Origin of the sequence: Treponema pallidum subsp. pallidum str. Nichols (assembly GCF_000410535.2) — a bacterium.
Lineage (GTDB): Bacteria > Spirochaetota > Spirochaetia > Treponematales > Treponemataceae > Treponema > Treponema pallidum.
In genome coordinates this window covers 1-57,671 of record NC_021490.2, presented here as the reverse complement: position 1 = coordinate 57,671, position 57,671 = coordinate 1, and the positions used below count along the sequence as shown (strand labels likewise).

The 57,671-nt window shown below is 49.4% G+C and carries 40 protein-coding genes, 5 tRNA genes, 1 other RNA gene and 2 pseudogenes (1 of these 48 running past the window's edge); 20 read left to right on the top strand and 28 right to left on the bottom strand.

Annotation, left to right across the window (positions count from 1 at the left end):
- From TPANIC_RS00240 to TPANIC_RS00220, 5 genes are all read left to right on the top strand, one after another.
- Positions 1–168 carry the end of a M23 family metallopeptidase gene (locus TPANIC_RS00240; RefSeq protein ID WP_014342245.1) on the top strand. It extends 924 nt beyond the left edge of the window, so 168 of the gene's 1,092 nt are visible here — the last part of the coding sequence; its start codon lies off the left edge, out of view; the stop codon is at positions 166–168.
- A 21-nt stretch (positions 169–189) separates the two neighbouring features.
- Positions 190–621, top strand: a complete 432-nt coding sequence (locus TPANIC_RS00235; RefSeq protein WP_010881497.1) for a bactofilin family protein — start codon at positions 190–192, stop codon at positions 619–621.
- Between the two features lie 5 nt (positions 622–626).
- Entirely contained in the window at positions 627–1,148 is a 522-nt protein-coding gene (locus TPANIC_RS00230) for a YaaR family protein (protein WP_010881496.1), read from the top strand.
- Positions 1,149–1,240: 92 nt separating this feature from the next.
- Positions 1,241–1,867, top strand: coding sequence for a PSP1 domain-containing protein (gene ricT, locus TPANIC_RS00225; RefSeq protein ID WP_237249921.1), 627 nt, complete (start codon positions 1,241–1,243; stop codon positions 1,865–1,867).
- A gap of 361 nt (positions 1,868–2,228) precedes the next feature.
- A complete protein-coding gene (locus tag TPANIC_RS00220; protein WP_010881494.1) occupies positions 2,229–3,128 on the top strand; it encodes an adenosine deaminase in 900 nt (299 codons plus the stop codon).
- Between the two features lie 55 nt (positions 3,129–3,183).
- Here the strand turns inward: TPANIC_RS00220 and mnmG are convergent, their stop codons facing one another.
- The 4 genes from mnmG to TPANIC_RS00200 all read right to left on the bottom strand — a co-directional run bounded on the left by mnmG (position 3,184) and on the right by TPANIC_RS00200 (position 10,726).
- Positions 3,184–5,076: a tRNA uridine-5-carboxymethylaminomethyl(34) synthesis enzyme MnmG gene (gene mnmG / locus TPANIC_RS00215; RefSeq protein WP_010881493.1), complete on the bottom strand. Its 1,893-nt coding sequence runs from the start codon at positions 5,074–5,076 to the stop codon at positions 3,184–3,186.
- A 39-nt stretch (positions 5,077–5,115) separates the two neighbouring features.
- Entirely contained in the window at positions 5,116–7,221 is a 2,106-nt protein-coding gene (locus TPANIC_RS00210; protein ID WP_375162271.1) for a flagellar assembly lytic transglycosylase, read from the bottom strand.
- 7 nt (positions 7,222–7,228) lie between these two features.
- On the bottom strand, positions 7,229–8,161 hold the full coding sequence (locus TPANIC_RS00205) for a LysM peptidoglycan-binding domain-containing protein (RefSeq protein ID WP_010881491.1): 933 nt from the start codon (positions 8,159–8,161) through the stop codon (positions 7,229–7,231).
- Between the two features lie 120 nt (positions 8,162–8,281).
- Positions 8,282–10,726 (bottom strand): methyl-accepting chemotaxis protein, encoded by a 2,445-nt coding sequence (locus tag TPANIC_RS00200; RefSeq protein WP_014342242.1) that lies wholly within the window; start codon positions 10,724–10,726, stop codon positions 8,282–8,284.
- A gap of 233 nt (positions 10,727–10,959) precedes the next feature.
- Here TPANIC_RS00200 and TPANIC_RS00190 point away from each other — a divergent pair, with 233 nt between their 5' ends.
- Both TPANIC_RS00190 and TPANIC_RS00185 read left to right on the top strand, forming a co-directional pair.
- Positions 10,960–12,012 carry a PTS sugar transporter subunit IIC gene (locus TPANIC_RS00190; protein WP_010881487.1) on the top strand — a complete coding sequence of 351 codons (1,053 nt, stop codon included), beginning with the start codon at positions 10,960–10,962 and terminating at the stop codon, positions 12,010–12,012.
- Positions 12,013–12,108: 96 nt separating this feature from the next.
- Positions 12,109–13,104 carry a D-2-hydroxyacid dehydrogenase gene (locus TPANIC_RS00185; RefSeq protein ID WP_010881486.1) on the top strand — a complete coding sequence of 332 codons (996 nt, stop codon included), beginning with the start codon at positions 12,109–12,111 and terminating at the stop codon, positions 13,102–13,104.
- 108 nt (positions 13,105–13,212) lie between these two features.
- On the opposite strand, the gene TPANIC_RS00180 is transcribed toward TPANIC_RS00185, so the two are convergent.
- Entirely contained in the window at positions 13,213–14,013 is an 801-nt protein-coding gene (locus TPANIC_RS00180) for a metal ABC transporter permease (protein ID WP_010881485.1), read from the bottom strand.
- A complete protein-coding gene (locus TPANIC_RS00175) occupies positions 14,013–14,729 on the bottom strand; it encodes a metal ABC transporter ATP-binding protein (protein WP_010881484.1) in 717 nt (238 codons plus the stop codon). Before TPANIC_RS00175 ends, TPANIC_RS00180 begins: the two co-directional genes overlap by 1 nt.
- A 197-nt stretch (positions 14,730–14,926) precedes the next feature.
- Between TPANIC_RS00175 and TPANIC_RS00170 the strand changes: the two genes are divergently transcribed.
- From TPANIC_RS00170 to TPANIC_RS00160, 3 genes are read left to right on the top strand one after another with little or no spacing between them, the layout of a single operon-like run.
- Positions 14,927–15,877, top strand: a complete 951-nt coding sequence (locus TPANIC_RS00170) for a metal ABC transporter substrate-binding protein (RefSeq protein WP_010881483.1) — start codon at positions 14,927–14,929, stop codon at positions 15,875–15,877.
- Positions 15,878–15,920: 43 nt separating this feature from the next.
- Positions 15,921–16,589 carry a DUF1361 domain-containing protein gene (locus TPANIC_RS00165; protein ID WP_014342238.1) on the top strand — a complete coding sequence of 223 codons (669 nt, stop codon included), beginning with the start codon at positions 15,921–15,923 and terminating at the stop codon, positions 16,587–16,589.
- Positions 16,586–17,386 (top strand): 16S rRNA (uracil(1498)-N(3))-methyltransferase, encoded by an 801-nt coding sequence (locus TPANIC_RS00160; RefSeq protein ID WP_010881481.1) that lies wholly within the window; start codon positions 16,586–16,588, stop codon positions 17,384–17,386. The genes TPANIC_RS00165 and TPANIC_RS00160 overlap by 4 nt, the downstream gene beginning before the upstream one ends.
- Here TPANIC_RS00160 and TPANIC_RS00155 read toward each other — a convergent pair.
- The 5 genes from TPANIC_RS00155 to TPANIC_RS00135 all read right to left on the bottom strand — a co-directional run bounded on the left by TPANIC_RS00155 (position 17,383) and on the right by TPANIC_RS00135 (position 23,614).
- Positions 17,383–17,661, bottom strand: coding sequence for a hypothetical protein (locus tag TPANIC_RS00155; protein ID WP_010881480.1), 279 nt, complete (start codon positions 17,659–17,661; stop codon positions 17,383–17,385). The two genes, TPANIC_RS00160 and TPANIC_RS00155, sit on opposite strands and share 4 nt — an antisense overlap.
- 63 nt (positions 17,662–17,724) lie before the next feature.
- Entirely contained in the window at positions 17,725–19,359 is a 1,635-nt protein-coding gene (gene groL, locus TPANIC_RS00150; RefSeq protein ID WP_010881479.1) for a chaperonin GroEL, read from the bottom strand.
- Positions 19,360–19,477: 118 nt separating this feature from the next.
- Positions 19,478–20,755 (bottom strand): UDP-N-acetylglucosamine 1-carboxyvinyltransferase, encoded by a 1,278-nt coding sequence (gene murA, locus TPANIC_RS00145; protein ID WP_010881478.1) that lies wholly within the window; start codon positions 20,753–20,755, stop codon positions 19,478–19,480.
- A 107-nt stretch (positions 20,756–20,862) separates the two neighbouring features.
- Positions 20,863–22,281, bottom strand: a complete 1,419-nt coding sequence (locus TPANIC_RS00140) for a CNNM domain-containing protein (RefSeq protein WP_235214062.1) — start codon at positions 22,279–22,281, stop codon at positions 20,863–20,865.
- Complete coding sequence (locus TPANIC_RS00135) at positions 22,238–23,614, bottom strand: hemolysin family protein (RefSeq protein WP_014342761.1); 1,377 nt, start codon at positions 23,612–23,614, stop codon at positions 22,238–22,240. The genes TPANIC_RS00140 and TPANIC_RS00135 overlap by 44 nt, the downstream gene beginning before the upstream one ends.
- A 72-nt stretch (positions 23,615–23,686) precedes the next feature.
- On the opposite strand from TPANIC_RS00135, the gene TPANIC_RS00130 reads away from it, so the two are divergent.
- The gene (locus TPANIC_RS00130) at positions 23,687–24,709 is read left to right on the top strand and encodes a flagellar motor switch protein FliG (protein ID WP_010881475.1); all 1,023 of its coding nucleotides are present in this window, start codon (positions 23,687–23,689) and stop codon (positions 24,707–24,709) included.
- 28 nt (positions 24,710–24,737) lie between these two features.
- Positions 24,738–27,809: an insulinase family protein gene (locus TPANIC_RS00125; RefSeq protein ID WP_010881474.1), complete on the top strand. Its 3,072-nt coding sequence runs from the start codon at positions 24,738–24,740 to the stop codon at positions 27,807–27,809.
- 78 nt (positions 27,810–27,887) lie between these two features.
- On the opposite strand, the gene TPANIC_RS00120 is transcribed toward TPANIC_RS00125, so the two are convergent.
- The 4 genes from TPANIC_RS00120 to TPANIC_RS00105 all read right to left on the bottom strand — a co-directional run bounded on the left by TPANIC_RS00120 (position 27,888) and on the right by TPANIC_RS00105 (position 32,559).
- Positions 27,888–28,598: a potassium channel family protein gene (locus tag TPANIC_RS00120; protein ID WP_010881473.1), complete on the bottom strand. Its 711-nt coding sequence runs from the start codon at positions 28,596–28,598 to the stop codon at positions 27,888–27,890.
- Between the two features lie 179 nt (positions 28,599–28,777).
- Positions 28,778–30,109 (bottom strand): sodium-dependent transporter, encoded by a 1,332-nt coding sequence (locus TPANIC_RS00115; RefSeq protein WP_010881472.1) that lies wholly within the window; start codon positions 30,107–30,109, stop codon positions 28,778–28,780.
- Positions 30,110–30,169: 60 nt separating this feature from the next.
- A complete protein-coding gene (locus tag TPANIC_RS00110) occupies positions 30,170–32,338 on the bottom strand; it encodes a hypothetical protein (RefSeq protein ID WP_010881471.1) in 2,169 nt (722 codons plus the stop codon).
- Positions 32,293–32,559 (bottom strand): hypothetical protein, encoded by a 267-nt coding sequence (locus TPANIC_RS00105; RefSeq protein ID WP_010881470.1) that lies wholly within the window; start codon positions 32,557–32,559, stop codon positions 32,293–32,295. Before TPANIC_RS00105 ends, TPANIC_RS00110 begins: the two co-directional genes overlap by 46 nt.
- Positions 32,560–32,721: 162 nt before the next feature.
- Here TPANIC_RS00105 and TPANIC_RS00100 point away from each other — a divergent pair.
- The 6 genes from TPANIC_RS00100 to ffs all read left to right on the top strand — a co-directional run bounded on the left by TPANIC_RS00100 (position 32,722) and on the right by ffs (position 33,424).
- Positions 32,722–32,806, top strand: a tRNA-Ser gene (locus TPANIC_RS00100).
- Positions 32,807–32,846: 40 nt separating this feature from the next.
- Positions 32,847–32,933, top strand: a tRNA-Ser gene (locus TPANIC_RS00095).
- 31 nt (positions 32,934–32,964) lie between these two features.
- Positions 32,965–33,038 (top strand) — tRNA-Arg (locus tag TPANIC_RS00090).
- A gap of 57 nt (positions 33,039–33,095) precedes the next feature.
- Positions 33,096–33,184: transfer RNA gene (locus TPANIC_RS00085), tRNA-Ser, on the top strand.
- Between the two features lie 56 nt (positions 33,185–33,240).
- A tRNA-Ser gene (locus tag TPANIC_RS00080) sits at positions 33,241–33,328 on the top strand.
- A 1-nt stretch (position 33,329) separates the two neighbouring features.
- An RNA gene (gene ffs / locus TPANIC_RS05165) (signal recognition particle sRNA small type) lies at positions 33,330–33,424 on the top strand.
- A gap of 72 nt (positions 33,425–33,496) precedes the next feature.
- On the opposite strand, the gene TPANIC_RS00075 is transcribed toward ffs, so the two are convergent.
- From TPANIC_RS00075 to TPANIC_RS00045, 7 genes are all read right to left on the bottom strand, one after another.
- Positions 33,497–35,620 carry a vWA domain-containing protein gene (locus TPANIC_RS00075; protein WP_012460510.1) on the bottom strand — a complete coding sequence of 708 codons (2,124 nt, stop codon included), beginning with the start codon at positions 35,618–35,620 and terminating at the stop codon, positions 33,497–33,499.
- Positions 35,620–38,301 carry a transcription elongation factor GreA gene (gene greA, locus TPANIC_RS00070; protein WP_014342760.1) on the bottom strand — a complete coding sequence of 894 codons (2,682 nt, stop codon included), beginning with the start codon at positions 38,299–38,301 and terminating at the stop codon, positions 35,620–35,622. Before greA ends, TPANIC_RS00075 begins: the two co-directional genes overlap by 1 nt.
- A 16-nt stretch (positions 38,302–38,317) precedes the next feature.
- Positions 38,318–39,265 (bottom strand): tetratricopeptide repeat protein, encoded by a 948-nt coding sequence (locus tag TPANIC_RS00065; RefSeq protein ID WP_010881466.1) that lies wholly within the window; start codon positions 39,263–39,265, stop codon positions 38,318–38,320.
- A gap of 87 nt (positions 39,266–39,352) precedes the next feature.
- On the bottom strand, positions 39,353–41,926 hold the full coding sequence (locus TPANIC_RS00060) for a Lon protease family protein (protein ID WP_010881465.1): 2,574 nt from the start codon (positions 41,924–41,926) through the stop codon (positions 39,353–39,355).
- Complete coding sequence (gene pheT / locus TPANIC_RS00055) at positions 41,889–43,703, bottom strand: phenylalanine--tRNA ligase subunit beta (protein ID WP_010881464.1); 1,815 nt, start codon at positions 43,701–43,703, stop codon at positions 41,889–41,891. Before pheT ends, TPANIC_RS00060 begins: the two co-directional genes overlap by 38 nt.
- Positions 43,704–43,893: 190 nt before the next feature.
- Positions 43,894–45,126: a DUF3798 domain-containing protein gene (locus tag TPANIC_RS00050; protein WP_014342231.1), complete on the bottom strand. Its 1,233-nt coding sequence runs from the start codon at positions 45,124–45,126 to the stop codon at positions 43,894–43,896.
- A 166-nt stretch (positions 45,127–45,292) separates the two neighbouring features.
- Positions 45,293–47,275, bottom strand: coding sequence for a major outer sheath C-terminal domain-containing protein (locus TPANIC_RS00045; protein ID WP_010881460.1), 1,983 nt, complete (start codon positions 47,273–47,275; stop codon positions 45,293–45,295).
- 261 nt (positions 47,276–47,536) lie between these two features.
- Between TPANIC_RS00045 and TPANIC_RS05535 the strand changes: the two are divergent.
- Both TPANIC_RS05535 and TPANIC_RS05525 read left to right on the top strand, forming a co-directional pair.
- A pseudogene (locus tag TPANIC_RS05535) lies at positions 47,537–48,398 on the top strand (major outer sheath N-terminal domain-containing protein); the annotation flags it as partial.
- A 12-nt stretch (positions 48,399–48,410) separates the two neighbouring features.
- Complete coding sequence (locus TPANIC_RS05525) at positions 48,411–49,331, top strand: major outer sheath C-terminal domain-containing protein (protein WP_237250230.1); 921 nt, start codon at positions 48,411–48,413, stop codon at positions 49,329–49,331.
- A 79-nt stretch (positions 49,332–49,410) separates the two neighbouring features.
- Here TPANIC_RS05525 and TPANIC_RS00035 read toward each other — a convergent pair.
- The 6 genes and pseudogenes from TPANIC_RS00035 to dnaA all read right to left on the bottom strand — a co-directional run.
- A pseudogene (locus TPANIC_RS00035) lies at positions 49,411–50,472 on the bottom strand (DUF3798 domain-containing protein); the annotation flags it as partial.
- Between the two features lie 367 nt (positions 50,473–50,839).
- A complete protein-coding gene (gene gyrA, locus TPANIC_RS00025) occupies positions 50,840–53,281 on the bottom strand; it encodes a DNA topoisomerase (ATP-hydrolyzing) subunit A (protein ID WP_010881455.1) in 2,442 nt (813 codons plus the stop codon).
- Positions 53,282–53,407: 126 nt separating this feature from the next.
- Entirely contained in the window at positions 53,408–53,845 is a 438-nt protein-coding gene (locus tag TPANIC_RS00020; protein WP_010881454.1) for a DciA family protein, read from the bottom strand.
- Positions 53,838–54,971: a DNA replication/repair protein RecF gene (gene recF / locus TPANIC_RS00015; protein ID WP_014342226.1), complete on the bottom strand. Its 1,134-nt coding sequence runs from the start codon at positions 54,969–54,971 to the stop codon at positions 53,838–53,840. The genes TPANIC_RS00020 and recF overlap by 8 nt, the downstream gene beginning before the upstream one ends.
- Entirely contained in the window at positions 54,916–56,031 is a 1,116-nt protein-coding gene (dnaN, locus tag TPANIC_RS00010; RefSeq protein ID WP_010881452.1) for a DNA polymerase III subunit beta, read from the bottom strand. The genes recF and dnaN overlap by 56 nt, the downstream gene beginning before the upstream one ends.
- A 242-nt stretch (positions 56,032–56,273) precedes the next feature.
- On the bottom strand, positions 56,274–57,668 hold the full coding sequence (dnaA, locus tag TPANIC_RS00005; protein ID WP_010881451.1) for a chromosomal replication initiator protein DnaA: 1,395 nt from the start codon (positions 57,666–57,668) through the stop codon (positions 56,274–56,276).
- Positions 57,669–57,671: the final 3 nt, after the last annotated feature.

Here is a 57,671-nt window from a genome sequence, read left to right as displayed (position 1 = left end):
TCCTACACCGTCACCCGTGGGCAGCACATCCGACAAGGACAAATCATCGGTTATATCGGCGCCACGGGTGTAGCGACTGGTCCACATCTGCACTATGAAATACATATCGGCTCTGACGTTGTCGATCCTGGTAAATACCTCAACGTCAAAACTGCAGGGGCAGGATAGTGTCTCAACAGGATGGAATACATGGCAAAGATTGAGCGTCGCTCCATGAACACGCTTATTGGTGCAGGCTCCCGTATCAGCGGGAACGTTGTTGTCCCCGGTTCAGTTCGCATTGAAGGGGATGTCGATGGGGACGTTATCACTACAGGGCACGTGGTAATCGGGAAGCGCGCGCGTGTCCGCGGCGTCATACGGGTAGGGAGCATCATCGTAGGAGGAATGGTTGAAGGAGATATCGTTGCGTCAGAGGCGGTGCAGGTGCTCCCTTCTGGAGTTATTCTGGGCGCAGTGCTTACCCGAAAAATTGTGGTGGACGAGCAAGCTTTTTTGGATGGTTTTTGCTATGCAGTGGCAGATCAAGAGGGATTCAACAAAGTGCTCAAGGCCTATCTCGGTCGTAAAAGTATTCATACGTCTGCGTTTGGATACAACAAGTACAGCAAGTCAGGATAAAGCGGATGGGATATCGCGTAGGAAATTCTGACTCTACGTCTTTACTGTCCGCATTCGCTCCTCCTGAGAGAGCCAAAAAAAAGTCAAAAGAAAAACGGCCCCTGCAGGCTGCGCGCTTTCTCTCCCTCCTATATCCTAAGACGGACCCGCACTCTGCAGTGCAGGATCCGTCTCTTGTTCACGAAGAACATCAGACACGGTTGGCGTATCTGCAAGATCGCCTATGCTCCACAGGGGATATATTAAAAAACACGCGCACGCTAGAAACCATCGCCGCATATAAACAGGCGGTCAAAGAATTTGTCCAATACGCGATTAAGCACAATTACACCACTGAGTCAAAAAGCAGTATCAGGATAGACAGGGGAACAGGTATGCCTGATACGGTAATATTTACAAAAATAAAGGTCATTGACCAAAAGCTGGCTTCCTTTGTAAGGGAGCTCATGTCTCACCAGGTAGATCAACTCACGGTTTTACAGAAAACGGAGGAAATCTACGGTATGCTCGTGGACCTACTGATCTAGCACTAAGGAAACTTATCATGATACCTAAACTGAGCCCAAATGCTGACCCCTGCACAGCGTGTGCTTCCACCCCTGCCTTTCCGCCGCAGCCCATGGAGGAGGAAGGAGAGTTTTTATATCAGTTGCGTCTTGAGTACTCCCGCGAAGTGTTATATGCGCGTTTTCACGCGGCGCTACGCGTGCACACTTTTGTCGTGGTACCCACGCGTTATGGCAACGACATTGCTCGGTGCGTAGGGCGTATACGTACACCGGTACAAACCGATATCGCGAGTGTGGTACGTGTTGCATCAGACCAAGATTTGTGCACATGGCACATACATAGGGAAAAGGAACGTGCTGCGGAAATGATTTTTCGGGATCGCATTGAGCACTATCAACTTGAGATGAAATGTATTTGCTGTCACTATCCTTTAGAAGAAGCACGCGTGGTATTTCTATACAGTGCGCCAGCACGTGTTGATTTCAGAGAATTAGTTAGAGACTTAGGAGCTACATTTGGTACGAGAGTCGAACTGCGACAGATAAATGAACGGGAAGAAGCGCGGATAGTAGGCGGAATTGACTGCTGCGGGCGCGCGCTATGTTGTTGCTCAGTGTTCAGCAGGTTGCGTCCAGTCTCGGTAAAAATGGTAAAGGAAAAAAATCTATTATTTCGTTCAACCCAGATGATGGGTCGTTGCGGACGATTGCGCTGTTGTTTGACGTTTGAGGAATGATCGTTACACACGTAGCCTGTGTGGCGCACCTAAGTCGCTGCACCCACTCGTAACACCACACTCACATGTGCAGTGTGTTCGCGTGTACAACCGATGTGAGCGTGGTGGGGTTTGTTAGCAAGGGGACGTTGATCTGTTCGTGCTGCTGATTGTCTTTGTCCCGTCGTATAGAACACACTCGCAGGTTTCCCTGCCCAATACCATTACTTAGCCCACCTCCTCTAGGAAATTTTCGTAAATGCAGAACGTTTGGTAATACTTGATTTTTTATAAGTCTCCATTGAATATAGGAAACGAGTATACCCGTTAAAAGCATAGCATTGCTCGACATTATCTATTGTTTTACGCAAGAGGATGCAGAATGAAGAGTCTTGAATATTATCGATCACAGCCAAAAGCAGATGTGCACACGCATCTGAATTTGAGTATGAAATACGAACGATATAAGCAATGGTCAGGAGTAGTCATTCCAAACTTTCCACGTAAAATGCGCGGGCTCGACGAAATGCATGAAATTATTGGTGAGTACACGCGTCCTCAGTGTAAAACTGCGCAAGACGTGTTGAATTTGTTTACCATGTCCATAGAGGATGCCATTGCAGACAATGTCGTCGTAATGGAGACATCAGTTGATATTGGCTTTATCACCCATTATGAAGAAAATTTGGATCATTTCTTATGTGATTTAAGCGATCTGCATCGACGCTACAAGCGCAATGTTACCCTTCACTTTGAGCTCGGTATCTCCAAAATACGAGAGCGCAGCTTCGTAGAACAGTGGGCTGAGCCCATGATGCGAAGCGGTATCTTTGAAAATATTGACCTCTACGGTCCAGAGATTTCCGAAGGAATCGAAGATTTCATCTATATTTTTAAACTGGCCGAGAAGTATCACTTAAAAAAGAAAGCCCACGTAGGCGAGTTCTCTGATGCGCAATCGGTACGGCACTTTGTCGAAATATTTAACCTGGACGAAGTCCAACATGGCATCGGAGCCGCTACTGACGAGAACGTTTTGCGGTTTCTAGCTGAAAGAAAAGTTCGCTGTAACGTATGTCCAACCAGTAATGTCATGCTCAACGCGGTGGAATGCCTAGAAAAACATCCTATAAAAAAAATGATGGATGCAGGGGTCCGTGTTGGGTTAGGAACTGACGATCTTCTCTTTTTTGGAAAAACAAATAGCGAACAATTGTTTGATATGGTTTCCTGTGGCCTTATCACCGAACTTCACGCCGAAGCGCTCCTTGCTGTGCGTTAAAAGTACGTACAAACACCTGCCTGATAAGGCGGTTCTTCTATCTCTGCGGTAGCTGCTACCGCTTTAAGTGGGCGAGCAACAGCATTACGTCAGAGGGTCTGATTCCGCGCATTCTCCCAACCTGCCCGATAGTGTCCGGGCGAACGTGTTCCAATCGTGTACGGGATTCTACAGAGAGACCTGATATACGCGCGTAATCAAAATGCGCTGGTATCTTTATTCCTTCCATTTTCTCCACTTGTGCAATTCTTTGATCCTGTGCAGCGATGTAGTGTTCGTAGCGTATCTCCACCCCAACCGACTGGAACACTTCCAAAGGGAACTGCGCTATCTGCTCGTTCAGCGAAGCGATAAGCCCAAGAGGTATTACCGGATCACGTAGCGTAGCTGCAAACGATTTACCTATATGCGGCTTCAGCTGAACATATGCGTTTGCATGGGTAAGACTAACTTTGTTGGTCTGAAGCAGATGCAAGATCTCGTGCTTCGTACGCATCTTTTTTTGCAACGTTTCTACAGCAGATTTCTTCTGCAGCCCAATGGCGTAAGCTTTTTCTGTAAGACGTTCATCCGCAGTATCGTGACGGAGTTTCAAACGATACTCCGCACGCGCGGTAAACATCCGATAGGGTTCGTCTATTCCTTGTGTTACAAGATCATCTATCATGACGCCAATATATGCTTCGTCGCGTTTCAGAACAAATGGATGATACTCCTCTTTGGTTTTAGTACTGCGCGCGTACAGCGCAGCGTTAATCCCGGCGATAATACCCTGACCTCCAGCTTCTTCATAGCCGGATGTTCCGTTAATCTGACCTGCAGAAAAGAGCCCGCTCACCCTTTTTGTTTGCAAATCAATACCAAGTTGTACAGGGAATAGCACCGCATAATCCACCGCGTATGCAGGACGCGTAATAACCGCGCGTTCCATACCAGGGATAGTGCGGATCATTTCATCCTGTATATCCTCTGGCAAACAGGATGAAAGCCCGTTTATATATAACTCTTCCGTATCTAATCCTTCCGGTTCTATGTACAGCTGGTGACGTATCCTGTCGGGGAACTTCCTCACTTTATCTTCGATAGACGGACAATATCGTGTCCCTACCGCCTTTATTCTGCCAGAAAAGAATGGAGAACGATGAAAATTCTCACGGATGAGCTGATGCGTTCTCTCATTGGTGTAATTAATATAACAGTCCGCATGTGGACGATTGATTTCCACGTGAGCAAAGGAAAAAGGACGCATGATAGCGTCGGCTTCTTGCTTTTCCATTACCGAAAGATCTACAGATTTTCGTAGTACGCGCGCGGGCGTACCCGTCTTCAGCCGTCCCATCTGAAACCCCTTTTTTCTCAGCGCAGCTCCCAGCCCTTCAGCGGCATGTTCCCCTAATCGGCCTTCAGGTGCCTCATATTCCCCAATATACACACGCCCTTCCATAAAGGTCCCCGTAGTCAGTACCACCGCACGTGCAGAGATGCGTCTGCCGCGTGCGGTAACTACCGCATGCGCTGCCCCATACGCTACATATCCTGCATCAGTGGTATTGGAACACACAACGTCTACCACTGTGTCCTGATACAGGTGAAGATGCTGCGTACATTCCAACGTATACTTCACCTTCTGGGCATACAAAAACTTATCTGCTTGGATACGCGGCGCCTGCACTGCAGGGCCCCGGCTTTTGTTGAGCAGTCGATACTGAATCATGCATGCATCCGCAAACTTTCCCATCTCTCCGCCGAGTGCATCGATTTCTCTTACAATATTCCCCTTGGAAATTCCTCCAATGGAAGGATTACATGAGAGCCTGCCGATACTATCGATTGTCTGAGTGATGAGTAACGTGTGCTCCCCCATACGGGCAGCGGCCAGCGCCGCTTCGGCACCTGCGTGTCCACCACCGACGACGATAACGTCATAGTCAGAAAATCTGAAACCCATGGGCAGCGGATTATAGAAGAAAGGTGCAAAAGGCTTCAATCAGGAAGCACGACAGAATTCAGGAAGCAACGCACACACAACATCTGAAGCCTGTTTCTGATAATAAAGGTACCCGTACATCACCGCTGCGGATAGGATCTTCCTCCCGTACTCCCGAGGTTCTGCAAGAGGCAGGGTTTCGAGGAACAGATCATCGGGCAGACTTCCCCTCTGTTTTTTCCATTTGCGGACGCGCGACGGTCCCGCATTGTAGGAGAACAGGGCACAGAACACGGAGCCATCAAAGCGACGAATGAGATCGGAAAAGAACAGACTGCCGAATCTAACATTGATATCCGGGTCAGTTAAGTCATAGGTGTCGATATTGAGCTTACGAGCGATATCTGAAGCGGTTGGCCTCATCAATTGAGCAAGACCTACAGCGCCCGCCCGAGAGATAACCTGCGGCTGAAACAGACTTTCACTCCGGATGAGCGCAAACAGCAGATACTCCTCAATATGATACTTCCCTGCATAGCCTTGTATGACGTCAAGCCACGGACGCGGGTACGCAATCTTCAAGTGTTCTACAGAATAGCGCGCACCGTGAGAGCGTATTGCGTACGACTGAATGCGCACGGCATCGGACCATCGTGATCTTTGTATGTGTGCGTTCGCAAAATGCTCTGCAAGGTGGAGAGGAATGTCAGGATAGAACTGTACCATAGCTTGGTAGAACATATCGTCCAAGTGATAGTCTACATAACCTTGGAGAATAGCACGCGACTCATCGGGGGTAAGAAAAGGATGCGGTGTTCTCTTACTCCGCACCTTATACAAAGCCTCTTCCAGAGGAATGCCCAATGCACATGCAGCAAGAACACGATAGTAAAGGGAAGAATGCGCAGTTTCGAAGATGGTACGGTAAGCGCGGCGCGCACTCTCTTCTGAAAGCGTACCTGAACGCGCAAGGACATACGTAACGCGCGCGGAGCGCTCGGGTAATGCTCTATGCGTCAGCACCTCTTGCAGTGTAGCCAGACGCCCCCAATCTTGCTGCGTAGTCAGCTGGACAATTGCATAATCGACAAGGTCAGAAAACCAAGAATCCGAACGCCAACGTGGTGCACTTTCAACAAGCACCTTAAAGAAAGAATCAAAGTCCAATGCACGCAGTACGTCCAAGTAATACCACAGGGCATTATCAGCATCTTGCCGCCTTGTGGCCACTTTCTCTGCCTTTTTGAAAAGGGGAAGCGCTTGCTTCTTGTGAGAAGCGGACCGCGAGTAAAGACGCGCCGCATAAAAATAGCAATAAAAACGCAGTCGTGCCTCTAATTCCGCATTGGACAACGTTGAGCGCGATAGATGTGCAAGATGGTCAAGAAAAACCTGCGCGGCTTTAACACTGTTTTCACTACCGTAAAGCGCTGCTTTCCCAAAATCGGAGAGAACCGAATTTGTAGCGTACCGCGTGTGCCACGCAGAAGAGCGCAACAACAATCGCACTCTCTCCCACCCCCGTTTGTAATTCCTGTGAAAGACGTCCACACGAGCACCATGTACTTCCTTAAAGATACGCGGCAGATCCGGCAGTGCCGCAATAAGCGCAGCAAATTGTGCACTCGTATGGGGCGCAAGTGCCCTATCGTTGTACCAAGACTCAACAACCGTTCTCAGACTGTAGTAGCGTTCGAGTTCAAAGAGCACCCTTGAACGCAAAAGGCGAAGTGTCTGTTGCTGCGTTTTGGTTCGCGCATCGCTGCCTGCATTAAGGACATGCAGCTGTTTTTCAATAAAGGCGAGACGCTGTAGTGGACTCCCTGTATTGTGTGCCTCATGCGCACATAACTGGCGGTACGGTGCGGCCTGCGCTGCGCCACGTACGAAGTACTCGTGAGCTTCTTCGGAAAACTTGGCCCGCTTGAGGTGTAACCCAATGAAGTAACTTGCACCTTCCCGCGCGGCGACCTGCTCGAGAAACTCATCTGTTGGCTTTAGAAACGGAGTGTAGTTTTTGTCTCTCAAAAACTGAGGGATATCAACCTCCCTAGCGCCGCGCGCGCACACAGTGCCCTCCCACGAGACAAGGACACACACCACGCACCACACGCGCAGGCACAACCTGCCCTCCCGTAAGAGAGAGAAAAAGCCACCTCCCCACACGAGATGCTTACCGTGACGGAATTTCAATTGAGGTTCCTGCAACGATATGATCAGGGTTTTTCAGTCGGTTAAACTCAGCAATTCTCATGTAGCGCCACGGAGTCTTGTAATAACTCCGCGCCAAATCCCAGAGCGTATCCCCCCGTTTGACCGTATAACGCACAACCTTGACGGATCCAGACCCAGACTCCTCTACAGGTTCTGCCGCTGCACTCGTAGCCGTTTCAGCCCCGGGAGACGCAGGGGGGACGTCCTTTTCCTTGTGGGTTTCTGGAAGAGCAGTCTCAGATGGGAGATCGACGACACGTGCCTCAACCGCAGTACGCTCAAGCTCACGCGCTGCAACATGCGCAGAAGACCTGGGCAGTTCAACTTTTTGTGACGGCACGACCGCAGGACGAGAGGCGCCGTGCATGTACAGAACCCAACCTACCAAGACACCACCGAGCAGAATGAGAAATGCGCACACTGCCAACAAAATCCGTCGTCTCCTCGTGAGGGTAGAACCATCCCCTCCCTCGTCTTCAGGGAAAGAACTGACATGCTCGATCTGAGCAGCAGGCTGCTCATCCGGTGTCGCGTCTCCTGAGGATCTCTCCAACACGGAGAAAGAGGTTTCCTGAAAAGCACCAGAACCTACATCCGTCGCACGCGCACGGCACCGACTCCCATCACACTCAACCTCGAGGCGAATAGTAGCTCCCCCCGCCGCAGCAACGGACAACGTGTCTATCGAAAGCGCACCCATAGGCTCAAGTTCTGCAGAGGTGACCGACGCCTCTCCATCGCCAGGAGAAACCCGTTTAAAAAAGCTCAAAAGAGCACGAGACTGTTGGTCATTCGCGGTAACGAGCTCGAGCGTTGTGCGCTGCGCACCCTCTGCAGTAAAGAGAGGGAAAAAAGACCCGTCCGCGAGCTTGATACCGATCTCCTGACTCATGAGCGCACCCCCGCCCGAGCATAGTCAGGCGAAACCCTTTTGTCAATCTTCAGTCCATAGGGGGAGGGGGAGGCCGGCGCTCGCTGAGACTGCACGCTCAGAGACAGCATGCGGTTCACGCTACCTGTAGGCTCCTCCTACCCCCCCCCCGTGCCTGTATTCCGACTGAGGTTCGTCCGTTGGTATATTGCTGTCCAAGAGCCCACTCAGGCGGGCGATTACCTCCCGCGTATGCAACTCAACTGCCCGCGTTCGTGCAACCACTTCCGTGAGCACTTCCACGTTACCGATCATCGTCTCGACCTCTGCGCACACCTTTTGCGCATCTCGTGTCAACCGCTCAGCATGAGCTGCACCTCGCGTGCATACCTCTGCTATCACTTTCCCCTGCTCACGCGCCGTACATAACTGCCCTGTCACCGTGCGCATACGCTCAACGGTACGCTCATTTTCTTCTCCCACCACCTGAACGGCACCGGAAATATCCGCAAGGATGGTGCTGAAACCGTCCACCTTTCCTCTAATGTCTGTAAAACTCTGGGCAACTCCTGCCGACGCGTGCCCTGATTCTCCAATCACTGCCTCTATTTCCTTTAACATTTTTCCCGTTGCACCAGACTCAGCTGCTGTTCGCGCTGCCAGGGAGCGGATTTCCCCCGCTACCACCGCAAAACCGCGTCCTGCGTCACCTGCATGTGCAGCCTCAATCGCTGCGTTCATTGCAAGTAAATTCGTCCGTCCTGAAATATCTACCACCAGCGCATTCGTCACCGCCAAACCACGCGACCGACTCGTAATTTCTTCGATCACCTCCATCATGCGGCCAACGCATTCCTTGCCGGTTTTACTTGCCGTGGTAATTGCCTCAAAATCTGCGTGCACTGCAGAAAACTTACCCCGCAAGTTGTGCACCGTACTCCCGAGACGCTCAACTGCCTCAAGCGCTTCTCGTGCACGTTCCCCTTGTGCTTCCATTTGTTCATCCAACTCTCGCAAGGAGGAACCAAGCTCTTCATTCACCACACGCGTTTGAGAAAACCCTTCCCCCTGCACCGCTAACTCTTCGCGTACAGCACCCGTGTAGCGCGTCAAGTCTTGCACTACCTGCTCTGCACGATCCATGGTCTCGGTCAGATTCTGTTCATTGTGCGAAAGCTCCTGCGCGGTGCGACGAACTTCACCAAACAACCGCTCCAAACGCTGCGACGAGGAAGATAAGTCCTGAGAAAGCCGCTGCGCAGTCCGCCCATCCAAAACAACCTGCCACTCGATGAGCGCAGTTTGCGTAACCAAAAATCCAACAAACCCAAAAATCAACAGGGGAGCTCCTGACAGTACCCCTACAGCCAGGAGCACATCGTGCAGCGCTGTGACGCCTAACACCAGCACCCCCATACTCAAAGGCACCGCGCCACGCTTTTTGCGGTACAAGACTTTGCACATCACCCAGAGCACAATACCCAGCAAAAGCAATACGAACAGTTGCTGTAAGGGAAGTAATCGGGCAAAAGAGGCAGGGGGAAGCAAAAGGATAATCACCGCGTACGCAAGCCCCTCTGCACCAAACGCCACCACAAAACTCTGATTCACAAGCCCAGGGTACAACGTAGAAAGATAGTACAAACAGGACACCCCCGAGAACGCCAGGGTCAGGTATTCTAACCGCACCATCGGGTCCCACCCAATCGTGATCAAGCGTGGCAGAAACGCATTCCCCGTCAGCAGCAAGCGAACCACAATCAGCAACGAAAAAAGCGAGCACGCATACAGGCTCTTTTCGCTCACTCCCAACACCCCTGCAGTATCTGCCCGCTCATTCTCCGCATAAGACTTTCTGCTGCAGGAGGACAATCGCCGGAAACAAAACATTGCCAGGTAATACGCGAATATCGTAAACGCAAAACCAATTGTCATCGCCTCAAGCACGTCCTTGCGCAGCACGCGCGTACGAACGCGCGAAACAGACCCCAAGTGAACTTCACCGACAATGCCCGGTCTTAGACTGTGGTAATTGCTTACCTGAATGCACACGTCAATTTCAGGTTCGTGCGTTGGCAACCACACTTCGGCAGGGTGGACGTAGGGGACGGCATCTGCTCGGTTACGCGCAACGGTACCAAGTTCTGTTAAGAGATGCCCGTTTGCGTAGATTCTTGCTGCGTAGTTAAGCGTATCGCAGGACAGCGCAAGCGACGGAGCGCGAGGGGGAAGCAAGATTTTCAGCGTATAGGTGGCACATCCGTAGTGAGGATACGCCTGAATAGCGGGTATCTGAACCGCGCCCCGCGGTTTGGTCCACAGGGAGGGAACGGTCATAAACGCAGCAGGCTGCTCAGCTGAGTGAGTAAGTAACTCGTTCCAGTGAAACCCCCACGTTCCCGAGAGAGAAAGCAGTGCATCACCAGAGGAAAAATCCCACTGACGGAGATCGAGCACTCCGTTTTCTGCCGAAGGAGGCGCCGGGAGCGCAGTGTGTGAAACCGCAGCAGAAAGGGCAAAAGCAAAGACATACGAGTACGTAATGGCACGATATTTCACGCCGCGGACTATACGCGACACATCCAAAATGATCTACGGACTGCACTTGCTGTTCACGCAATCACACGGGCATGCCCAAATGAGGAATTTTCATCGCCCGCATCAGGGATAGTGCGCACGTTTTTGGAAGGGTTCTCCCGCAGTGGGGACTGCAACGCTTTTTCATCCAAAACAAAATAAAACTGTTGACACGGTTTATTCTCCTGCCTCACACTGGCTGCAGTCCGCGCCATTTTAAGTCTCTCCGTAAGGAGCGTCTCATGCACACGCAAAGCCTCAGCCCCAGGCAGTTCATGATGAAAATACTCAACGGGTCTTCTGCCGGGATCGTCATCGGTCTTGTCCCCCCCGCTATCGCGGGGGAGTTGTTCAGAGCGCTTGCTCCGCTTTCGCCGCTGTTCGCCGCGCTCTACCATGTGGTGCTGCCCATACAGTTCAGTGTACCGGCTCTCATCGGTACCCTTGTTGGACTTCAGTTTCACTGCTCCGCGCCCGAAGTGGCTACCCTCGCCTTTGTTTCTGTTATTGCCTCAGGAAATGTCACGCTTCAAAATGGCGCCTGGTTGATCACCGGTATCGGGGACGTCATCAATGTTATGCTCATATCTGCACTTGCAATCATACTCGTCCGTGCTCTGCGGGGGAAACTTGGTTCGCTGACCATCATCGCGTTGCCCGTTATCGTAGCTGTTGTCGCAGGGGGTGTCGGCTCCTTTTCCCTGCCCTACGTAAAAATGATTACGCTTTTCGTCGGCAGAGTTATCGCCACGTTCATCGCGCTCCAGCCATTACTCATGAGTATCCTGCTGTCCATGTCTTTCTCGCTCATCATCATCTCCCCTGTGTCTTCCGTCGCGGTAGGAATCGCCGTGGGGCTCACCGGTCTGGCAAGTGGAGCAGCAAACATCGGCGTCTCCTCCTGCGCCATGACCCTCATTGTGGGAACCATGCGCGTCAACAAGATCGGTGTTCCGTTGGCGATGTTCGCAGGAGCGATGAAAATGCTCATGCCAAATTGGATCCGGTACCCGATTCTCAATATTCCGCTCCTGCTCAATGGCCTCGTTTGCGGCGTGCTCGCGTGGCTTTTCAATCTGCAGGGTACTCCTGCAAGCGCAGGCTTCGGTTTTATTGGACTTGTTGGACCGATCAACGCCTACAGGCTTATGGCGTACACTCCTATGGTGCGCGCGGGTATTCTTTTCCTCGTGTATTTCGTTCTTTCCTTCCTTGCTGCGTATCTTATCGACTTTATTCTCGTTGACCGCCTCAAACTTTACCGGAGAGAACTCTTTATCCCCGAACAAGGGTAGATATCCTATATGTTATGTGTTTCCGCCCAGGTCCTGCGTGAGATACGTGCAGAACGTGGGTAAGGAATGTTGTTTGCCTTACCAAGGAGGTGCGAAATGAGGTGTGTTGTCTTTAATCTTCGAGAAGAAGAAGCCCCTTACGTGGAGAAGTGGAAGCAGTCCCATCCAGGGGTAGTCGTGGACACTTACGAGGAACCGTTGACCGCAAAGAACAAGGAGTTGCTTAAGGGGTATGAAGGGCTCGTGGTTATGCAGTTTCTCGCTATGGAAGACGAGGTGTATGACTACATGGGTGCGTGCAAACTAAAAGTCCTTTCCACACGTACCGCAGGCTTTGATATGTATAATGCAACTTTGCTGAAAAAGCACGGCATCCGGCTGACGAACGTACCGTCCTATTCACCGAATGCTATCGGGGAATATGCACTCGCCGCCGCGTTGCAGCTGACGCGACATGCGCGCGAGATTGAAACTTTTGTAAGGAAGCGTGATTTTCGCTGGCAAAAACCAATTCTCTCGAAGGAGCTCCGCTGCTCACGCGTAGGTATCTTGGGAACGGGCAGGATTGGACAGGCAGCAGCAAGGCTCTTCAAAGGGGTTGGTGCTCAGGTAGTTGGTTTTGATCCGTACCCGAACGATGCCGCAAAGGAATGGTTAACCTACGTGAGTATGGACGAGCTGCTGTCCACTAGCGACGTGATCAGCTTGCACATGCCTGCGACAAAGGACAGTCATCACCTGATCAATGCGAAAACAATCGCGCAGATGAAAGATGGCGTGTACCTGGTGAACACGGCACGCGGAGCAGTGATCGACAGTCAGGCGCTCTTAGACAGCTTGGACAAAGGCAAGATTGCAGGTGCTGCACTGGATGCGTACGAGTTTGAGGGTCCGTATATTCCTAAAGACAACGGGAACAACCCTATTACCGATACGGTCTATGCTCGGCTTGTCGCACATGAGCGTATCATCTATACCCCTCATATCGCCTTCTACACAGAAACAGCGATAGAGAACATGGTATTCAATTCGCTTGACGCCTGCACCACGGTGCTGCGTGGGGAGCCTTGTGCCGCTGAAATCAAGCTGTAACTGACGCCAGGTGTCCCTGGTCCCGTGTGAGTCTGACTGGCTAATCGGTCAGTCTGGAGTCGCCAGCTCAGGGTGGGTTGTGGGCTCCGCGGGACCCCGTCCAGCCGGTTACGTGCGGGCGCGGCCCACCTGTGTGAGCGCGATAACCAACATCAGTACCACCACCGAGACCAGTGCGGTGAATCCCCCTGGGGCCACGTTCAAGTAATACGAGAAGACCAAACCCAGCGCCGTGTCCAGCATACTAAATAGAAACGCCGCCACCAACGTAAGCAGGAAACCCACCCGCAGCTGTAGCGCTGTCGCAACCGGTACGGTCATGAGCGAGCTCAGCACCAAAATACCGGTAATCTTTATAGAAGCTGCTATAGTCGCTGAAATTACCACCGACGCGACGTAGTTTATCCCGTCTGCTGCGACGCCACAGATACGCGCGGTCTCTTCATCAAATGCCAAGTACAGCAGCTGATGGTAGCGCAACGCTAGCGTACCTACGCAGAACACGCTGAGTGCGAGCATGATCCACAAATCGCGTGTAGAAACAACCAGTATGCTGCCAAACAGATAGCTGTCTATATCCGCCTGGATAAGCCCAGAGCTCAACAGCGTGACAGCAATACCCACACTCAGGGAGAGTACTATTGAAAGAATCAGGTCATGATGGTTTTTGAAAAAGGCGCGCAAAAACTCTATCAAAACCCCCACCAAGGCAGTGAAAAAAAAGGATCCCCATCCTGGATGGATGCCGCACGAAACGGCAATAGATACTCCTGCAAGTGAACCGTGCGCAAGTGCATCTCCCATGAGCGCGTAACGGCGGAGCACTAAGTGCATCCCCACAAGAGGACACAACAAGGCTATGAGAAAAGAAGCAACAAAAGCGTTGCGCATAAATGCGTACTGCAACATCACCGACTCCGACACTGCGCACAGGCAAGCGCATCTTTTTTCTGCATATCCAAAAACTCACTGACGTACTGCTGAGGATTACACAAATGGCCATGTCCTTCGCTGAGATGAAAAATTTGCGTAGAGTTTGTAATCGCTGCATCAAGATTATGCTCCACCGATATAACCGTTACGTTACGTGATGTGTTCAATCCCTTCAGCAGAGCGTAAATATCTTTCTGTCCTCGAGAATCAATACCTGTTGACAGCTCATCGAGCACCAGCAAATCAGGATCTCCGATCAGGCTCCGCGCAATGTACACCTTCTGTAATTCTCCTCCAGAGAGGGTATACACAAGCTTTTTTTTCGCACCCCGCATACCCACCTCCTCCAGCACAGCATCGACAACCCACTTGTGCGATATGCGCAGAAGTCTGCGATACGAGTTAAGCATTTCATATACCGTAAGCGGAAAATAGAGCGTGTGCATCTTTGTCTGTGGAACAGAACCAACACGCTGTACAAAGTGAGCGATCGTACCGGTGCTCGGCTTAAGTAATTTGAGGACAAGCTTCACAAGCGTGCTTTTCCCACTACCATTTTCTCCTACAACGGAAAGGTACGCGCCTTTTGGTATTGCAAGATCCACCTCGTGCAGTATAAAGCGCGCGTCTGCGGTGTACCTGAAACTAACGTTTTGTAAAAGCACCGCGAAGGGACTAGCCATGATGCGCATGGTTATACTCTATTTTTATGAATGCAACACTACTGTCTCTGAGAAAAAAGAGACCACAGCTGCACAATGCAAATTGTCTCTCTACCATGGTTTTCGAAGAAATTCCCGTTCAACATCCTAAAAAGGAATTGCATATTTTGCAGAGAGTGTGCGAGTACGCGCCCGTTTGGGGTGGAAGCCCCTTCAAAGGAGCCATCATGCAACGCTGCTCAGTAGTTGCCGCCCTTGCGGGGGTGGTTTTTCTTGCACAGGCGTGTTCGCTATCAACACCTTCTCGCATAACCCACACGGATAAGCTGCCTGTTGTGGTGACATTTAATGCTCTCAAAGAGTTAACACAGATGGTAGGTGGAGAAAAAATTCATTTAGTGTCCATCGTTCCTGATGGGGTTGACTCTCACGACTTTGAACCAAAAGCAAAACACATGGCCTTCATTAGTGATGCCAAGGTCATCGTGTATAATGGTCTTGGCATGGAACCCTGGATACACTCGGTACTCCATGCTGCACGTAATAGCGGCAGTATACGCGTAGAAGCTGCGCAGGGCATTGTTCCGCTGAAGGCTCACACACGTGGGCATACGGCGCACCATGTACATGCACATGCATCGCACGGGTCTGCGTACGACCCTCACGTTTGGCTCAGCGTATGTAACGCTCAAACGATGCTTCGTACCATCGGAAAGGCACTGTGTAAGGCGGATCCGCAGCATACGCGCTTCTACAAAAGGAATGCCCGTAATGCGGCCGCACGGCTTGAGGCGTTGTACAAGGAATACCGCTCCAAGTTTGCAGCCTTATCTCATCGATATTTTGTGACCACGCATGCGGCGTTTGGTTACTTGTGCAGGGATTTTGACCTCCAGCAAAAGAGTATAAAGGACGTCTTTAACACAGAAGAACCTTCCATCAAGAGACTCGTAGAGCTCGTCGAATTTAGCAAAAAACACTCAGTGCGGACCATTTTTAGTGAACGTGGTCCTAGTGAAAAAGTCGCTCGCGTTCTTGCGCAAGAGATTGGTGCTTCAGTTGAAACCATCTACACTATGGAAAAAAACGAGGAGAACCTTTCGTACTACGAAAGGATGAAACACAACATTAACAGGATTTATCGTGCCTGTTCAAAACAGGTGACACCCTCGCAATAACAACCGCTTTGCACATTATGCGTTTTTCTGTACACTCACCGCCATGTACTCTTGCTTAAGGAGGCTTTTTGGCATACGGGGCACGGGGACTCTGTGTGCCATGTCCGTTTTTTGTCTACTTCTTTCCTTTGGAAGGCGCTGTGTGGCGGCGGATAATTTCCTTTCTTTCCTTGTGTGGAATCTGGTTCTTGCCTTCATCCCCTGGCTCATCTCGGCTATCTTGCACGTGCGCCGCTTCGCTGTCCGCAGTGTACAGCTGTTCCTTATGCTGCTCTGGCTATTGTTTTTCCCCAACGCTCCGTACATCCTTACCGATATTATCCACTTGGGAAAGGGTAAGTCATTTTTGCTTTACTATGACCTTATTATTTTACTCGCCTATAGTTTCACTGGTTTGTTCTACGCGTTTGTCAGCCTTCACCTTATTGAAAGCATATTAGCCCGTGATTTTCATATCAAAAGGCCATTCATAATTTCAGTATTTGAATTGTATCTCTGTGCATTCGGTATATATCTGGGGCGTTTCTTGCGCTGGAATTCCTGGGACATTGTCCTACATGGACGCACTATTCTTTCTGATATTGGTATCCGCGTCATCAGGCCAGTGTTCTATGTTGACACCTGGATGTTTGTGTTTTTTTTCGGCACCATGCTCGTTCTTTGCTATCAAAGCTATCGATCATTTCTTACCCACACAAGAAATGACAAATGAATATCGTTCTCTTTGAACAGGAAGAGGTAGTGCACGGTTGCGCTGTACTTTCTTTCAGGGATAGTCGATTTTGCCATATCAAGCGTGTGCTTAAATTGAGTGCGGGAGCCTGCTTCAAAGCAGGGATTATTAATGGGGTGAAAGGTTCTGCACGCATCTCCCTAGCCACAGAAAAGTATCTCGTAGCCGTTTTTGAAAAACTGGAATACGAAGATTGTGCCCTTTTCCCCCTTCATCTTGTCATAGGGTTCCCTCGTCCCATTCAGCTCAGGCGCATTTTACGCGACGTGTCCAGCCTCGGGATCTCCTCTATCCATCTTGTAGGGACGGAATTAGGGGAGCGATCTTACCTAGACTCAGGACTTGCTCACATGGAAAAAATGCACACGTACCTCATACGTGGCCTAGAACAGGCAGGAGGCACGAAACTTCCCCTCATTACTGTTTCGGAGTCGGTGCGCACCTTTTGCTCACAACACACCCACATACTCGGCGACAGCACACACCAAAAACTAATACTTGATACTAAGAACACCCTAACCGATCTAGGAAGCGCCGCGCTGCGCGGGGATGTACTGTGGATTGCAATAGGGAGTGAGCGTGGATGGACCGAATCTGAACGTTTACTTTTCTCCGCCATGGGATTTAGAGCAGTAGACATGGGAAGACGGACCTTGCGCACAGAGACCGCGGCCTGTGCCGCGTGCGCCGTTGTACTCGCCAACGCGCACGCGTGGAAAAGAAAAATCCCTCGGCCAGGCAAGAGATCTTCGCCCATAAGTCGAAAGAATCCCTAGATCCGGATCACACTCAAAAAGTAAACCAGAAAAGCCCGAGACAGGCCTGAAACAAGGAAACACAACCAAAAGATCCACACCGCACGCGTCAACCGAAAGCCATTGCTCCCGACCGAGGCGCTAAGTTTCAACCTCGCAAACCCAACGCCGACCCCTTGAGGAGACCTCCCAAAAAACCGCGGAAAGAAATCCACACGGAGACCACCGGCGTTGTATACACGGACCGGAAGCGGCGCCAGGGGAATTACCCGCACCACACGCTGGCCGAGATCCACGGGAGACGCTCATCTCAAGAGATCATGCCCTTACGTATGACCAATCGACCGGCGCTAACTAGATCAATACATACCTCCCATACCTCCCATGTCAGGAGCTGGCGGTGTAGAGGAACTCTTTTCGGGAATTGCAGCAATTGCACATTCGGTAGTCAACAAAAGCCCAGAAACCGAAGCCGCGTTCTGTAGTGCTGAACGTGTAACCTTCGCCGGATCGATAATCCCGACCTTAATCATATCAACCCATTCCATCTTGGATGCATCAAAACCGATGCCACGTTTCTCCTTTGCCTTCTCTGCCACAACTGCGCCATCAATACCCGCGTTCTCTGAAATCTGGCGTATCGGCTCCTCGAGAGCACGACGCACAATCTTAAAACCAACCGCCTCATCTGGAGTCAGTCCACTCAAATCAGCTTTCTCGAGCGCCGCCGCAGCCTGAATAAGCGCTAAACCACCACCAGCAACAATACCTTCCTCTATTGCCGCACGTGTCGCATTTAAGGCATCTTCAACCCGGTGCTTCTTCTCTTTCATTTCCACTTCGGTGACTGCACCAATTTTGATAACTGCAACGCCACCAGAGAGCTTTGCCAAGCGCTCCTTCAACTTCTCACTGTCATAATCTGAAGTCGAGGCCTCTATTTGCTTTTTAATCTGCTCTATACGATCCTTGATATCCTTCGACTTACCCGACCCGTCAATAATCGTGGTATTCTCCTTGTCTACCTTCACGCTCTTTGCCTGACCTAAGAGCGCAATATCCGCGGACTCTAGCTTCAATCCTAAATCCTCGGAAATGACCTGACCGCCCGAAAGAATCGCGATATCCTCAAGCATTTCTTTACGCCTATCGCCGAAACCGGGAGCCTTCACCGCACACGTCTTCAGCGTTCCCCGAAGACTATTCACCACCAGCGTAGCCAGTGCTTCGCCTTCGACATCCTCAGCTATGATGAGCAGCGGGCGACCTGTTTGCGCAATTTTCTCGAGTAGCGGAAGCAAATCCTTCATAGTCGAGATGGACTTATCGTAGATAAGGATGTAAGGATTTTCATACACCGTTTCCATCCTATCTCGGTCAGTGACGAAGTAGGACGAGATGTACCCACGATCAAACTGCATCCCTTCAACGAATTCCGTCACCGTTTCCATTGTCTGGGCTTCGTCAACGTCAATGACCCCGTCATTCCCCACCTTCTCGATTGCGCTTGCCAGAATCCTTCCAATCTCTTTGTCGTTATTCGCAGATACTGACGCTACATGAGCGACTTCTTCATTGCTCTTTATACCCTTGGAATTTTGCTTAATGTCATCGACTGCAATCGCAACTGCCTTATCCATACCACGCTTCAACTCAAGGGGCGTCATACCGGCAGCAACCGCCTTCAGACCCTCACGCACCATCGAATACGCCAATACCGTCGCAGTAGTTGTGCCATCCCCAGCTACGTCGTTCGTCTTCGTAGCCACCTCTTTTAAAAGCTGTGCACCCATATTCTCGAACGGATCTTCGAGCTCAACCTCTTTCGCAACGGAAACCCCATCCTTCGTGACTGTGGGAGCCCCGTACCCTTTTTCAAGCAAGACATTGCGACCCTTAGGACCAAGCGTTACCTTCACCGCACTCGAAATCTGCTCAACCCCGGAAAGCAGCTTCTTGCGGGCTTCCTCATTAAACAGCAATTGCTTCGCCATGCTTCTCACTCCTTAAATGTAAGGTTAACACCTCATATGTAACGGTCCCCGAGGGTACTAAAAAAAAAGATTCTTGGCAACACTTCACATCTTTTCATCAAATTACCGCATAATACGATCAACCCTCTTTCCAAATACGGACACCAATTGCCTGCAAACGCTCCACTAGACGTTCATATCCACGCTCAATTTGATACACGTTACGGATTATACTTACCCCGCGCGCACAACACGCTGCAAGCACCATCGCCATTCCCGCACGCACATCAGGAGATACCAGGTCACTCCCATGCAATGCACTCGGACCTGAAACAAGCGCCCGATGCGGGTCACACAGGATGATACGCGCACCCATGGTAATTAACTTGTCCACAAAAAACATACGCGACTCAAACATTTTCTCATGAATCAATATAACCCCTTCGACTTGAGTCGCCACCACTGTCATAATGCTAGTCAGATCCGGCGGAAATGCAGGCCACGGGCCATCATCTATTTTAGGAATCATACCGCCAAAATCGTAATTTACCCGCAGATCCTGCGACGCAGAGACGCTTACCGCGTGCTCTTGCTCGCTCCAAATTACTCCAAGTTTTTTAAACGCAAAACCTAGTGGACGTAGATCACGTACGTTCACATCCGAAATCGTCAATGCTCCACGCGTTACTACCGCAAGCCCAATAAGCGAACCTACTTCCATGAAATCAGCCCCAAGTGTATATGTGGTACCATGCAACGCGCTCACCCCCTCAATTGTTAAAACATTCGATCCGATGCCAGAGACGCGCGCACCCATCGCATTCAACAAATGGCATAGATCTTGCACATGCGGTTCGCTCGCCGCGTTCGTGATTACCGTAACCCCCTCGGCAAGAACTGAAGCCATAAGCACATTCTCTGTCGCCGTCACAGATGCCTCGTCTAAGAAGACATCACATCCCACCAGCTTATTTGCAGAGAAAGTAAACACCCCATCTAAACGAACTTGTGCGCCAAGTGCGGCAAGCGCAAGAAAATGCGTATCAAGTCTCCTGCGCCCAATAACATCACCACCAGGTGGTGGAAGCACTGCTTTTCTACCACGCGCAAGAAGTGGCCCTGCAAAAAGAATGGAAGCACGCACTTTCTGCGCAGCCTCGCACGGCACTTCGCACGTCTGTAACTGAGGAAGATGTAACATGTACTCATGATTACCACGCCTTTCAACACTCCCACCAAACGCACGAAAGATAGTTAACATCACCGCCACATCCTCAATGTCGGGCACATTTTGCAGTAACACTGGCTCTTGTGTGAGAACTGCCGCCGCAATACAGGGAAGCGCTGCATTCTTATTTCCACACACGCGAATACAACCTGAAACGGGAAACCCACCTTCAACACGATAGCAACTCATGCTCTCACCCCTTTGCGCACACATTCCTGTAGAACACCGATCAACATACAACTTAATTGCACGAATACCGCAAAAGTACGGCCCCATCCTGTGTACTTACTTAGGCGTCAGCCAACGCTTGACCTACATGCTCGAGTGTCCACGAGGGCAGACACAACATACCGATCGAGTACACGGCGTATCTTAAAACGCAATCCTTCAATTACCAACTCATCCCCTACCGTAGGGAGACGTCCAAAACGTTCCAGGAGTAAACCTCCCACCGTGTGGTACACGCGCGACTGCAAACGCGTACCTAACACTTCGTTAAAATATTCAAGAGGAACCGTTCCTGAACATAAAATCTCATGAGTACCGACGCTTTTCATCTGAAAATCAACACGAGGTTTTGACATTCGCTGCACCATTGACCCATGCACTGTGTATCCTTCTACTCCTTCCGAAACTCCAGCAAGTGAACCAAAAATTACCTCCATAATGTCTGTCATGGTTACTAATCCTTCCCCATCGCCCCGCTCGTCTACCACTAACGCCATCTGCTGCTTTGATACCGAGAGCATATCTAACACTGAAAAAAGGTCAGCTACATTCGGTACACAACACAACTCCTGTGCCAAATCACCCACCCGATGCACCGCAGCTCTGGTGTTCGCTACACATGCCGACACCATCTGATCTGATGACTGCGAGGGTAATACTTTACTTTCTCCAAAAATATCCCAGTAGTGTACGAAACCCCAGACGATCCCCGCAGCATCATGCACGAGCAACTGAGAAAAGGAACAGGTACGAAAAGCATCCCACACATGAGATAGTGGTGTGTCCTGAAAAACTGACACAAAGTGTGTGTGCGGTACCATAACGTGTGCAAGCGGTATGCGTTTAAACTGTAAAGCGCGCTGGAACAATTGATTTTCGGTTGACGAAATCACCCCTTCTCGTGCCCCAACTGCAATAAGCGTTTTAATTTCTTCTCGCGAAAGACACGTCGTATGACGCGGCAAAAAAATACCCTCCAGCACATGCATCAATGCTGACGACACACACGCGCAGGGGTACAGCAACCAGTAACTCAATTGCAAAAAAGGCGCAATCCACATCAAGAATCCCAGTGAGTACCGTGCACCCAGCGCCTTCGGGAACATTTCTCCACAAAGAATAATCACGCACGTCACCGCAACCAGTGCCTTCCACACCGACTGTGCACCCCACAACTCCATAGAGCCTAACGTCACCACGCTAGAGAGCACCATATTCAGTGCAGTGTTTTGCACAATAACTGTGGTAATCAGCTGTTCGCGCCGGGCCAGAAGCCAGCATAAGCGTTGTGTACAACGTGTACTGTGCCGCTTAAGCTTACGTTCATCGTCTTGGTTCACCGACGACAACGCGCTTTCTGAACCTGCACATAGGGCCGAGCACACAAGTAAGAACATGAGTTCCAATCCTACCAGAAAAGGGTATGCCACGCGCGCTTCCCTACTATCCTTGAAACTCAAACCGAACACGTACGATTCTGCGCACATGCAGTTGTAGCACCACACAACGCCAAGAACCGAATACAACCGTGGTGCCAGGATCAGGAATACACCCTGTATACTCCATGATAAGACCTGCAAGGGTCTCACTGGTACACGAAGAAAAATCGGTGCCGAGTAGATCATTTATCTCATCCAAGCGCAGCGATCCAGGAAATATATACGCCCGTACCCCCGCACGCGTAACCTGCGGACCTGTTGAATTCACAGGGAATTCATGCGCACTGCTCTTAAAAAATGCTTGGTATATATTGTGCTTTGTCACAAGACCTGCCGTCCCGCCATATTCATCAAGCACAATGGCGACTGCGCGTGAGTGTGCGCGCAATTTGTGCTGCACATATGCAAGTCGTGTACATTCGAAGACAAAAACCGGCGCGCTCACATGTTGCATCAGTGTTCCGCACTCTTCTAAATCTCGTCCGTCTACCTCTTCTGAGCACAAGAATTTCTTCACATCGAAAATACCAATTATCCAATCAACACTCCGTTCATACACTGGAACACGCGAAACGCGCATCTTCTGTGCACAGGCAATTGCCTCCGCCAGAGAACTCGCGCGCGGAACTGCAATCAATTGCGCACGACAGGTCATAATATCTCGCGCAGTAAGGGATGCAGAATGCAAAATACGTTGATACAATGCGCGTTCGCGGGAAGTCACAGTGCCATCCGCCTCTCCAGCGTACAGTACGGTGTGCAGGTCGTCATCCGTAACACGCAGCGAGGGAGTGTGGCACGCGACACGCGCAAGACGCAAGAGCGCACTCCGCGCCATACAGAACACCTGTACAAAAGGAGTAAGCATCAAAGCGCTCCACTGCAAGAATCGCGCAGTATGCAGTGCCACTGCGTTCGGCCGGCACAAGGCAAGTGACTTCGGAATAATTTCTCCAAAAAGAAGTGTAAGCACCGTTCCTGCACCGATGCTCCACCCCACTGCGTGGATGCCAAAGAGGGCACGTGCAAAAAGCGCAATGACTGCAGACAACGCACTGCTCGCCAGGGTGTTCCCGATAACCACAGCAGCAAGATAGAAGTTTTTCCGTCGAAGGATACGCATTGCCACTCGAGCGCGAGCATGACGTTTTTCGTACAGGTAGCGAAGTCTTAAGGTATTTAGCGCACAGAACGCTGTTTCCGCAGCAGAGAACAACATGGAAAGCACCAGCAGCACTACCAACACACCGAACGCAGCGGAAACGGAAAGAACACTCACACGTAATTCCCCCGAAGGGCTAAAACACCAGAACCGAAGAGACAACGCCATACATCCTTGGACCCCTCCCCGCTGGGGGGGGGCACCTTTTAAGGTGCTCACGCCCTTGTGTCAAGAGCACACCCTCCACTACAATGAACTGCGTGTCCGGAGACCGCGCGGAGTCCTCTTTCTATGAATAGAACCGAATCTCCTCGTGGCTTAATCAAAGCCACCGTACGTGAACAAGACCGAGGCCGAACCGTTTATAAAAAGATTGCCCAGTTCCTCTCCCTCATTGGAGAAGAGCAGGCGGCGCTGGTGCTCAAGCAACTTGAGCCTGCACAGATTGAGGCGGTGGTTGCCGAGCTCCTGACACTCAAACCCCTCAGTCCAGAAGAAGCGCGTGAGATCCTACGGGAGTTTTCTGCCCTCTGCGCTCGTGTGTCGCCTGTTACCGGTGGACTGCGTGCTGCGCAGTCGATGCTTTCCAAAGCGTTTGGGGAAGAAAAGGCCGATCTTATCTTGAAGCGGGCGGTGCCAGCGGCACAGCCGAAACCTTTTGAGTTTTTGGCTGCGCTTGAAGCCTCCCAACTTCTCCCCCTCCTGGAAGGAGAACTACCTGCCACCAAAACACTCATCCTCTCGCAGCTGCCTCCAGAAAGCGCTGCGCACTATTTGAGTAATATCAGCACAGAGGAGAAGAAGGACTTGATCGTTCGCCTTGCAAAGTTAAAGCACGTTAACCCTCAGGTGCTGCAAGTCATGAGTGACTCCTTGCACAAAAAGTTTGCAGCGCTCCATTTGTCCCAGCGCCGTGATCTTGACGGGCATGCAGTGCTTGCGGCAATTCTCAAAAAGATGGAGCGCGCGACTGAGCATTCAATTCTTCATGCCCTTGCAGAAAAAAATCCAACACTTGCAGCGCGTGTCCGCACGCATCTTTTCACGCTGGATGATATCCCCGCGCTCCCAGATACATTTTTGCAAAAACACCTGGCGTCTTGTTCTGAAAAAACTCTTGCTGCGCTCATCAACACCAATCATCCTGCTTTTGTTCAGAAAATTCTCTCTAATCTCTCTAAAAACCGCGCACAGCTTGTGCGCGATGAGTACGACACGTTCCCGCCTTCAGCGCATGATACGCGCACCATCACTGAGCACTTTTTAGCTACATTGCGCAGTGCCGGCGCGCAACAGCACATTGCTTCCAAATAGCTTGCAAGAAGAGGAGTGAGAATCACCGATGAGTACGCTTCTTCACGGTTTTGAAATTATCTGGCGCCATTCACTCGCTGAGCTTTCGGCAGTGGGTGTCTATGCTCGACACAAAAAAACAGGGCTTGAGTTGTACCACATTCTCAACGAAGACCCGGAGAATTTGTTTGCCTTCTGTTTTATGACGGCAGAAGAAGCAAGTACCGGGGTTGCTCATATCCTTGAGCATTCGGTGCTCTGTGGATCACAGCATTATCCCCTCAAGGATCCGTTCCTCATACTCGCGAAACAAAGCGTGAAAACGTTTCTTAACGCTCTAACCTTTCCGGACAAAACAGTATATCCGGCCTCCTCCTTGGTAGAGACTGACTACTTCAATGTTATGAGTGTATATGCAGACGCAGTCTTTTTCCCCCTGATCGAAGAGTGGACCTTTAAGCAAGAAGGACACCGCTTTGAGTTTAATGAGCACAACCAACTTACCCTCCAGGGCGTTGTACTGAATGAAATGCGCGGTGTGTATGCAGACTTTCATACGCTTGTGTATAAGCACGCAACACACGCGACCACACGTGGCTCAGTGTATGCACACGATTCAGGAGGTCATCCAACAGTTATTCCTCGTCTCACGTACGAATCGTTTAAAGCTTTTCACAAAAAACACTATCACCCGTCAAACTGCAAGCTTTTTCTGTACGGAAATATACCCACCGAAAAACAGATGGCATTTATTGAGGATAAATGCCTTTCAAAATTTTCTGCCCGCAAAGCGTTGCCCCCCATCCCCCCTATCCCTGCATACCAAAGTCCCCGTACGTACACCGGGTACGCACCGGCGAGCGAGGGGATGGATTTAACACGGTGCGCCGTATTGCTCAGCTGGTTACTCCCAGAATCAGACAAGGCTGAACAGTTAATGGACGTGTTTTTGCTCGAACACGTTTTGCTCGGTCACGATGCTGCTCCCCTTGCACAGGCACTGTTAGAATCAGAACTCGGTGAGGATTTATACGCATATAACGGCAGTCACATCGATCTAAAGCGTATGCTTTTTTTTGTAGGTATGACTGGGGTGCAGCATACACAGGTCGATGCACTAAAGGCATGCGTGTTTGAAACACTAGAGTCGCTTGTTGCGCACGGCATCCCTCCACAGGAAGTGGAAACAGCGCTGAATGCACTCGAATTTTCAAATACTGAAGTACGCCGCTCTGACGGTCCTTTTTCTCTCGTGCTCATGCAGCGTTCGCTGCGTGGATGGTTGCACGGTGCAGGTCCAGAAAGTTCTTTGCGTTATATCCCCGCACTGCAGGCACTGCGTGAAAAGGTACACCACCATCCACACTACGTGGAAAATCTCATCCTCACGCACTTGCTGCGCAACCCGCAGTACACGGTACTTTCGGTACACCCAGACCCAGACTTCTCAAAAAAACTTGATGAGCAATTAGAAAAATACGTACAGGATTTCTCCCGTACACTCACGCAGCCAGCAGCGGCGCGCCTCCGAGCTGACCAAGAATCACTGCGTGTACGACAGACAACACCCGATCCGGAGGAACTCCTTGCGTTGCTCCCCCATATAAAGCGGGAACAACTGCCAGTCCCCACCCCAGAACTGAGCGAAACCATGCAGTTTTTTGGTTCTGTTCCTGTTCTCGTGCATGAGCTTGCCACGAACGATATTACGTACTTACACCTTGCAATCCCAGCAGATATGCTCAGTGTAAAAGAAGCACAACTTCTGCCACTGTATGGCTACGCACTGACAGGTATGGGAACCGAGACACATCATTGGAGTGTGGTATCTGCCGAGATTGCCCGTCTCACCGGGGGCTTTGCCGCCCGCTGTATAGTAGCAGGCGATCAGGGAAGCGAGATACTCCCCTTACTGAGGGGACAGAACACACTGCAACGCAGCGATATAGTCGGGCGAGCGTGGCTAGTTGTCAGCGTAAAAATGCTGTCGCGCTTTATCGTACAGGCGATTTCGTACGTGTGTGCACACGTGCGCAGTCTTTCTTTTACAGATACACGACGGTTAAAAGACATCCTTGCACAATATAAAAATGACTTGGATAGCGCTGCCATGCATTCAGGACATTCCATTGCACTTGCAAAGGCAAACGCTCGCGTGAATGCAGCAAAGGCCGTAGAAGAACTCTGGACTGGAGTCACGCAGATTCGCTTGGTACGTGCTTTGTGGACAGAGTGTACAGAAACCGTTGCCTCCCCTTCGCTGGCAGCCAAACTCAAAGCGCTGCATGAAAAACTGCTCACTGCAGGAGTGATCGGATGTGTATGTGGTACAGAAACATCGTTACACACAGCGCTAGATGCATTGGCAAAACCTCTGGCGTGTTTTCGTGCACCGCTATCCACTTATTTTATCCACCACACCTCTGCGCCCACAGCGCACGAACAACAGATACCCTCCGCTCACGGTGTGCTCTTTCAAGAGGCCCTGCAGCACATGCGCACCCGCAATATGCTGACGCTGCTTCCAGCCCCTGTGCAAGTGGGTTTTGCAGCGCTGTCCCTTGCACATCCACGGCTTCCTTTGGAGAGACGCGGGGTAGAGCAGGTGTTTGCCCGATATCTAAGTACTGAGCCGTTTTGGGAAAAAATTCGAACGATAGGTGGTGCTTACGGTGCATTCACCCTGCCAGATCCAGTACATGGCATATTTTCCTCACTAACTTACCGCGATCCAAATCCGCTCCACTCCCTTGACGTGATATTCAAGACGATTGAGCACCTGCACGCCGATCACAAGGGCACCTCCAGTCTCTTTAACCAGAAGACGATGGAACGTCTAATCATAGGAGCGTACAGTACGGCGGTAACTCCTGAAACACCGGAGCATAAAAGTTTTGCGAGTTTCCTGCGCTTTCTCAACGGAACGACAGAAACAGAGCGTATTGCGGCTATTGAGCATATTCTAGACGCACGGGTAACAGACATGCACTTGTGTACCCAACTACTCTGGGCGCAGCGCACGTGTGCTGAAGCTGCGGTGGTAAGCACTGCAACCTCAATTCGGGAAGCGGCAACGCTTGAGCCTTATTTTTCAAAACTTGAAGCTGAGCCCCCTCTCTAAATATTCCCCTTTACGTAGGCATGTGCGGGAAAAGGGAAGATTACACGCGCCTACTCCCGTGCGCGGAACATTGGGAAGTCAGCTGGTAAGGAACCATTGTTTGAAAAAGTCGCTGAAGCTATGGGTATGTGCCAGCTTGTCCTGCGACTGTGCATAGATGTCTTTGTGAGAACCGGCAACGAGCAACACATCGTTCGCTTCAAAGCAGTATTCAGGATCATTGATAAAACAAAAATCCTCTGCATCGCGCTTACGGATAGCAATGATATTAAGAGAGAAGTTTTTGCGCACATCCACTTCACGCAAAGTTCTTCCCACATAGTCCTCGTGCACAGCCATTTCCGCAATTGCCAGCTGCGCAGAAAGTGGCATAAAGTTGAAAAGAAGATCGAAAGCAATCATAGGAGTGACTTTTTTAGCTGCCTCCCGGTCCGGGAGCACTACGTGCGTAGCACCAACGCTCGAGAGGATATGCCCTTGTTCAGCGCTGTATGCCTTAACTACGATATCTGCAATTTCTAATTTTTTTAAAAACGTTGTTATCATGATTGATGATTCAATTTTAACCCCCAGATCAATAACCGCTGCGTTGATATCCTGTGGAATCATCTTGCACAGAGTGAATTCGTCCAACACATCAATTGCGCGCACGATTCTCACCCTGCTACGGTAGGTTTCAACGAGCGTTCGATCCCTGTCCAGGAGGACTATATTGTTAGTGAGCTTGAGCAGCTCCTTTAGCATGCTAAGACCGAAGTCTCCAAGTCCAATAAGAGCAAATCTTTTCACGCGTAGCTATCCCCCCTCCTATAACTGGAGCCTCACAAACTGAGGAGTACGGACGTGTCAACATATCCCCGGCACGACACCTCTCCACCTGCGATCCCTCTCGTCAACGGTTGTGTCGACAATTTGCAAAGAATATATTTACCCAACTGTGGGTTTGGCCGCTTTTGCGCGTCATCACACTAAAAACCACCGAACATTACCCCAAGCACCATAATCATTACACAAAGCCCCAAATACACGTACCGCATATACGGCGTGAACCATTTACCCAACGGACCGCGTGCACACCGGTTGATAGCTACACGGCAACGCTCTGCACCATATACCCAAAATATCATCACGCTCCCCATAAGGGCAGATAACGGAGATAGTATAACCACCACTATATCTGTAAACGTTTCGAACACTCTCATCGAGGCATTCAGAGGAAGAGATACAAACGCAACCACGAGTGCTAGTGACCACGTCAGCGTTCGGCGCCCCACTGTACACGTGTGCACAAAAGACTCGAGTATTACTTCTAACATAGCAATTGCAGAACTTAACGCTGCACATAGTACACACAAAAAGAATAACACACTTATCATCACCCCCATCGGTATCTGCGAGGCGACACGGGTTATTGTTACAAACAAAAACTCCGGTCCACTGCTGACGTCCATACCTAAAACCCACGCACTCGGAATTAAACATAATGCGGACATACCTGATGCCAAAAAATCTAAGGTCGCTGTCTGAAATGCAGTACGCGGTATGTCCACCGTATCTGGCATGTAACTGCCATATAAAACCATAGCCGCGCCCCCCAAACTGAGACTAAAAAACGACATGCCTAATGCATACAACCAGAGTCTCGGATTGCACAATGATGAAGATTGAAATGCCAACATTCTACGCATACCTATCCACGCGTTAGGAAGAGTAAATATATATCCTGTAATAAACGCAAGGACACCGTAAAAAAGTACCATCATTATAATGTTTCCTCGCTCCACCCCCTTTTGCACGCCCGCACTCACTACACACGCTGTGAGCGCGATAGCTGCAAGCGTCCACGGCACATTCGCACTTGTCCCTGCAACCTGGTAAAACAGGTCGTGCGCCTGAGTACCTGCAAGTGCATTCGTGCACGAAAATACTACATAACGCAAGATCCACCCTATAATCACTACATAAAAAGAGCAGGTAGCGAGCAATACTCCTACCGGAAACCACCCGCTACCTCGTAGTGCTCGTAAAAAACACGATGGATGTGTTTCACACACACGGGTAAACGCACGCACAGGACCGCAGCGCAGTGTCTTTCCAAAAGCATACTCCCCCATCAGTCCAAAACGGGAAAGACCAAATAGAAAAATAAAATACGGAATTAAAAACGTCACACCACCAAATTCCACCAGGCGTCCAGGGAACAACCACACGTTTGCAAGCCCCATTGCCGCACCGACACAAGACAACACCACGCCCACATGACTGTTGAATAACTCTCGTCCCTGTTTCCTACGACTCATATCCTACCCGCTCGTCTATTCCTTTTTACAAGAGACAAAAGGATCCCCTTCAGAACAGACTCAAGAAAAAATAGAATTTTTCAGTAGCACTATCCTGGACGCGCGCGCAATCGATACTCGCTCAGGGGGAAGTTCTGCGTGTACACACACGTGAAGCAACGCATCCTCTTCGCATTTTTCAATTGCGCACACCGTACCCACTATCTTATGCACTGACTGCCCTGAACTAGTCTCAATCTCAAGTAAAGCACCAGAACGTAACGCACACTCTGCAAGACGATACTTGCCTAAAAAATCAACCCCGCTCGCTTCCGTTCTCTCCCTGCGGATCGTTTCGGACGAAAGTTGCATTCTATCCAGAATCAACCCCCGTTGCAAGCGGGCACGTAGCTCCGTCTGCTCTGTTGCGTCCAATTTTAGTTGTTGCAGGTGCGCCTCAAACTCTTTGAGCCGCTGCAGCCGCACAGCACGTCGCATCCGTTGCACCTTGCGCCATTGTGCCTTGTCCCAATACTTACCCGTTGCACCAGACGTGGACGGATCTACATCCTCTTCGCTCTGCACGTGAGCCACCCCACCGGTCTGTTCTGAAATAGACGGAGTATCTGCAGCACTGTGCGTGCACGAAACGTTCGGAGTTTCCAACACAAAGGCACCTAAATGTGCAAAATCTCGCGTTGATTCCTCGGAGACTCCCCGAGCAGACCGCACTGGAAAAGAAAAGGAAGGCACATGGAGCGCACGTGCACCCTGCTCACCAGGGCGGAATAACGGGGTGGCTGTATCAATTGGCTCGCACAGGTAGGACAGACGCGCTCGCGCGAGCGCCTGATACAACATACACTCTTGGCATTCATCAAAAAAGTACACTCCTTCTGCAAGACGCGTGCGCACTAGCGGGTGCAGTGGCCCGCCAGATTCAAAAAAAGCTTGCTGAGATGAATCAACCTGCATGACAAAGCCGCGTCTTAAGGTCAACGCGGTTATCTGTGCATACCACTGCCGGAAAGAAGATAGTATATTCTGTGGCACCTGCTCACCTGTTTTACATTCTAAAGCCTGTGCAAGTGCCTGCACTGTTAATCCGCGCGCAAAGCCAGTGGTACAGCTTTTTTTATTGAGCTCAAACGTGGCAACTGTTTGTAGTGAGCAGACATGCGCACAGGATAAAATTGGCAAAACCCCTTGCATATCTCCATCGGGGAAAATGGTTAACTCTGCCGTCGCTGACAAGACCATTCCTGGCCCACGCGTGTACTGTCCTTTAAATAGAGCCTCATTCAACGCGCACAGTCCATCTTTCACACACAACAACCCAAAAAGCTGGGCCGTGCGTATAGCCGTGATCGCCGACTGCATAGAAAAAACCGATGAATCATGTAAAGCTCCTTTACGCTTTTGCAGCATTGTATCTTTGGACAAAGACAAAGAAGAGAAAAAATCAGCAGCAACAGATGGTGCTGCCTCTTCCACCAAGATACGATACACGCGTGTTAGATCTTCAGGTGCGTATTGCGCATCTGGGTGCAACACACAGAGAAGTGTACGCAAAGCCTGCGCTCGCTGTACGAGCACCTCTTTGCGCAGAATAGCCGTACTGGCAACTGTCAAATACACCGCACGTTCCAGAGCAGTTAAGGAGAAAAAAGAAGCCCACCGTTTATCTTGCACATGCACCTGTGCTGATTCGCAGACAATCAATCCCAGATGTTCCAAGACGCGCCGACCTTCCTGTAAAAGACGTGATGTACCCCTTTCCTCCCCTGCTCTCTGCAGATATGCAGGGAGTGCCACACTCACCACATCCGGATCAACAGGAAACAATGCCTGGAACATAACAAATGCCTTTTTCCTAAACGTCCCATCGACTTTTAATAAATTTTCCCCGTGCGTAAAAAACGAATACAATGCGCACAGCATCAAATCTGTTGTCAATAACTGTGCGGATGGACGCATCCGCTTTTGCGGAATGAGAAAAAGATTGAGTCCAGCTACCGTACTCAATGCTTTTTGCAACAGAGGATTGATACCATAACACGGCGTTTGCCGCACCCTACCATTCTGCGCAACGCTCGCGACTTCTGCCTGTGTAACCTCACCAGGCATCTGAGGAATGCGGTAAAGAATAAGACGTTCTTCTAAATTCAGTAGACGTGTTCTTATCTCCGCCTGGGCAACACGTTCTAAAAAAAAATTGTCAGCAGCTCGAGCGTTGCACGGGGAACGCACATAACAACAGAAATAAATAACAAGTCGAGTTCATCAAGCATCTGCACCACAGCGTTCTGAATAGACTTTCTTTGCAGGAAGGCACTAAGTTGTTGAACAAGCCTCTGTTTATGAAATGGAGTCTTAAGCACACCCAAATAGAGGCGCATAAGATCAAAAAAATGCGTATCGGGCAACTGCACCAAAGATGCACTCCATTCTGCATATCTTGCATCGTCCATATACTCCCCTACTCAAGCTACAAGGGGGAGCGTAACATAAAAACGCTACTTCTCTAAGAGCTTCTCCCCAGAAGGGAAGTTTTCTACACGTACCACTTTTTTATGCTGCTCGTACAAAGACTTGACAGGAGCAACGTTTACACGCAGGATGGAAGGGCGTCCGGAGTGGTGGCCGAGTGGTTGAAGGCGACGGTCTTGAAAACCGCTGTGTCGCAAGGCACCGGGGGTTCGAATCCCCCCTGCTCCGCGGGGAGTATTCGGTACGGTGCGTCTGTTTGCTGTTTTTTGGAGCGGTGCGAGAGTGGTCGAATCGGGCTCCCTGCTAAGGAGTTGCATTCATCCGAGTGCCGGGGGTTCGAATCCCCCCTGCTCCGGTTTGGGGGCCGGTTGGCATCCCACTCCCTTGAGACTATAGCTCAGCTGGATAGAGTGTCAGATTGCGGATCTGAAGGTCGACGGTTCGAATCCGCCTAGTCTCATTACGGGACTTGTCCCGCTGAGGGTGGTGTCCTGTGGGGCTCTGCCGTTGTTGTTGAGGAGAGATGCGAGAGCGGTCGAATCGGACGGTCTCGAAAACCGTAGCGCTCTTGCAAGGGCGCCGAGGGTTCGAATCCCTCTCTCTCCGTTGTTGGCTGAGGAAACGTCGCACCCCCTTCTCAGAACCGGCTGGGTGCGGCCGTAGGAGAGATGTCCGAGTGGCCGAAGGTACACGATTGGAAGTCGTGTGTGCCCCAAAAGGGTACCGAGGGTTCGAATCCCTCTCTCTCCGTTCCGGGGCCGCCCACGAAATATCCCCCAAACCCCGCTAGGTCCGGAAGGAAGCAACGGTAGGGGGACGCTTCGGTGCGCGATCCGCCCCGGTTTTCATCTTTCCCCCTTTCCATCTGCTCAATCGAGTCCCGAATCCACCTCTCGACTCGTTCCTTTATCGCTTTGATCAAGCGTATTCGATAGAGGTGAGCAGATTGTTCAATCTCACAGCGGGATCCTCATACTGGCGGAATGTGAAGGGCACATGATACCCCCTGTCAGAGACAAGGGTAACCACTCTGCCGACGCAGTCGTGCACCACACTCGACTCCTCGTACGGGAAGTACCTCGGCTTCAAGATAGCAAGATGATATACTTCACCGTCAAAATACACTTGTGCTAGCCGCCTTGGAAACGGCACCAAAAAAATTAGGAAGTCATCCCCCTTGTGCCCGCCAACCCCTAAACGGGTTCCTGCTTTCATTACGTGAATATTGCGCTTGCCAATCGCACGTGTTTGATCAAACACAAAAATTTCAGTCATTCCTGACCGACTACATCCATGCTCCGCACGCGTTACCCTGGGGGAAAATGAAACTCGATCACGCCCAAATGCAGTTGCCGCATTCAATACACTGAGGCGATCCTGCACATCGCTTTTACGCTGAGATACAATTCTCTCCATGCCTGCATACACGCGCTCCTGATCCTGCCTTTGTTCCTTAACAGAATGCGCCCGAAAATCAGACATCGAACCAGGACCCTGACACCCATTCTCTGTACGGGGACTTCCGCGCCATGACTTACGAGACAACACGCGCTTTGACCTACACACCACGGCTGATACAAGTACTAAGAAGATAGCCAAAGCAAACAGAGGCAAAAGCACCGCACCGAAACCCGTGCGACTCAACCCTACCATGTCCAACACATATCCAAACGCATGCGTAAGCCCTACAGAAGACAGAACCCCATGTATACCTCTCCGCACCAATCCAAGAAAAGGCAAAGGAGAAACGCGCAGCTCTGCTGTTGCCACCTGAGGGAACACGCGGACGTTATCTGCAAACTGTACACGCATGGTCACCTGGTACGTTCCCTCTTCGTGGTAGCGCTTAGGTAATAAAAAAGTTGTTCGCAACATCGCGCGTGCACCGGACGCTACTGCACAAGACTCTGTTTGCACCGAAACTATGTCAGTCTCAACGCCATTGTCAAAAATCACCCGCTCCAAATGCAACAAAACGGGAGCATCCGTGCTATTTTCAACCTCGAACATACATTCTGCATACTTACCCTGTACCTCAAGGACCCTTGGAAAGTGTAACACGGGAAGCGTGCGCTCCTTCTCGGAAAAACGCACAGAACCATCTGAATCAACCGGACTCACCCTGATTCCCAAATCCTCCGTGAACTCGCGGGAAACATCAGTTGCTTCTGAGGAAGGCCGAACCCCTTCCCTTTTAGCAGGATCTGCATTACTGCGTCTGTCCTGTGTGCGTGCCACCTCCACATGGCTGCCAACAACCCCTTGGACTGTCCCGTCCTCCCTTCCGTGCGTAGCAACTGCATGGTTATCTGCAACGCCGCCCGTTTGATCGGAAACCACACCCACAGTGTCCAACTTAGGCCTTCTTGTTTGTCCTTCTGCAAAGCTACCGACTGCAGAGATTTGAACATCATCTGTCTTTTGTAGGTCAGTCAGCAGATTGTCATCCAAATCGCGGATCTGGATGTCCTGGGGAAAGGGAAGTTTTATGTAAAACACACGCACCTGCTCTCGTCTCAGATCCGCGGCAGCCCGTGCAAGGTTAATTTTTACCTGATCCTTGTTGTAGTTTTTATATGCGCTACGCGCAGGCGGGTTAAAAATACCGTCAGACACAACAATCAAAATTTTTTCATGTGCTGCAGGCAAAGCGCGTAAGTGTGTACGCGCGAAATCTAGCGCTGTTAAAAAGTCAGAATATAACCCCAACTGATGCAATATCATGAAACGAGACACTACCTGAGAAAGATCAAACTCACTACGGATAACCTGAGAAATCTCGTGACGTGGCGTGGCACTAAACGAAATAATATGGAACGAATCACCCAAACGCACAAAACGAGTAGCGATATCTTTTAGCACACTACCGCTTACCACGGAACGGTACGGTAAAATAGTGCCAGACGTATCAAGTAGCACCGTAATATCTGCAGACTTTGTAACACTCTGTTCGCGAACCAGCTCTTGCGCAAACAGCGCAGCACATAGACACATAAGAAATAACATTAATCTCCGCATAATTCGCATCGCACACTTCCTCACTAGATCTCTGCAGCAGAGATGCTTAAGATCTCATACACCTTTTCATGTTCTCCCACCGTAAAGGCAAGTTGTTCCCCTGTCTTACGATTGAGCAGATTGCTACCTAACGGAGACATGTACGAAATAATACCACGTTCTGGAGCCGACTCCCACGGACCAAGAATAGTGTATGTCTCATCTTCTCCACTTGTGTGATTTTTTAAGCTAATTACCGTACCAAACGAAACTCTGCCAGCTACAACAGTGGTAGGATCGAATACCTGTGCCCGCTCAATCTCCTCTTGTAGCCGAGTCACCATATTGTTCAACCTTGTTTGTTCTTCTCGCGCAGCCTTATACTCTGCGTTCTCACGCAAATCACCGAGTTCTAAGGCCCTACCAATCTCTCGAGAATTTTCCGGAATACGAACATCAAGCAAATCCTGCAATTCTTTCTTTTTTGCATTGAGCATCTTTGCAGTTACCACTAGTCCACGTCCGGAAACCACACGTTCCTCAGTATCAAAAAACTTAAAATCCTTGTACTTCTCAATAATTTTATTGCGCAAATGGACCTTTAACTTTGGATCAAGCCCCTGGATATCACTTATTAACGTGTAAAGACGGGTAGTAGTTCCCACATCGTGCGAAAGCATGAAGTGTTCTAGCAAATGATCATTCCCAAAGAGTACCGAAAGAGCCTGCTTGTTAAGTTTTCGGTTCTCAGTGGTGTTCCGCCGGTTAGCGATTTCCCGATAAGTAATGTCCACAATGTGGATGAGGACGATAATCCGCTGTTCTGCGGTAATGCGCAGCTCCTGGAACCAAGGCTCATCCCTTACCGTCTTGAATAACCAAATAACCGCCGCACGATTATCCGCATAGTATTCAAAGCAAGCCTCGACCACCCTCAGTGCCTTTTCCTTATATCCCTCTTCCATAAGCGCGCGAAGAATCTCTAGAGAGAGCACCTCGGGGAACAGCTTGACATACTCATCGCTCCAATTGCTCACAAAGTTTTTCACACTATTCACGAATTCCCACTTGAGGCCCTTATCCTTTATCTCTGTGTACACCAATCGAGGATCCGCAATATGCGCGTACAAATCCGCAAAACCATGGGGTCTACACGCATTTAGGTGAGGCAGCACCGTGGAAACACGCGTTACCACCAAGTAAGCCGCAATTACATTGCCGTCCACGACACTAAACGCACGCAAAAATGTGTTAAAGTAGTCGAACATTTCTCTGAAAGCGTCAGAATCTGTATCTGCCTTGTCCATAAAGGTATTGAGGATGTCGATGCGCGCGAAGAAATTTTTTTGTGCCTTAAATTCCACAGCAAGTTTTTCTTCTAGGGAAACAGGACAGCTCCGCACCGTATAAAAATCGATATTGCTGGGATTCGCAGCAAATCCAGTACTTTCTTTCAAAATCTTCCGTGCTTTCGTACTCCAACTCGTCCACTCCCCCACAGAAAGCAAAGAAGGAACTAATTCCTGCTTAACCTTTTTGAGGTTACAGTTATTGTCGAAACTTGTGATGATCACCTTCAGTGCCCATTCAGGATCCTGCCTTATTTTCGCAGCAAGATCCTGCCGCTTCAGTACCGACTTAAGCACCCAGATATGCTCTTTGCCAAGGGTTTGCAACGCGCTAATAGCCATCTTCAAAAGCATGGTATGCGCACGCCTTTTCGCAAAATCGATCAGTAACTCATCGTTACACACCTTCGCAATCCGACCTACCCCCCACGTTCGATGAAAAACAAAACTACCCTCGTCAAAGGAAATATGCTTTTCAAAATCATTAATGGCTTCAAAGACATTGCGCCAAGATTGGCTAATGTTCGATATCTTTAGGTACTCCTCAAGCTGGCTATGTCCGCGATACTTACACCGAAAATTCTCTATGATTTCCTTACGCGCCCAAACATCCTTCTCATCATGTTCAAGAATATGCTTGAGTATATTGATGCACGTTGTCCAATCCTCATTTTCTTTGTAATAGACATATACATCTTGCATGAGCACGCTCCCGCGCCCTTCTCCCAGTTTCTCTGAAATTTTCTTCTGCTCACGATAAAAAAACTCGACATCGTCTGGAATCAGTGCAACAAGCTTAGTCCAAACCTCCTTTATGGCCGCGTTCTGCCTCCGCGCGATAAAACGATACAGCGCTTTTTTGTAAAACTCCGTAGCTTTCTCTTTATTCCCTTCCTGCTCGTATTTATCCGCCAGCACACGAGTGATTTCCGCCTCTTCGTAATCGATCCTAACTAACCGTTCCCAAACATCATAGAGCTGTTCGTTTCCAGAGGTTTTGTAACATTCTCCTAACGCACGCAACGCAAGCTTTGATTCACCGTACTCAAGCACACGGGTACAGAGGTGCTCAACTATTTGATTCTTGTGATTATCACCAAAGATAGTCAGCAGCGTCACTAAACACGAATCATCTAACAACTGCTTAGAAAGCGAAATAATCCCAGAAATGTATAACGCGATTATACTGTTCTTCGAGTGCGCCAGATGTTCGTCACAGATACCTTTCAGTACATCAAGGATAGATTGTCTTTTCGCCTCCGCAATGATTCTGTCAAGTTCCTTAAACTTTTCCGCAGAATACGCGGTAAGCGTCGCGCGTGTCCATTTTTCTTCATTGAGCATTTCCCGAACGTCGTGTTCTATGTGTTCTGACATTACTTCACCCTCACTTTCACGCTATCCTCACATAGCGATGATAAACCGCTTCATCAAGCAATTTAATTTTGAGTAACACTTCGTCGATGTTCCTCTTGTCTTCTTGCACATTCACATAGTGATCAACGAGCCAGAAAAAATGATTGATGAGACGAGGACGCAGGAGCCGCCTTTCAGCCGAAACTTTCTCATTCCTTAAATCGTTTTCGAGGGAATAAATCGCCTGTTTCAGCTTTCCAATCTCTACTGCACGCAGCTCACGCTTTGCGGTAAGGACTCCTTCGAGGGTGCCGTACACCGGCAACCACTCTAACAACTCCACGCCAGAAAACCCATACGACTTCACCCGTTCAATGAGACTGAAAATAAGATCAGACTCAAGTAAATTGAGCTCGAGCTTTGAAGCACCCTTGAACAAGGCCTCGCGAAAATACAACTTCGACCAGCGCTCATCTCCCGCAAGAGCGTATGCATCAGCAAGTTCAGCAAGAATTGCAGAAGAGTCTGGCTCCAAAGAGACTGCAAACTCAAGGCATTCACGCGCAGCATCGTAATTGCCCAATGCTTTATAGCACAGCCCAGTCTTACGATAGACTTCCGCGGGATGCTCGCGCGCATCACCGGTGATAAGACTCCCATAAAACCGCAATGCGTAAGTGAACACACAACAGCGCAATGCATACATAACAGGTTCGACAACGCCACCACGTTTTTGCATATATGCAACGAACGCACCCCATTGTCCAACAAGATACTCACCCTGACTAAGACCGCCAGAGATAGTATGTACACGCTGCATCCGATCCTCCCAAAAGCGAATACCGGTAAGCGCGTACAAAACATCCCGATTGTCTAGCTCTTTTTGAAGCAAATCCTGCAAATCCTGGTGTGCCTGGCGCAGATCCCCCTGCTTCAGTAAATCCAGTGCTGACTCAAGCTCTACACGAATCGATCGTGCAACCATAGCGGGATATTGTATCGGTATCAAAGCGCCACGTCAACGAAAGTACTTTTTCAAAAACAAAACCAACGCTATGTAAATAAACACGAGCTACTCGCAGTGTCCTTTCACTGTGACATAAAAATCCCGCAAACGCGCACGCACACACTGGTAGAGCTGAGCACTTCCCTGCTCTTTCAAATCGTCCGGCACCATCAATTCCAGCGCATCATCAATTGTGCATACCGCCCACACGTGAAACGTACCAGCACGCACCGCATCCTGCACACGTTCAGGCAAAAACAATTGTGCACAACTACTCTTTGGGATCAAAACTCCCTGCATTCCCGTCAGTCCGTTCAGAGCACAGACGTCATAAAAGCCACTGATCTTCTCGCTCACTCCTCCAATAGCTTGCACTTGTCCCAACTGGTTCACACTTCCTGTTATTGCGCGGTCCTGCCGAAGAGGAAACCGGCCAATCGCAGAAAGCAATACTAAAAATTCTGCAGCAGACGCCGAATCCCCATCAATCCCGTGATACGACTGTTCAAAACAAAGCGCTGCAGAAAGACACAGTGGAAAACTATCCTGCCCCTTTCCAAGGTCATCCACAGCTGGATCAAATGCAGCATCTGCAAAAGCAGACAAGCACTTCTCACGCAATAGCGAAGTGATGATTAAATGCGCCTTATCATAAATTTCCCCCGAAAGACCTGCCTCCCGCTCAATATTCATCACTCCTTCCTTACCCGCGGATGCCTGTGCCGTTAACGAAATTACTATGCCAAAGCTATGGCCGCAATGTTCTTCGATTGCCAGCGCGTTAATTCTCCCTATTCGATATCCCTGTACCTCTACCAATAACTCTCCACAGGCTATCATGCGCTGAAAACGCTCCCGCGCGCGGGAACACACGTACTGCCTGCGATTCAGCGCTTCCTGCACCACATGCGCAGTAATCACCGACACATCTGGATGCATATCCACGGCCACTGCATGAGACTCCAATACTAAATCTGCAATTTGTACAAAAGAAGTACTGAGCCGTGTATGACTCTCTGCCAGTTCTTCCGCATATGCTAACAATCGCGCGTACGCTGAGGAATCAAGTGAGAAGGTGCCATAACGCGCCACAACTCTATCAAGGTAGGCTATCAAAGCAACTTGATTCTTATCAGAATTCGGCATGCTCGTATCAAATTCTGCACACACCTTAAATAGTTCTCGGAACGAGGAATCTTCCTGAGATAGACGTTCGAAAGAGCATGGCTCGCCAACCAAAACAAGCTTGCATGTGAGCGGAACTCCTTCAGGCCGCAACATACCTTGGGACTGGGAACTACCCGCTGGGAGTAACACCTGCTTGGTACGCAGCGCACGCTTCAAATGTGTCCATGCTTCTTCCTCCGCCAGTAGATCTTCGAGCTGCACGATGAGTACACCTGCATGCGCTCGATGCAGCGCACCTGCACGAATGCGTAAATGCCCATTCTCCAGCGTATCCCCTTCATTCCCCTTGCTTTCAATCGATCCACATAAATTCGCCAAATTCGGCTGATGCTCCGTAAACACATACCCCGCATGTTCTGTGTGCACACACACGAAATTTAAGGTATAGCGATCGAAAAACCGCTTTTTTACTAGTGCAGAAATACGCATTGACATTAAACACTGTACCCGCACCTGCACATCGGTTTGTATCCGCTCTATGTACGATATGATGCGCGCACGCATTTCTTCAAATTCATGCGGCACCTCAATGAGGCGAGAAGAGGAAGTCTTCTCCCTTTCCGTCTGTTCCGCCGCACACGAAACAGGTGGAGGGGAAAAAACCGGTGCATAACACGCCACGCGTTTTTTAATACAGGCCATCTGCTCGAGGATAATTAACCGCAAACGCGCACGGTAGTACTGCGCAAGACGCCTACGCGCGGCCCGCCGCGCAGTGCGCAACGTATGGAGCAGCGAAGAAACCTCATCACAGGAAAGACGATATCGCGCATGGAGTTCGTGTACTACACATCTAGAAAGCTTCGCGCGGGAAGCTAAATCGTGCAGCGCTTCAAAGCTACTGTCTTTTCCCTTTAATAGGGGAACTAAATCAAAGGAGTACGTACCACGTTTCCTATGCCATCTCACACGAAACCCACGCGTATACAACTCCGCTTCAATACGTGAAAGCTCAGCACACTCACGTGTTTCAATATCAGCCAGCAATGTGCGCCGCTCACGTAAGAAGGCATCACTTTTCACAATATCCTGTGCTGTATTGAGAATAGCGTTAACCGATCTCCTCAACGCCGTAGCAAAAGGCATCCCTTCTCCCGCCGGAAACTGCAGCACCTGCGGTTCGTGCGGATGCACAAAATTGTATGCATACGCTATATCCCACATTTGCTCGGGACGAGGTACAAAATCTTTTAATAGATATTGGAGCGTAGTGCGCTTCCCGGTGCCTGACGCGCCAATCACACAGATATTGTAGCCGTCACCGTACATTCTCATCCCAAGACGTATCGCAGCGCAGGCACGTTCATGCGCTAGCAAAAAGGGGTGATCCTGCGCACGGGCTTTCAGATACGCAATAGTGTCAGGAGCAACGATACCCGTAACTTCTTGCCAGGAAAGCTCTCGCCAGAGCGAGCTACGGCAATAGGGCCCCAACATCAAGTTCCCCAGCAAAGCACGGCATGCGGATATCCCAATTACTCAGCACCTGCGGATGTATCTCCCCAAATATACCCACACGAGAACCATGCACGCAGATACTCGCTTGTCTGCCTAAGACAAACCGCGGATCCTGCGCTTCCTCTACCTGATACGGAAGTTTCAAACAATACAAAAGTCCTGAAACTAGGCTCGCCACCTCATTGTAACTTGCCTCCTGCGAGGCATTGAGGAATCCAAGTGATTGTTGCGTGCATGTACCGTGTTCACCATGAGGGGAGCAAAAGGCAACCTTTCCAATTTCGAAAATACGATGTGGATACAACGCATGTGCTGACTTTAGCTCAGCTGACAGAAGACACGGAATGATAGACCTGCGCACGAATCGGTAGCTTTCAGTAAGAGGATTTTCTATCTCGATTAAATCATCTGCCGTGCATCGCATACGCGTGCAAAACTCCCTGGCAGAGCCAAGATAATGAAAAATCATCTCCTGATAACCAAATCCAACTAGAAGGTGCTTAATTTTGCGCGTCAAAAGGGTCAGATCACTCAGTCTGCCCACTGTAAAAGAACATGGAACCTGCGGAGAAAAACGGTCAAGCGTTCTACCCAGCATCACTTCTTCAATCAGATCTACCGCATGGAGAAAATCATTACGGTACGCTGCAGGCTCGACGACATAGGTTCCCTGCTTAACTTGCACGGCACAGTCCATCCTTGCAAAGGCTTCGGTTATATCTGCAACAGGCAAGGGCATCCCCAAAAGACGATCTATCTGCTCGTGCGCAACCTCCCTTTTTTCTTGAAAATAAAAGGGGGTAGTAACAGACCTCCCCCATGGGGTGTCAAAACTATAGGTAATTTGCACAGGTTCAATCTGCATACCCATATCAGAAAGATCACACGCAAGGCTATTCACCGCTACTAGCACTGCGCACATATCCGTACCACTACACTCGATAAATAGTTCTGTATCCCCGGTCACTACTGCACCCAGCGACGCGCTATTAGTGATCGGAATAAGCGAAAGCACCTCACCACGAGCATCGACTAATAAGGGAACGAAAGAATAATCCTTGAGGAGATGACCATATTCACGCCCTTTCGGATGTTGCGTCAGAATCTGCTCACCAGACAGCGGCATGGACATACCGAGAGGCGTGAAACTTACCTCTGCGAGTAGGACAGCGCGGTATGCGAGTGGCCAACATATATCCTGTGCACGGTAACACCCCAGCGAAAGGGTACACCTCCTACGTCCAAAATTACTGGCGAGTCTTTCCTGTGTTTGTATTAGATCCCACAGTCTTACTTCGCTCAGTCCAGTACCCCGAGCCACAAAGCCAGCAATAAAAGGGCGTATAGTTTGCAAACGCGCATCCACTACTACGCATCGCCCATACGAGTCGCGCACCGTACAGCGATCTGAAAGAAATGCACGATACTGCGCTGCGCGCGAAGCCCCCCCTGCGTGAACACGCAAGAGGCGCGCAAGCCCTGCTGTAGACCACAAATCCGGACGATTTGTGTCGTTAAGTTCGATTTTTAAAAGACGCGCATCAAACGCACCCTCACGTACACAGCTGGCCTGACCCCTCGTCCTCTGCACAGGATCGCACACCTCCCCTCCTGGCGAAAGGCTCCCTCCCTCTTTATCTTCCCTCACGGAAAAAGAGCTGCACTCCAATTCAGCCTTAGCACTTCGCAAACGTCGCTCCAACGTATCATCGTCGCACCGTTCACCGAGCAGCTCAAAAAACAACGCCTCATGAATGCTAATTTTCGGCATGAGCCCTCCGACCGTGCTCAGTATACGGTCAAAAAAAGGACACCACAAGGGCCAGCCACCACACCGTCTTTGCAGAGGATGCCACTACACGGCACACGTGCTCTACACTTTAGTCATAATACGCGTAACACTCTTAAACTGAGCGCTCATATGCGCACGGCATAAGTACCGTGCGCACAAAGGCATGAGCTCACTGACGACCGAAACGAATACTCCGATACTTTTCCGGAAATTCCTGGTCTGTTACCGGTAAAGAAAACTTACCCAAAATATGTATGTCAGAGAACACTGACACATGGTTGGATACTTCCTTCCCTGTGAGAAGATCCGTGTACGGCGCAACCCTCCATCGTGTTCCTTTGGAAAACAAACTAAAGGCATCAGAGAGAGCTACACGCATATCCTTTTCTCGGAGTTCATTTTGCAATATCCTGCGCGCATATTCAGTTAACCCAAGTGTGCTGACAAAAATATGCGAACTTACATTCACCCCGAAACGACCTACCAACCTCTTCTCTTCTACCGCCGACTCGACGCGCTCCAGGATCCCCGACACATCCTCATCGTCAGCATACTCCACCCCGAGTGCTTCAGCACAGTCAAACACATTCGCCCCCAGAAGCATGCCATCTTTGCTTACCAGTTCTCTCATCAGGGAAACACGGTGCGTATCATTAGTGCAAAAGAACATAGTGTTCTTCCCATACTTACCGATCCATTGCTTCGTGTGTGTGCCGATAAACGCACGCGCCCCTTCAACACCTGACTCCCCTGCGGGATCTGGAGCCTCCTCAGACGCAAACTCTATACCGATATCTGCACACACTGCCTCCATTACCTGACGCCTCGTCCTAAGCTCAGCCTTTGAAAGGTGACGAGGAAAAGAAACGTGCACCAACGTACGCGCGCCCATTTTCTTTGCAGCCCAGGGAATAGCATACCCACCAAATGCATAATCATCACTAACCACGATATCAGCAGATTTTTGGATAAGCTCAGGATACTCATGCGGATCCCCTACAAAGAGCATGATGTCGGAACGCTTCGCCCTAATTTTGTTAAAAGCCTCTGCAGTTCCATGAATTCCTTCGCTGACAACAATAGCACCCATGAGAGGATCATCAGCAAATGCAAGGAGCCGGGACACCGTTTCATCTTGCCGATTTACAAAATCTTCAGGATACGTGACATGCAAGATACATCCTCGGTGACCGTCACCTACCGCACCGTACATGGCGCATGCTCTTTTTGCCGCAACTACATCATGGCTAGAGTGACTACCCGGACCGGTCATAACCCCGATGTGATAATCCTCCACCGCTTTCGTGCCCCCGGTATTTTGTGGAGCACGCGCGCCCCCACAGCGACACAACAGTGCACCGACACATACCACCCATACCTTCAATAGAAACTGACTTTTCATAGTCTCCCCTTAACGATCTGCACACACCATCTCTCCAAAACGCTTAGGCGTATGGTCCACCCCCCCCCCACGGGAAAATCAATTGTGTATTTATGATACAGCATCAAAAAATCATCGTGTGCAAACCAAAAAGGTATCCCTTCCCTCCCCCTTATTGAAGGCTCCCTCACCACAGAACCTTACACGAACACACGAGCTCGCTCCGCTTATCCGGCCAAGAACCATGCTCCAAACTTATGTAGGGACGACGCGCAAGCATTCCCTGCGACCACTCAATGAGCAACTCACATCTTTCAAACGGACTCACCGCCACCCCTACCTGATAATACAGATTTTTACCTGCGCGGAACGTGCGGTTCCTCTTTACCGTTCCGGCAGCACCACCTGGTCCGTAAGAAAAACCCTGCGCACCATATGTAGCGCCATACAGCGAAACCATCGGTCTTATCCATGCGTGAGCAGCAAGAGTAATCCGGTAGTTAAGCCACAGTTTCCCCACAACAGGCAACGCGCTGTGTGCACCCGGATGGACAACACCGGGTGGAGGAAGCACAAACGCCTGAGGCTTCTTTCCCCGTGTGGAATTCGGCGTACAGGAGCCAGGTTCCAGGTACAAGCCATGAGTGAAAGGAATATATAAACGCGCCTCGACACCTCCGCTCAGACCGGACACAAGCTTAGAAAGAGAATCGTACCACTTACTTTCCACCCGCACGAATGCGGCACAGTCAAAATGGTCACTACTCCCACGCGGAAAAAGCATTGAGCCAAACACATTGGTAGGAGCACTTGCTACGTATGCTCCCAGCGAAATCCAGCGCCATTGCACAATCAGCAATGCGTCAAAGGCGACACGATCAAAACCACCCTGCTCAAGTACAGAAAGTACATCGACAAGTGCTTTCCTTACCGGGGAAAGTTCCATCCACATCGTACCCGGGCGGACCTCCGCCCCAACGACGCCAGGCTTTCCCTGCGTTATAGGAGGTAACGATTGCACCGCCTGTTCAAATTTTTCCCACACACCTGGTGGTGACTGCGATCGCATCTGTGCGGCGAGTTCATTGCGTGTCTTCGCAGCAGCAACAAGTAACCCAAGCGCGTGCATGAGCGCGGTGTCAAAACGATTACAACCACGCTGTGCCGCAAGCGTTTCAGCGAGGGACTCCCTCGCGGCACCCTTCTTGTACGGTGTCCCAGCATCGAAGGCACACACGATCTTGAATCCTGCTCCCGGGGAAAGCGTCAAACGCGCGCCTACATTCCACAGCACAGTATCTTTGTTTTGATGATGCGTCTGATCAGGTCCAGTTCTGTACCCTGCAGAAAGAGTAGCACAACTTGCTGCCTCAAGCCTGACCTGTTCCCGCCCCTTTCGGGCGTATACGAGCGTGAACTCAGTACCAAGGCCATATTTACTGTGCGGGTCCGCTGGCATGCGCCGACTATTGGTGCCCTTTCCTTTCACCTTAGAGGTGACAGAAGGAGCACTTTTCCATATACCGTTCGACGAAAAGGAAAGGGCACAGTTGAATGTAATGCCACTGTTCGAAATATTCCGTGCCTGATATGCGATTTTTCCGCCAACCCCACCAAACCCTGGAGCGTATTTGACGCTCCTTGACTCATAACTAGTAGTAATAAAGGGGGTCCACAACTGCGCAAAATTAGAGGGAAAAACGGGATCTTTTCCTACAGAAAAAGAGACATCGTAGAGGTGGAGTGTGGCCTCAAGGGAAAAATCGCTTCTTCCTGACTTTAAGAAAGGAGAACGCGTCGTCATACTTGGATCCGCAGTTCCCGACCCTAAAGCACTTTCAAAATCCACCTTCAATCCCTTGAGAGAAAGCTCAACCCATATGGGATCCTCACCTGAAAAGCTCGTATACGTGGCGCCTTTCTTGGGCAACAAGGGAAAAGCAAGCTTCCAGCTGCTCTTCGTGCGAAACCCATGTCGTATGCTTTTACCCGCTGTAACTGGAGAGGCACCTTCTGCATCAAAGACGACACCCCAGCTAAGTTCAGCAGAACCGCTGAACGCGGCGGAGGACGAAAAGGCGCGTGAAACCCCGTCCAAAACCGCACCATGAAGGAAAAACACCCCACACCCTAACGCAAAACGCGCATATACGGATATACAGGCGCCCATAGGGCAGCCATTATGACCCTTTCATAAACACGATCAACATTTTTTCCCGTCAGCGGTAATTTTTTTCACTACTTCACTCAGTTTTCGCACAAATGGCACAACACCACGCCCCGTTCCTTCTATACGCCTCCCCAGAAAGTGACTCTTCTTCCCACCCACGAATATCTAATGTACACCAACATACATTACAGATACTGCTAGATCTGACACATGACATCGTTGTACTAAACTGTGGTGAAAACACGGTACACTACTGTATGCATGCGTCTAGTGTTAGGCTCGTGCATTTTTATACTTTTACTCCGAGGGCGCGCTACCGTATCGCGTCTGCACGCGAGCCCGGCCGTCACCATTTCGGGGAGTACTCGTCTTACTTGGGGCATTAACTTAGGCGCGAAGGCGAACTTCGTGCTACCCGTAGCACCGCTTGGGGCAACCGGCACTGTGCGAGAGAACCCCAATCATCGCTTCCGTCATCGCAGACACGGTTTTAGGAGTTCCAGTACTCTCTTTTTCTCGCTGACGCTTTGTCCACCGAAAACTCGGTCGAATCTGCATAAAAGCAGCGGTGTGTATGCAGAAATCCTGTTAAGGAACCTAGAGTGTGCGCTCCCCCTCGGTTCCTTATCTGGTGAGGCTTTAGGCGAACTCACGCCCACAGAAAAACAAAGCTTCTCCGTAGAAGCGACCCTTCGCTTCTACGGCGCATATCTCACTATTGGAAAAAATCCGACCTTTTCTAAAAATTTTGCCAAATTGTGGCCCCCGTTCATCACCACACGATACAAGGAAGCAGACACCCAATACGCCCCTGGCTTTGGGGGTTATGGAGGGAAGATTGGTTACCGCGTAGAAGACGTCGGGAATTCCGGGCTAGGTTTTGACTTTGGGTTCCTTTCCTTCGCTTCAAACGGCGACTGGAGCACGAGCGGGACTAGCCATAGCAAATATGGGTTTGGTAGTGACCTCTCTATGGTACAAGAGAAACAAGAAGCTGTTTTTAACTGTGGAACTCGCCGGTAATGCTACCCTCCAGGAGGGTTATGCCACGTTAGCTCCAACATTTTCGGGAGCACCCAACAACAAACGGGCATCCCACGCGCTCTTATGGAGTGTGGGAGGGCGTCTTTCGATCATGCCTGGTGCAGGATTCCGCTTCATTTTAGCTACGGATGCCGGAAATACCTACCGGGATACGAACAGTGCGAGAGCACGTGTCGTCGAACAGGCACTAGAACTCGCGGAGAAGACGTATCCGTCATTACGGACGGTGCGTCGTATATTCAGCTGGATGGTACAGCACGTGGACTCATTAGGCATAGACGCGCTGGTTACAGCGCAGTGGCGTTGGCTTTCAGGAGGTGTATACGGCGCAACAGGGGCGGCGTCTGTTTTTGGGAGTGGTCCCTTTGTAAAGTCAACTTTTCAATACACGGACTTTGCTGCGTTTCTCAGACTAGAAACTCGTTCGGGAGATGATTACACCCATGCCTTGCACGGCCTAAACGCAGGCATAGAAGCACGTGTATACCTTCCCCTGGGCTACAAAAGTTATCTTGACAACGGAGGTCTCCCCCCAGACGTCGTACCTGCCCAAGGGGTAGCACAGCAGGTCGCCAATGCTGCCAGAGTAGGTATTTTAGGTCTTCTTAATTTCTTGAATAGTGCCACAAACTTTGTAGCACGCGCGGCAGGGTTACCGGCAGACGCGATAGCAACAGGCGCAGCTTCAATAGCCCTTCCGATAATGGGGAATGCATGGGTAGGCTACCGCATACCGTGCTACGATAGTATGTGGATAGAACCACGTGCGCACATATATATGGCAACCAACCGATTCAATTTCAATGGGTTCAAAGGAACGCGCAATTTAAAGGGAGAACTTTGTTTCCAATACGCTGTTGAGCTGCGTGCAAGTCCTATCAAACCTGTGGAGTTTTCCGTGCGGTGGGAGCAAGGGTTGCTTTCACAGGATCCCTACATGTTGATAGAAGAGAACTGGAGCTGGCCTGGATACACCGGTTCACTCTTTCTAGGGTGCAAGATCACTTGGTGACCCAGGGAGACGGCGACATTGCCAAACAGAGAAAGCGATCCATCTCCCCGGCTACAAACAGAAAACCCGAACGGAGTTCTTATTCCTTAGCGGTCAATGCCCAATACCCTTCTGGGAGTACTTGGTCTGTGACGGGCAAGGTAAATTTACCCAGGACGTATGTGTCCGTATACACCAGCACGTGATTCGGAACAATTTCGTGCGTTTTCAGTCTTAGGTAAGGAGCAATACGCCAATGTGCGTCACGCGTAAACAAGTCGAAGGATTCGGCAAGAGCTTCACGCATATCATCTTTACGCGGTTCGCCATCTATGATTTTGCGCGCATACTCCACAAAACCCATGGTCACCGTAAATGCCTGTGCATTTAAATTTAATCCAAAGCGCCCCTCTGCGCCGAAGGCAACCAATGACTTCTCAACCTTCTCTCGTATTTTATACACGTCTTCAAGCTCAGCATAATGCACCCCGAGCGCATCAGCGTAATCGAAGATGGTTGCACCAATTAGCATACCGCCATATTTCAACAAGGCACTGATGAGCGGCCTGTTGTGAGCGTCATTGGTGCAGTAGAACAGGGTTTCCTTGCCATATTTTTTGATCCACTTCACAATCGTCTTGTGGAAAAAATCCTCAAGTTCTCCGTCACTGACACCGTCTACAGGATCAGGCGCTTCCTCGTGTGCGAAGGAAAGTCCCAAATCGGTACATGCTGCCCTCATCACCGTACGCCTAACCCTCAAACCGGGGTAGGACATATGCCGGGGAAAAGAGACATGCACCAATGTGCGCGCCCCCATCCTTTCCGCAACCCACGGAACGGCATATCCACCGAACAAGTAGTCCTGACTGACCACGATGTCTGCAGACTCCTGCAGCATCTCTACCGGCTCAAGTGGTTCTCCCGCAAAAAGCAAAACATCAGGACGTTTAGACTTAATGATCCCAAACGCCTTTGAAACGCCGGGAACTGCCTGACTAACCACAATGGCCTTTATAGTCGAATCCTCAGCGAGTGCAAGCAACTTAGAAACGGTTGCTTCATGGTCGTGGGAGAAGTTATCGGAGTAAGTAACATGGACAATCCTTCCACCCGTTTCCCCACGAGCCTCTCCGTAGATACTGACGAGGCGTGTCTTCGCAAGGACATCATCTACAGACTAAGATCCCGTACTTGTCATGAGACCGATCCGATAAGAAGTCCTCCGCGCCTCAGATTTCTTTGTAGCGCTTCGTGAAGATTGCAAAGAACAACTAACTAAAAAACCTAGTGCGAGTAAACATACACCTGCAATACCGCAGAAGGAAAATCTGACACGAGTCCCCATACACAACCCCCATAAAGTTTACATGAACGTGAACCCAAATAATCCTCCAGAATTAGGGTAGATTTGATCCCACTCCTCATCCCACACGTTTCACGTGAAACATCAACTTCTGCACGCACATTATCCACAATACTCACAACATATACACAGCCACTCACGGAGAAATATACCCCAGAGCCCATTACCCCTGCATTACACAACTAAGTCCTACTACTAAATCCGATGGCTCGATATCCAACACACGCACGCCCTGCGCACCACGCCCCAGCACGCTGATTGCACACACGTCCACGCGAATCGTTTTTCCCTGACCAGTAATACACATACACTCATCTGTATCGAGAACAGCAAGAGCACCTATTATAGCACCTTTTCTATCCGTTTGTGTGTAAATCTTCTGTCCTGCAGTCCCTCGCCCATGTACAGAAAATTCTGAAAAACTGACCCGCTTACCATATCCATTCTCCGTCATTATCAGTACTTTCCGTTGTTCGCTTACTCGCAAAACCCCCGCCACTAGGTCCTCGGACGTCAATTTTATCCCAATCACCCCACTGGAATTGCGACCCATCTCGCGCACCTCCCTCCCCGACATGCGCAATGCTTTTCCCTGACGCGTAATAAGCATTACTTCATCTTCGTCCTGCACCAACACTGCGCTCACCAGCGTGTCACCTCCGCTCAGCTTAAGCGCTATAATACCGCGCGTCTTCGCATTCACAAAATTATCAGTAGTTACCTTTTTAACTACACCTCGCGCAGTAGCCATAAAAACATAACTTTTATTACTAAACTCTCTCAAAGATACGATGGCCGTGATCTCCTCGTCCGTCGCTACCATGAGAAGCGACTTAATATGCGAACCACGATTCGCCCGACCAGATTCAGGAATCCCGTATACTTTTAGCCAATAGGCCCGCCCACGGCTCGTGACAAACATCACGTAGTCATGTGTTGATGCAGTAAATATCTGGCTAATAAAATCGTGAGCCGCCAGATTCGCTGAACTTGAGCCCTTTCCTCCCCGATTCTGATTTCTATACGCAGACACTGGAACGCGCTTAATGTAACCAAGATGGGAAATAAGAATAACCATTTCCTCTTTCTGGATAAAATCTTCTACATCCAGATATTCTATTTCATTGCTCACAATATCTGTACGCCGATCATCCCCAAACATATCTGCGATATCACGCGTCTCTTTCTTAACAACTCCCAAGACCTTTTGGGGAGAAGTAAGTAACTCCTCCAGAGAAGAAATCAGCTCCGTCAAATCTTTCAATTCCGTACGCAAACTCTCGACTTCCAAACCTGTCAAGCGCTTCATCTGCATATCTACGATCGCCTGCGCCTGCACGTTGTCAAAGTCAAATTGTTCACGCAAACGCTGTTTTGCAAGCTCTGTGTTCTGCGAATGACGGATAAGCGTGATGATTTTATCAATGGCATCCAAGGCACGTATCAGCGCACGCACCAAGTGTATGCGCTCCTGAGCCTTACGTAATTCAAAATGCGCACGCCGAGTCACTACATCGACCCGGTGTTCTACAAAGTAGCGCACTAGGTCCTTGAGCGTGAGCATTCGAGGTCTTCCCTCTACCAAAGCAAGATTAATCACATTAAAAGAGGACTGCAGGGGAGTCTTTGCAAACAGGTGATTGAGTACTACCTGTGCGGGGGTACCCTTTTTGAGCTCTACCACTATGCGTAGCCCTGTACGATCGGAAGTCTCGTCGTTTACATTCGCAATACCTTCGATCACTTTCGCACGTGCAAGTTCCCCAATACGCATAACAAGCATGGTAGTATTAACTTGATACGGAACTTCTGTAAAAATAATGGTATCCCTACCCTTTGAATCCGTCTCGATGGTAAAGCGAGCACGGACAACAATTTTCCCTCGACCTGTTTCGTAAGACTGCCTAATCCCGTTCTTTCCAAAGATAATGCCTCCCGTGGGAAAGTCAGGACCATTGATACAATCGCATAACTCCTGAATCGAAAGATTTGGGTTCTCGATGTACGCAGAGATAGCTGCGGCTATCTCACGCAAATTATGCGGTGGCATGTTTGTAGTCATACCAACTGCAATACCACTGGACCCATTCGCAAGAAGAAAAGGAAACCTTCCAGGAAGAACCGTGGGCTCTACGTCAGAATCGTCAAAATTGGGAACAAAGGAAACCGTTTCCTTTTTTATGTCCTCTACCATAGATTCTGCAATACGCGCCATCTTCGCTTCGGTGTACCGATACGCTGCCGGAGGGTCGCCCCCGATAGTCCCGAAATTTCCTTGAGGATGAATGACTGGATAACGAAGGGAAAAATCTTGCCCAAGACGCACTAGCGCGTCATAGACGGACGCATCCCCATGAGGATGAAAGCTTCCCAAAACGTCCCCCACTATCTTGGCACACTTCCGTGTAGGTCCTGAAAAGCGTAGCCCTTTTTCCTCCATCGCGTAGAGAATACGTCTGTGAACAGGCTTTAAACCGTCGCGGACATCCGGAAGCGCACGAGAAACTATGACGGACATAGAATAGTCTATGTAAGCACGCTTGACTTCTGTCTCTATAGAAATGGGCACAAGAACGCCACCCTCTGGGGTGCTAATTTCTTCCATAGGGCGGGCATTCTAACGCAAAGCCATACTGCGTTCAAGGAGAGACACAGTCGTGCATAGGCTGCACGCAAGAAAAACCGCAGTCCTATGGACTTTGAACAGATCCGTCGAATCCCATCCGCAAAACTAATGTGACGGTTCTTCCGTTTTCACCTGAAAAAGCGTTCGGAGCTGTTCAAATACCTCGGCAAGTTCAGGCACAGGACGAGTCTGCTTTTCTGATACCGAAAGTCCCTGCATGTCCTTCTTCGCAGAAGGGGTACGTGAGGTAGAATCTACGTACGTACTCATACCCGTCACTCCCAACGACGGATATCGCCTACGAAGGGCATGTACAATTTCGTCTTTCTTTAACAAAAGGTATTGTGCCCAACCAGGATGAGTCACCTTGACCACAACTTTCCCATTTCTGATATCTACCAGCGTGCTGTGTAACGCAACGGGGTTACCCACAATACACACCCATTCTCGATGCGCATCAAACGCCTCCGTTTCATAGGAAGCTTGGATATATTCAGTGGTCAACACGAGTAAGTCCGATAGCTTATTCACACCATTATTCATGACACGCCCCTTCAGAAACAAAATATACCCGCGTTTTTTCACGCCCGTATCGCCTGTACGCTTCCCCTGGCAAAAATGTACAAAACAGCTGATCATACGGAGGCAAACTCATCATGAACCTTTCCCGCTTCTCAGGATCAAGCTCTAACAAGACATCATCCATTAAGAGTACGGGCAGTTTTCCCGTTACTCCTGTGTAGAACACAGCCTGCGACATCCTCAGTACCAACGAAACCAACCGCCTCTGTCCGGTAGAAGCCTGAGGAATGAAAAGCGCCTGCGACCGAGTAAAGTGAATCTTATCTCTATGAGGACCTGACATACTCATCCCCATCGCAAGATCGTGCTTACGTCTCTTGTAAAGAGAATGTACGATCTCCTCAACTGAGGAGTCAGACCATGAAGGCTTATACTCAATGCGCACCTGCGCAAGGTCTCCAAGGCGCTCATAATACTTAGTAAAAATCACGTTAAAGTCACGGACAAGCTGAGTTCTCCACTGCACGAGATCAAAACCCACGGTTGCAATTTGCGTATCCAGTGCATCGAGTAACTGAACGCGTTTCTCTTTTATCTCTCTGTTCTTTGTTTTTGTTAGTGCGTGATATTTTTGCAAGTATTCCAAATACAGAGGATTACACATCGAAAGGGATTGATCCAAAAAGAAGCGTCTGCGTTCTGGCGTACCAACTACGAAGTCCAAATCGTTATGAAAAAACAAAATACAGGGAATACTGCTGATAAGTTCTTTTTTTGTCCTTATTTTTTTCAAGTTTTTCTCAATGCGCTTTTTTCCATTTTTGGAGAAAATCTGCACTGTGTGGGTATACTCCCCGCGGTACATAACTTTTACCCGATACTCATTCGAACGCGCGTGAGTTGCATACAGTTCGCTTTCGGTGCGTGTTCGAAACGAATTTCCGTACGCAGCAAGATATAGAACCTCAAGTATATTGGTTTTTCCCTGTCCGTTATTTCCCACAAAAAAAACCTCAGGAGAGGATATATCAATCGTGTGATGTGCAAGATTTCTGAAATTTATTGCAGTCACTGTGAGAAAAGGCAAAGAATCACTCCGTTTGCATAGGCATAATGATGTGAAAGCAGTCCGTGTTTGGTACAGCACGAAGCGTGAGTGCTTTTGCAGGATCGGTAAATTCCACTTGAACCTCCTTCGAAGTAAAAACCTTAAGCGGTTCTTCAAGGTATAGATAGTTAAGAGCTATGACCTCACTTTCTCCTGTATAAGCACAGGCTATTTCTTCCTGAGCATCACCTATTTCATTTTCTTGAGTGTGAGCTTTTGAGCTTAAAGTCAACAAACCCTGCTGTATGGTAATAAATATCCTGTGAGATTTTTGTTCTACCAACAACGAGACTCGTTTAAGTGCCTCCATTAGCTCCACACGTCCAACACAAAAAGAACGCTCCTGATGATCAGGGATTACTCTTTTGTAATTAGGAAATTGCCCCTCAATAAGCACAGAAGAAAACTTATATCCACCGAAAAAAAAGTAAACGTGCTGCGACGTAATGCATAGCGTCACTGATCCTTCAGGGGTAAGCTTACGGTTTACTATGCCTAAGATCTTAGTTGGCACAATAACACCCGAAAAGGATTGGGGAGAGGATTCTCCCTTTTTTTCTATATAGGCGAGCCGCTTTCCATCTGTTGAAACACAAATAATATTTCCATACTGAAAATCAACGTGTACGCCATTGATAAAATGGCGCGTACTGTCTTCTGAAACTGCAAAAACGGTATGGTTAATCATGTTTCTAAGATCGGAGGTAGGCACAGCAAGAGAGACGCCTCCTTCATTTTGAGGGAAACATGGAAAACTCTCATGCGAGAGGGTTCTGAGCTGAAAGCTTATCTTTTTGTTTGGAGGGGTAATGACAAGTTGTTCTTCACATAACGTTAATTCGATTTCTTTTGTTGGAAGGGCAGAAACAACATTCACAAGTTTGTCGCAAAAAACTGTCGTTGTGCCTTCGGCGAGAACATTGACGGGAATGCTAGTTTCAAAGGTAACTTTTGTGTCGGTTGCTCTGATGGTAAGCAGGGCTCCTTGAGCAGCTAATAGGACGTTCGAAAAAATAGACGTGTTTTTTTTATTTGAAATAACCTCTTGTGCTGTGCTTATTTCCTTCAGAAAGGCTTCTTTCTCGCATAGGATTTTCACAGTTAGTTTCCTCCTTATTAATCTTATAAGTATAAAGAATGTAGTCGTATCACATAATAGTAACTGTGAATATCTGGATAAGTGCTTATGTCTCGAGAATTACCAAACAAAAACCGCACACAAGCTTGTGAAGAAAGTATATTTTTTCTCTAAAAAAAGGGGGATATTCGTGAGTAAAGTGTAATGACTAATTTATATTCTTTTATCCACCACTTATCCCCATCGAATTCAGTGTCTACGCCCTAGCGGATTGAATCTTGAACTTTACTTTTCAGCAAATCAAGATTTGCCTGTAACGAAGGATTAGTGAGAATTTCTCCTTCTATTTTTTGACATCCGTAAATGACGGTTGAATGATCTCTGCCACCAAATTCGATACCAAGTTCAGTAGTGGAGAGCTCTGTCAGTTCCTTTGAGAGAAACATAGCGATTTGCCGAGGATAAACAACGCTTTTATTGCGTTTCTTACCCTTTAGATCTGAATACGAAATGTTAAAGTGATCTGCAACTACATGAAGAATAGTTTCTACTGTGATGTGTTTTGGCCTTGCAGAGAGGAAGAACTCTTTTAGGAGAGAGGGAACGATATCTATCGTGATGGATCCCGACACTTCAATGAAAGCGATAATTTTTGTTAATGCCCCCTCAAGATCCCTGATATTTGAAGAAATGTTTTCAGAAACAAGTCGGACAACATCGTCTGAAATGTGGATGGCTTTGTGAGGATAGGTGCTGTTATAGTTTTGTATTTTTTTAATCAAGATAGCACAGCGCGTTTCAAAACATGGCATATTCAGATCAGTGCTAAGCCCTCGGGAGCACCTCGAGCGTAAGCGAGAAGAGAGATTTTTCAATTCTTGTACAGGCCTGTCGCAGGTAAAGATAATTTGTTTTTTTTTCTCGAAAAGTTCGTTGAACGTATAGAAAAGCTCTTCTTGTAATCCGTCTTTGTTTTCAAAAAAATGAATGTCATCTATAAGAAGTACATCCGCGGTGTAGCGGTATTTTTTTTTAAAATCCTGGGTCTTTTTATTGAGTAATGTGGAAATGAATTCATTTCCAAAATTCTCCGCAGTGACGTATATGACGTTCAGGTCTGTTGTCTTGTAGATCTCGTGTCCAATAGCCTGCATAAGGTGGGTTTTTCCTAGTCCCACTCCACCGTAGATAAGTAACGGATTGTAGGAAGTGCCTGGGTTTTTTGATACGGAGATAGCAGCGCTATGGCTGAATTTGGTTTCTTCTCCGGATACAAAGTTCTCGAAGGTATAGTCTCTGTTCAGGTCGGGGTGAAAGCTCTTTTTGGAAGGAACCTCTGCAGGAGAGTTTTTCTCCAGGTAGGTATGCACGTGTTTGGGGGGAGCAGTATTTCCATGAGGGGTGCCTTTTTTAACGGCAAACAAAAGTTTAATGGGGTGTCCAGAAAGTTCGAGGAACTTGCGCTCAAGCTTTTCTTGATATTTTTGGCTAAACTGTATTCGGAAAAAGTCTGAAGGTACTGCTATTTCGATAGCGTTTTCAAAAGATGCGATAAAGAACAAATGAGCAAACCACATGTTAAATTCTGCTTCGGTCGATTCACTCCGTATCTGGCTGAGTGTCTCGTTCCAGAATACTTCATACCCTACTGCGTCCATCTA

What these genes read in the sequence shown, in the direction of transcription:
- TPANIC_RS05525 (WP_237250230.1), top strand. Translation starts at nt 48,411, where the DNA reads ATGCCTGGTGCAGGATTCCGCTTCATTTTAGCTACGGATGCCGGAAAT.
- TPANIC_RS00190 (WP_010881487.1), top strand. Translation starts at nt 10,960, where the DNA reads ATGCACACGCAAAGCCTCAGCCCCAGGCAGTTCATGATGAAAATACTC.
- gyrA (WP_010881455.1), bottom strand. Translation starts at nt 53,281, where the DNA reads ATGGAAGAAATTAGCACCCCAGAGGGTGGCGTTCTTGTGCCCATTTCT.
- pheT (WP_010881464.1), bottom strand. Translation starts at nt 43,703, where the DNA reads ATGCCGAAAATTAGCATTCATGAGGCGTTGTTTTTTGAGCTGCTCGGT.
- TPANIC_RS00235 (WP_010881497.1), top strand. Translation starts at nt 190, where the DNA reads ATGGCAAAGATTGAGCGTCGCTCCATGAACACGCTTATTGGTGCAGGC.
- TPANIC_RS00045 (WP_010881460.1), bottom strand. Translation starts at nt 47,275, where the DNA reads ATGGGCGCCTGTATATCCGTATATGCGCGTTTTGCGTTAGGGTGTGGG.
- TPANIC_RS00170 (WP_010881483.1), top strand. Translation starts at nt 14,927, where the DNA reads ATGCAACGCTGCTCAGTAGTTGCCGCCCTTGCGGGGGTGGTTTTTCTT.
- TPANIC_RS00140 (WP_235214062.1), bottom strand. Translation starts at nt 22,281, where the DNA reads ATGTGCGCAGAATCGTACGTGTTCGGTTTGAGTTTCAAGGATAGTAGG.
- murA (WP_010881478.1), bottom strand. Translation starts at nt 20,755, where the DNA reads ATGAGTTGCTATCGTGTTGAAGGTGGGTTTCCCGTTTCAGGTTGTATT.
- TPANIC_RS00160 (WP_010881481.1), top strand. Translation starts at nt 16,586, where the DNA reads ATGAATATCGTTCTCTTTGAACAGGAAGAGGTAGTGCACGGTTGCGCT.
- TPANIC_RS00105 (WP_010881470.1), bottom strand. Translation starts at nt 32,559, where the DNA reads ATGGACGATGCAAGATATGCAGAATGGAGTGCATCTTTGGTGCAGTTG.
- TPANIC_RS00065 (WP_010881466.1), bottom strand. Translation starts at nt 39,265, where the DNA reads ATGGTTGCACGATCGATTCGTGTAGAGCTTGAGTCAGCACTGGATTTA.
- ricT (WP_237249921.1), top strand. Translation starts at nt 1,241, where the DNA reads ATGGAGGAGGAAGGAGAGTTTTTATATCAGTTGCGTCTTGAGTACTCC.
- greA (WP_014342760.1), bottom strand. Translation starts at nt 38,301, where the DNA reads ATGTCAGAACACATAGAACACGACGTTCGGGAAATGCTCAATGAAGAA.
- TPANIC_RS00115 (WP_010881472.1), bottom strand. Translation starts at nt 30,109, where the DNA reads ATGAGTCGTAGGAAACAGGGACGAGAGTTATTCAACAGTCATGTGGGC.
- TPANIC_RS00175 (WP_010881484.1), bottom strand. Translation starts at nt 14,729, where the DNA reads ATGCGCATCATGGCTAGTCCCTTCGCGGTGCTTTTACAAAACGTTAGT.
- TPANIC_RS00230 (WP_010881496.1), top strand. Translation starts at nt 627, where the DNA reads ATGGGATATCGCGTAGGAAATTCTGACTCTACGTCTTTACTGTCCGCA.
- TPANIC_RS00180 (WP_010881485.1), bottom strand. Translation starts at nt 14,013, where the DNA reads ATGTTGCAGTACGCATTTATGCGCAACGCTTTTGTTGCTTCTTTTCTC.
- groL (WP_010881479.1), bottom strand. Translation starts at nt 19,359, where the DNA reads ATGGCGAAGCAATTGCTGTTTAATGAGGAAGCCCGCAAGAAGCTGCTT.
- TPANIC_RS00220 (WP_010881494.1), top strand. Translation starts at nt 2,229, where the DNA reads ATGAAGAGTCTTGAATATTATCGATCACAGCCAAAAGCAGATGTGCAC.
- TPANIC_RS00165 (WP_014342238.1), top strand. Translation starts at nt 15,921, where the DNA reads ATGTACTCTTGCTTAAGGAGGCTTTTTGGCATACGGGGCACGGGGACT.
- mnmG (WP_010881493.1), bottom strand. Translation starts at nt 5,076, where the DNA reads ATGGGTTTCAGATTTTCTGACTATGACGTTATCGTCGTCGGTGGTGGA.
- TPANIC_RS00130 (WP_010881475.1), top strand. Translation starts at nt 23,687, where the DNA reads ATGAATAGAACCGAATCTCCTCGTGGCTTAATCAAAGCCACCGTACGT.
- TPANIC_RS00185 (WP_010881486.1), top strand. Translation starts at nt 12,109, where the DNA reads ATGAGGTGTGTTGTCTTTAATCTTCGAGAAGAAGAAGCCCCTTACGTG.
- TPANIC_RS00125 (WP_010881474.1), top strand. Translation starts at nt 24,738, where the DNA reads ATGAGTACGCTTCTTCACGGTTTTGAAATTATCTGGCGCCATTCACTC.
- TPANIC_RS00205 (WP_010881491.1), bottom strand. Translation starts at nt 8,161, where the DNA reads ATGAGTCAGGAGATCGGTATCAAGCTCGCGGACGGGTCTTTTTTCCCT.
- TPANIC_RS00050 (WP_014342231.1), bottom strand. Translation starts at nt 45,126, where the DNA reads ATGAAAAGTCAGTTTCTATTGAAGGTATGGGTGGTATGTGTCGGTGCA.
- dnaA (WP_010881451.1), bottom strand. Translation starts at nt 57,668, where the DNA reads ATGGACGCAGTAGGGTATGAAGTATTCTGGAACGAGACACTCAGCCAG.
- TPANIC_RS00020 (WP_010881454.1), bottom strand. Translation starts at nt 53,845, where the DNA reads ATGAATAATGGTGTGAATAAGCTATCGGACTTACTCGTGTTGACCACT.